The following is a 57,671-nucleotide window of genomic DNA, read 5'->3' as shown; positions in this document are numbered from 1 at the left end:
AAGGACTAAAAAACTGAGAGGTGGACATTACGGACGCGGCATGAAAGCCGGCCGTGGAAAAGGGAAGAAAGGAGGTTCTGGAATGGCCGGACTCCATAAACACAGATGGGTGTGGACAATAAAGAATGATCCGCTCCATTTCGGCGGAAAAGGATTCACGAGTCATCATCGCGGTGTTCTTGATATCCCTATAACGTTATCAGAGCTGGATGACAACCTTGATCGACTGAGAAAACAGGGTTACGTCACGGAGGAAGGCGGTGGACTCATCATAGATTTGAGGTCTGCAGGTTTCACAAAACTGCTCGGTTCAGGTAACTTTGATGTGAAATCAAGTATCAAAATTGACAAGATAACCGAAAAAGCATTAAACAAGCTTTCAGTTGCAGGTATCACGGTAGAAACTAATGACGGACATTCAAAGGAATAAAGCTGTAGCCGGACCAGTAATCGTGGTCTGGGCTCTGCTTGTTGCGGCATTCTGGTACCTCGATCACTATGGGCCTATAAAATTGGCCGTTGTTGCAGTAATGCTGGCACCGGTATTTTTCATAATTTATCTGATGCTCAGCTACAAGGGGCCCAAGCAAAGCAAGCTTTACGGTCTTGAGTACCTCACAGCAAAACTTCCTGCCGTTAAGAAGGCGAAGGGCCATGTGCAGTTCAAGTACAAGCTGCTGTGGACCGCATTGGTAGTGGTATTGTATTTTGCGCTTACAAACATTTACGTCTATGGCTTGAACATCAAGAGTTCTGTGGATGTTTTTGCATCTTTCAGGGCCATATTCGCGGGTGCTGAAGGTTCGCTTATGGACCTCGGTATTGGTCCCATTGTGACCGCAAGTATAGTTATGCAGTTATTCGCTGGCGCAAAAATATTCAACATAGACCTTCAGAACAGTGACGATAAGGCAATGTATCAGGGGATGCAGAAGCTTCTTGTCATAGTTATGATATTTGTTGAAGCAATTCCGCAGGCCTTTGGATATCTCGTTCCCGACACGGGTCTTGTCAACAGTCTTGCTTCACTTGCTCCTGGATACGGTCATTTTCTTGCTGAGACAATAATTGTCGGCCAGCTGTTCTTTGGATCTTATCTCGTATTCCTCATGGACGAACTGGTTTCGAAGTACGGTATAGGCTCCGGAATTTCATTGTTCATTGCTGCGGGTGTTTCACAGCAGTTGGTCACCGGAACAATCAACTGGCTTCCATCGACCCTTGGAACTGCACTTTCCCTATCGAATCCGCCAGCGGGAGCAATCCCAAAGTTGCTATACGTGGTTATGAATGCGGGAAATCCTGCTCTGGGAGGAGGTGTGGGTTATCTTAGCGGCCAGGGCCTGACTCAGATCATGTTCCAGGAGCCGAATCCAATGATCGCGCTTTTAGGGACCGTGCTCATCTTCTTCATCGTTGCGTTTTTCCAGAGTAGTAAGATCGAATTGCCAATAGCACACGAACGTGTGCGTGGGGCAAGGGGACGTTATCCGCTACAGTTATTCTACGCTTCAAACATACCTGTCATACTTGCCACCGCTGTGCTGGCAAACGTTTCCATGTGGACCCTTCTATTTTGGAGCAGTCCGGTATTGAGCCATGTTCCTTTACTGGGGCATAATGTTCTTCTCGGTTCATATCTCACGCCAACCGCAGCTTCGGCGCTCAATGTGTCGTCTTCAACGGCGACCGGAGGGCTAGCGTTCTATCTTTCCCAACCTAACGGGCTGGTGGGATGGCTTTTCCCTATAATGCAGCCGTCTGCTTATCAGACGGTTCTTTTCGGTCATACGTCCTGGGAGATGGCGATACATATACTCGTCTTCGTCGGTTTTATGGCAATAATGAGCGTTATTTTTGCCAAATTCTGGATTGAGACGACTAATATGGGCGCAGGTGCTGTTGCAAAGCAGATTATGTCAAGCGGTATGCAGATCCCTGGTTTCCGTCGTGATCCAAGGGTAATAGAGCGCGTACTGCAAAAATATATACCTGTGATAACGGTATTCAGTGGAGCTGTAGTTGGTCTGCTGGCTGCAGGTGCCGATCTTATCGGAACTGTAGGAGACACGAGCGGAACAGGGCTTCTTCTCGCTGTTGGTATAGTGATACAGTTCTATGAGGCCATCGGTCGTGAGCAGATGATGGAAATGCACCCGATCATCAGGCAGTTCTTCACTGGTGGATAAAAATGAGGGTTGTAATTGCCGGTATTCCCGGTGTCGGTAAGTCAACAGTAATAGACCTGGTAAGAAAACGTGTTCCGTATGAAGTGATCAACTTCGGAACGCTCATGTTTGAAATGGCAAGGGAGTTAAAGATGGTCGATCAGAGAGACGAGATAAGGAAACTTCCATTTCAAACACAGATAAACCTGCAGAAAAAAGCATCGTCAGCCATAGGAAAGATGAACGACGTTATCATAGATACGCATCTTTCGATAAAGAGCCATGGCGGATATTTCCCAGGACTTCCCGAATGGGTGATCCGGGAATTGAATGTAATGGCTTTTTTTGTTATCGAGGCCGATCCGGAAATTATATTTAAGAGGCGATCGAAAGATGAAAGCAGGTCCAGAGACAGCGATACTCTGGAATCAATCCGCGAATATCAGGAAATCAACAGGTACTACGCGGCTTCTTACTCGATATACACCGATGCCTCCGTATTCTTCATGGAGAATGTAGAGGGAAAACCTGACATAGTAGCAGATAATATAGTTGAGAGGCTCTTACCACATGTCTGATAGAAATCCAACACAAACGGGTACCACAACGGTAAATGCGCAGCCTGTTTCCGGGCAAAATGCAAATCCTGCCGTGCAGCAAAGGCAGTCTATGAACAAGATGATGAAATTCCAGATGGTGTACATGCTCATCTCTCTTGCCATGCTGTTCATAATTTTCAACACAACAATAAGAGATGCCTTGGGGTCTGCGATGAGCGTTGTATTCATGCCGCTCATAGGGTTCAATTATGCATTGCCCTGGATGACTATTACACTTATGGGAGTTGCAATCGGTCTCGTTACATCCGTTCCGAGATATTTCTTCACAGACTGGATCAAAATGGGCAGGATACAGAACAGGATGAGCGCTTTCAATAAAGTTTATTCTGCTGCAATGAGAAGTGGGCAGAAAGACAAGATGCAGAAGCTTAGCAAGATGAGAATGGAAATGACGATGGAACAATCTCAGCTAAGCATGAACACGATGAAGCCATTAATGGTTCTTACCATATTCACGCTGCTCTTTTACGTATGGCTCTATTATTTCCTCAGCCTTGTTCCCTATCAGATAATATCATTTCCGTGGGACTTCAACATTAACATAATCAACGACAAGTTGTGGCTCTTTCCTTACTGGTTCCTGGGATATTTTCTTGCCAGCCTTCCGGTCGGGTATTTTGCCACCATGGTCATAAAGTACTTTGATTTCAAATACAAGATAAGGGAGATCGAGCGGAAATCTGATTATGCGGGTTACAATTAGCGGTCCAATAGGAAGTGGTAAATCCACTTCTGGAAAGATGCTCGCAGATAAACTGGGTTGTAAATTCTTTTCTGGGGGTTTTTTCTTCCGCGAGAAGGCAAAGCAAATGGGAATGTCGCTTGAGGACTTTGGTAAATATGCAGAGAAACATCAGGAGATAGACCGTGAGATCGACGAAATGAACTTAGAGCTACTGCGGAAGGAAGACAACATCGTTCTTGAATCCAGACTCGCTGGATGGATCAGCAAGCGCAATAATATCCCTGCTTTTAGGGTGTACATTGATGCCTCGTTCTATATAAGGAAGGAGCGAGTGAAAAATAGGGGTGATCTTTCAGGAGAAGAAGAGATCATCGATAGAGAAAACTCCGAACGAAAGAGGTACATGGAATTCTATTCTATAGATTCCGAAGATACTTCTATTTACGATTTGATTATAAGTTCAGACGCATTATCTGCTGAACAGGTTGCCGATGAAATATATGCAAGAATCAGAGAAAGAGAAAAATGAACTCAACGGTTTCATTGTAATAGATAAACCGAAAGGCCCTACAAGCCATCAGGTCGATTACTGGGTACGCCAGATCCTTGGTGTGAACGATGTGGGGCATATAGGCACTCTTGATCCTGAAGTAACGGGCGTGCTTGTGATGGCAATAGGCAAGGCAACAAAGCTCATAGACGTGGCACATGAACAACCAAAGGAATATGTTTCCGTAATGCGTCTTTATACCGATGTTCCCCACGACCTTCTGGACAAAGTTTTTGAGCAGTACCACGGACCAATATACCAGCTTCCCCCAGTGAAATCTGCCGTTGCCAGAAATCTCAGGGTACGCACAATATACGATCTGGACATTATGGAGACAAACGGGCGTCTGGTTCTTTTCAGGGTCAAGTGCGAATCGGGAACATACATTAGGACGCTCTGCCAGGACCTGGGTCTTACGCTTGGCTGTGGCGCACAGATGGCGGATCTCAGGAGGACATCAACTGGCGTTTTCAAGGAGGAGGATGCTGTCACACTGCAGTACCTGAAAGATAGTCTGACCTTGAAGAATAGCGGGAATACAAAGTTCTTCGATAAGATTTTCCTGCCACTGGATTATCTCTTCAAGGATTATCCGAAGGTGATAGTCAAAAAGTCTTCAATATGGAATATCGCTCACGGATCTGATCTGTATCCCGGAGGCATCAAAGCGATCCTCGGAAAGCCGCTGAAGGGCGATCGTGTTGCAGTTATGTCTGAGAATAACGAACTTCTTGGAACAGGCCACATGCTCGTTTCATACGACGCTATACGCGATTTGAAGGTGGTGGATTTTGATCGCATTATAGTGGAGAATCCACAGAACCCACCTGGAAACAAATCAAGTAAAAAGATGAAAATTGAAAAACGGAGAAGGTGAACAGGTTGGGAAATAAAAAATCGGACGAAGCAACTGAAACCAAAATTCCTTCGAGAAGAGAGATGTGGTACGGTGTAAAGAATCGGGATAATTTCCTTGTTTATTCCGATCTCGAAACAAGGTACGTGGAAATATTCAACAAACTGCGATCCGGTGTCATACCCGACCTGGAACTCAAGGAGAAAGAGAGCCCACCAGATCTTCTGCCAGTCCTCATATCTTACGGCAAGGTCAGGATACGCGAGGAATTCACTGAGGATCAGTACATAAGAAAAGTGTATTCCATGATACCCGACATTCTTCTTTCCATAAATCTCATTTATGAAAAGGTATCAGATGTCCTCAAGGCTCTGGATCCAGAATACGGAAGTGCCCCGAATCCATGTGTCTTTTTCTCAAGAATAATTAATGATAAGAAAGAAACACTTCTCGGGGAATCTCTTGCGAGGATATCTGAGACCGCACTTTCGCTTTGTAATCTGAAGGATTACTTGATGAGCTCCATATCTGAGAGCATAAACAGGGTCATGCCCAACACTTCCAAGCTTGTAGGCGAAGAATTAGCTTCCGAATTGCTGTATAGAGCAGGAAGCCTGAAGGCACTTGCGTTTATGCCTGCGAGTTCAATCCAGGTGATGGGCTCAGAAAAGGCATTATTCAAGCACATTTCGCACGGTGGACCTTCACCAAAGCATGGCGTTATATTCAAGTACAAGGGTCTTGCCTCGCTTAAACCAAGGCATAGAGGAAAGGTTTCAAGAGTTCTTGCCTGCAAAATTGCAATTACTGCTAGGGCCGATTACCGTGGAACAATTATCGACACGTCAATATTCAAGGAAAAAGTCGATAAAGCCATGTCTGTGAAGAAATAATATCAAATCTCCTTTTCCCTTTTTGGGCAGCTTTATCAAACAATTCAGGTTTAGTAGTAACCTTAGCTTTACCTTTAACACTACGGAGAACCTTAACGTAGTACTGGGTGATAAAATTGAATTATGCACCAGTCTACTTGGACTCGGTAAAAAGGTAACATCCTCTGTTGTAGTTGGCATTAAGGCTTCAGCAATGTTTTTTATTATTGCAAGTTTGGGGGTTCCGTTTTCTTACCTGGAAAATGGTGTAACATATGCTACTCACATACTGAACGAAACCAATCGCTCACCGCATGTGGAATCATATACAGATTATACTGCTTTTTTCTATCTCAATGGAACAAAGGAGAGCTACACATTTAATACAGGCCCACCCGTTGTGGATCGAGTACCAAACGTAGATCCGGAAAAACCTTATTTTGGGTTTATTTACAATCCATATTGCCCGAAGTGCAATGACTAGGTAGTGTGAATATTTGGTTGCCTCGGAATCAACTAATCAAGTTGAAATCTATGCTGGGAAAAAATTTAACATTAGGAAAAAATAACTTGAATGGGAACAAATAAGATCCGACAAAAGGATGAGGCATAAAATGGGAAATTCTAGAAAAAACCAAAAGTGCGTTTTCATATTTGTTGTCTCATTAATTGTTATAATAATCTTCATAAGTTCCATTACTTTATACGAATTTTTTTATATACCTCCTTATAAGACAAAGGTCGTTCCTGAAAACGTTCAGTTTGTTGTTAATGAATTCGTTATGCAATATGGTCTCGCAGATAGACGCACAGACATTTGTTGTTATCCTCTCACGATTAGATCCGCCACAGAAATATTGGGCGGGGCACAATCGCATTTAACATTGATAACGGAGGGAGCCGTTGCAGTATCTTCCTAGGTTTAATCGTCCTTGTAAAAACATGTTGTTGATGCTCTTTCCTGTTTAGATTGCCTAGCTGGTAAAACTTTCGAGTTCCTTCTGTTCTGGATAGGCGATACCTGGTATGGGTGCAGGATATTCCGAGGTAAGGCATCCGAGGCACAACTCATTCTTTGACATGCTCGTGCTTTCTACAAGACCGTCTATGGATACATACTTCAGGGAATCTGCTCCAACGAGATCGCGAATATCGTCATCGGTTCTTCCTGTTGCCACGAATTGGTCTCTTGTCTTCATGTCAACGCCAAAATAGCACGGAGCTACTATCGGCGGAGATCCTATCCTGACGTGCACTTCCTTTGCACCAGCCTTTTTAAGGAGTGACACAATAAATTTCATTGTGTTTCCACGAACAATGCTGTCATCAACTAAGACAACCCTCTTGTCCTTGATCTCAGATGCGATAACATTCAGTTTGATCCTTACCGCTGCAGCTCTCTTTTCTTGTGTTGGCATGATAAAAGTTCTATCCGAGAACCTATTTTTGATTAATCCTTCGCTGTACGGAATACCGGAAGCTATAGAATACCCCAGTGCCTGTGCCCTTCCCGAGTCTGGAACAGGAACAACAACGTCTGCATCCACAGGGAATTCCTCCGCAAGCTTCTTTCCAAGCCTTATACGAGTCTGGAAGACCTCTACATTATCTATGACACTGTCCGGTCTTGCAAAATAAACGTACTCAAACATACAGTGTGCGGTCACTCTAGATGATACTCCGAGAATATGGAAAATACCGTTTGGTGTGAGCTCCACGAGTTCACCGGGGCGAACGTCCCTTATCTTTTCAGCACCCATCACGTCGAGTGCGCAACTCTCTGAAGCGACAATATATCCTTCTGATGTTTTCCCGAGGATTAAAGGTCTGATCCCTAACGGATCCCTAAGGGCAAAAAGTCTGCCATTGAATAGAAGAGCTACTGCGTAAGCACCCTTCATCTTTTCCATGGCGAGTTTCGTGCCATTTGATATGCCGTACAAAGAGATATTCCTTGCCAGTTCCATAAGCAGAACCTCGGTGTCGGAAGTGGTCGAAAAAGTTAGGCCCTGTTTCATGAGCTCCTCTCTCAGTTTGTCCGCATTAGTTATCTCACCGTTATGGGAGACAGCGAAATAGCCCGCTGAATTGGTTACTATGAAAGGACCAGCGTTCTCCATGGTTTTTGTTCCAGCTGTTGAATATCTTGTGTGCCCTATCCCTGCATTTCCATCAAGATGCATGATCTGATCGGGAGAGAGGTTTGCAAAAACTTCGTTAACGAGGCCCATCCCCTTCCTGACATTCATTATTCCATTGTTGAAAATTGCTATTCCAGCACTTTCCTGTCCTCGGTGCTGCAGTGTCCGGAGTATGGTGATCAGTGAAGAATATGCCGAGGATTTTCCAAGGTATCCAGCTACGGCACAATGATCATTTGGCTTTTGCCCATCTATAGCTTCTGATTCTGGCAGCTGGATATCCACAGTGAGAGCACCTCTTCTCTCTAATGTGATAACTATGATGACCACATCTTCTGCAGGTGATGTGAACCTTCTTATTGTTCATTTTTCCCATTACGGCTGTTCCGTTGCTCATTTCACTCCCCTCTTACCGAATTTACAGGTGAAACGTATATCACATTATCTCCTCTAACAAGGATTCTTGGATACATTCCATGATCCTGGCCGCCTATAGTTTCGGCAGCGTCTTTTATAACAAGGTTCATGTAAACATCATATCCCTCAAGAATGCCAGAGTACCCCCTGTTGCCCCTCACATCAACTAGGACGCTGCTATTAAGCGATCCGCGAAGGACATCCATAGGTTTTAGCGCACTTGAAACTGGTTTAGGCATAGATTTCAGCGCTTAATATAAAGAGCGTATTTAACATTATTGCAAAGATTGGGCTGGTTTAAAAAATTGCTAACAAATTGTAGCAATTGTTCTCGAGTTCTTCTTTACGCAAAGGAAGTGATGAGAAATCCACAAACGTTTCTATGACAGCGCCATGCCCCATGCTTCAAGTAGATATATATGTTAGATACTAATTTAGGTACCCTATCTGCGGAAATAATAACTATTAGATGGCTATTAGCCCGTTAATAGAATAAATGGTGAAAAGATAATGAAGCTTCCCAAAGTTGTCATGGCGTACTGTCCAAAGTGCGGTAAACACACACCACACGACGTAGAACGAGTAAAGAAGGCGAAGGCGAGCGAAATGAAGGCTGGACAGAGAAGATTCAGGCGCGCTACTTCTGGATATGGAGGTTTTCCAAGACCTAAATTCGAAGGAAGAGAAAAGCCTACAAAGAGAGTTCCTCTTCGATACAGATGCCAGGTCTGTAAAAAGGCCACAACCCCACCTGGAATAAGAGCAAAGAAATTCGAATTGGTGGAGGCGTAATAGATGGAAGAACGAAAATTTGTCAAGCCGAAGAACATGAAGAATAAATTCATCAAGATAAAATGCAAGGACTGTGGAAACGAGCAGATTACTTATTCCCGGATAACATCGGTCGTTGTATGTAACATCTGCGGTGCCACTTTGGCAAAGCCCACCGGTGGAGTCTTGGAGCTATATGCTGAAATAGTTCCAGATCATACCGCACAGGCACAGTAGGTCGAAGGTAAAAAGATGCCATCTGAACTTCCAAAAGTTGGTGATCTCGTTGTTGTCACTGTCCTAAACGTAAAGAATTTTGGAGCAGATGTTAAGCTTGAAGAGTATCCGAAAGTGATGGGATTTGTTCATATTGCTGAGGTTTCGACTGGATGGATCAAGCACATAAGGGACTACATTAGAGAGGGCCAAAGAACGGTCTGCAAAGTGCTGAATGTTGATTCAAACCGTGGGATAGTGGATCTATCGCTCAAGAGAGTGAACGATCATCAAAAAAGAGAAAAGATAACAGAGTGGAAGAACGACCAGAAGTCTGAAAAACTCCTGGAGCTTGTAGCTGCCCAGCTCAAGAAGTCAGTCGATGAATGTGAGAAAGAATTTGCTGGTGATCTCAGGTCTCGCTACGCTACCCTGTACGATGCGTTCGAGGATGCTGCCATTTCTGAGGAATGGTTGCCAGAAGTGAAGGCAAAGTGGAAAACGACATTTATCAAGATCGCGAAGGAAAATATAGTCCCACCAGAAGTTGAGATCGGAGGGTACCTGGAAGCATATTCTATTGCAAGCAATGGAATAGAATCAATAAAAAAAACTCTAACATCAGTAAATTCACAAAGTGTGAACATACAGTACTCTGGTGCTCCGAAATACAGGATCTCTGTCACTGACAAAGATTATAAATCTGCAGAAGATACGTTAAAGAAGAGTGTTCAGAAAATACTTGACACTGCGAAGAAAAACAACGTGTCCGCTAAATTTATACGAGAATAAGTAGAGTCACATGAAGTCCCTGATAAGAAAATGCAGTAAATGCGGAGTTTACACCCTTGAACTGGTGTGTCCGAAATGCGGGGGTCCAACGGAAGTGGCTCTCCCAGAAAGATACTCCCCCATAGATCGATTTGGAAAATATAGACTGAAGATGATGGAAGGCAATAGCAATGGAAAAGATAATAATTAACCAGCAAAAGAAAATCAAACTCAATAATCCAATACTGATAGAAGGTTTGCCTGGCATAGGCAATGTTGGAAAGATAGCAGCGGAGTACATAGTCGAGAAATTGAAAATGGAAAAATATGCCAGCATATTCTCTGAATATCTACCTCCCCAGGTATTCATGGATGATTCTAGCGTTGTAAGGCTTGTAAGCATGAGCCTTTATTATAAAAAGATGCCTAAGACAAAAGATCTACTCGTGCTTGTTGGGGACTTTCAGGGAACCACGCAGGAGGGGCAGTACGAATTATCTTATTTTATTCTTGAACTTGCGAAGAAGCTCAACGTTTCCATGATCTATACTCTTGGAGGCTACAGTATAGGAAAAATACCTGAGAATCCGCGAGTTCTCGGTGCAATTACTAACGAGAGCCTGCTTAAACCCCTCATGGCTGGAGGGGTAGTTTTCCCTAAGGGTGAGCCCGGAGGAGGTATAGTTGGTTCCGCGGGACTTATTCTTGGTCTGGGAAAGGAGCTTTTTGATCTTAAGGGAGCGTGCCTTATGGGCGAAACATCTGGTTATTTTGCTGATCCAAAGGGGGCTCGCGTCCTTGTGAAGGCACTGGTAAACTTGCTTAACCTAAAGATCGATATAGCCGATCTCGATGAGAGGAGCAAACAGATCGAACAGATAACGGAAAAAATGGAGCAGGATCTGCAAAATAAACCTCAGAAGGACGATCTTGGTTACTTTGGATGATTGTTCAGTCCCTTTTCTAACATTGAGTTTATTGGTCTGAAAGGCCGGTGAAGCTTCAGTTTTTATGAATACTCCAATTAACGTTTTCACTCCCTCATCAGTACAGGCAATTATTGTGAAATTATGAAAAGGTAATAGTACTCGAGCTCACGCATCAGGCAAAACAATTGGACGGAAAGATCACTAACAAGTACATTGCAATGAGTTTATAATCAAAGTGAGGAACATAGAACTCATTGAAAATATAGAATTTTTTGTAATCTTAATTTCCATCAGGAGGGGCTCTTTCCCTGAGCAATTTTATGAACGCCCTCATCCATTGAGGATGGTCAGGCCATGCTCTAGCAGACACGAGATTTCCATCGATAACAGCAGCGGCGTCCTTAAACGTTGCACCCGCTGCAGCCACATCAGGGGCAAGTGCGGGATAGGCTGCAGTAATCCTCCCTTTAAGTACTCCCGCGCTGGCAAGACCAAGAGGTGCATGGCATAATTCTGCCACAGGGCTATTTTTTTCAAAGAAATATCTCACAATCCTGTTGAAATCCGGATCATTTCTGATATATTCAGGGGCTCTTCCTCCTGGAACAACAAGAGCAGCATACTTTTCCGTTTTCACGTCCTTAAATGCCAGATCGGCGTTAACGAGATAACCGGGTTTTTCCGTATATGTATCAAAACCTTCAACAAAATCATGCACCACGGTCTGAATAGCTTTCTTTCTAGGTGCAGCAATATCTACATCGTATCCTTCTTCTTTTAGTCTCTGATACGGATACATCACTTCTAGCGATTCCCCTGCGTCTCCAGTGAGAATAAGTATTTTAGTCATTTTTCATCCTCGAATAACTATTTCTTGAAATTATTAGAACTTTGTTACCTCGTTCCCGTGATATTAGGATCACCTTTTTTGCTAACCCAGAAATTGGAGTCGAATTGAGTTGCAATTATGGATATTTAGTATACCGAATTCCTCCAATCGAAGCTGCAGATTACGGTTGTTTTATCTATGTTTAACACGTTCATTCATAAGATTCTCGAGAGTGCAAATCACGAAGCAATGTGGTTTTCTAATCCTTTTCTGAACATTTCATTTTTTGAACGGGTGTAATAAAACAGAATCAGGAATGAAACTACGAAAATAACACCCGCGATTACAGCTGGAAAAATCAGGTGAGCATATAAGTCGGAAATGCACTCATTTATCCCTGATAATAGGTAGAACACAATGGCCGGGTAACTGATAACATGATCCACTTTTTGCAATTCAACAAAAACAAGAATTATCAATGCAGATGTGAAAAACCATCCAACAAAGTTTGTGATTGGATCTCCAAAGTACTGGGTCGTTGATATCCAGATCCATAAATGGCCGGAAAGTCTTGGATCGAGTGCCAGATCCGTGAACACCATTAGGAACGGCATTCCGTATTTGCCACCTGCCATATAAGCATAGAAACCAAGCGAGGCCCAGAGCAATGGTATGAACACCGGCAAAGGTCCCAGCATGGACCCCAGCTCATTAGTGTAGTAATACCTTCCGAACGGAAATCCCGTATTCAGGCTCAGAAGCTCCATTGCGGAACCGATGATGGCGGCGATTATAAAGAACTTCGCAGAGCTCTTTGCACCGATTATTAGAACGGAAGATATGGCGTAGACACCGATAAGCACAATAGAAGAAATGATTGTAGAAAATACATCGAGCTGCCTTAAAAAAGGCAACTGCCCCAGATATACGTAAGCCAGGTAAATGAACGAAACTGTCCATCCTATGTTTTTTCGATTCGGTTTCAGCAATCAATTCGGTAAAGATTCATAATAGTTAAATCATTTCTCCGTGCCAGGATTCATGGATCATGCGAGATTTTCCTCTCAGAATCGGCAAAATAATTTAAATGCGCAATCTATGGCGACTCGATGGTTTCACGCAAGGGAACAATTTCTGAATTCAGGGAAGCGTCTATTTCTGAATTCTTCGAAAAAAACAGACACATCCTGGGATTCGATTCCCCTCAGAAATCCCTTTTCATGATAGTGAAGGAAGCGATGGACAATTCCCTCGATGCGTGCGAGGAGTATCAAATCCTTCCTGAAATTACAGTATCCATAAGCAAGATTGGCGATGATGAATACTCAATTATGGTTGAAGATAACGGTCCAGGTATAGAAAGAAAGCATGTCCCCGATGTATTTGGTAGGCTTCTCTACGGATCCAGGTTCCACTCACTGAAGCAGTCAAGAGGACAACAGGGCATCGGTATAACTGCGGCGATCCTCTATGGGCAGATAACAACGGCAGCCCCAACCTACATAAAAACAAAAAGAGAAAGCGATGACGTTGCATACGAATTTGAGCTTGGACTGGACGTTAAGCATAATGTTGCAGATCTCCACTATGAGAGGCCGGTGATATGGAATGTTCCCCACGGAACGCACATTGCCATTAAGGCCAAAGGGAAGTATCAGACAGGAAAGCAGTCCATTTTTGAATACATAAAGGAATGTGCTGTGGCCAATCCTAATGCAACATTCCACTTCATAGATCCAGACGGGAAAAGATATGATATATTGAGGGTTGTTGAGACTCCCTCCCTTCCTGCTATTCCCGTAAAACCCCACCCCCTTGGCCTTGAGGTTGGGGAGATAATGATAATGGCAAAGTCCTCCGAAGCTCCGAACATGAAGTCGTTTTTGAAAATGGAATTCAACAGGATCAGCGACAATGTGGCCGATGAGATTCTGGAAAAGTCATCCCTCGATAAATCAAAGGATCCAAAACAGCTCTCTTTGCCTGAAATAAAGCTTCTCAAGGAGGCATTCACCAAGGTAAAACTTATGCCCCCTCCAACCGACTGCCTATCCGGGTTAGGACCTGAATTCATAAGGAAAGGTCTCAAAAGTGTATACGGGGAAAACAAGCCTTCCCATTACTCAAAGCCGATATCGCGGCCCGTCTCCATCTACAATGGCAATCCGTTTTCGGTCGAGGCAGGCCTTGTTTTCGGTGGGAATTTGCGGGCAGACGAGCCTATAAGGATCGTCCGATTTGCCAACAAAGTGCCGTTGCTTTATCAGCCGGGTGCATGCGTCATAACAAAATCAATTTCAGAGATGGACTGGCGGCCGTACGGCTTCGACCAGAAAGGCGGTACGGGGATACCTTTTGGCCCGGCCATAGTTTTTGTTCATGTGTATGGTATCCGGATGCCATTTACATCGGAGTCGAAGGAGGCGATAGCTTCTGTTCCGGAGATTTCTAGCGAAATTTCCACAGCTCTGAAAATGTTGGGCCGCGGTGTGAAGCTGTTTCTTGGCAAAAAGGATCGAAGGCAGAAAGTTTATGAAAAATTCCGCCTTGTCAGTGCACTTTTGCCGGAAATAGGAAGGAAATCCGCAGCAATACTTGGAAAACCTTCACCTGAGCTTGATCCTGTAATTTCCAAGATAGCAAATGTAGTATTTGTAACCGAAGAGATAAACAAGCAGGACGATGTATTCAATATAACTGTGAGGACAATAAATTACACGAAGAATAAAGTCTCCATGAAGCTGTTTGCTGATCCGGCCACGGGTGACGATATACCGCAGAACCTTCAGTGGGAAATCGATTCTCTGGAACCATCCAAGGAATTTTCTGCCCAGTTCTCGATGCCAGCGATACAGGACTACCAGGGTACGAACTATTATTTCACAGGAATCGATCCTGTAAGGGTCCAGGGTGCAGAACCATTGCCTGCAGATTTCGGGACAGGTTCCGTTGAAGTAATGGAAACAGAGGACGAAGAAAATGTCACAAAATGAAACATCTGTGAAATTATCAAGCATAGTTGAGCGTGTTTACAATACATTGACAACGGGCGAGATTCCGGAAATACTGATGCCCTCCAGAAACAAGGATAATATCGTTCTTGATCCAAAGTACTCTGTATGGAAATATGGCAGCACAACAGTTGCCCGCTCCGCGAAAACAGTTGACGGGGCAGAATACATGGTGAAACTTCTTTATGTGATAGATTTCATAAACGAGATGATCCGCGAGGGGAAATCCTCGACACTGAGGGAAATGTACTACATTTCCGAGGGATGGAATCTTGGCAAGTTCCACACGCAGGATGAAAGCAACATGCTTGCAGAGGATCTCGAAGTCATAAGCTCTATGATGAGGGAAGATTTTAAGCTCAGGCCTGAAGAAAATGGAGCTAGCGTGATCGGCAATATAACTCTGGAAGAAAAGACCAGAAAAGGCGAGTTCAAGAGGATCAACTGTAAGGACGATGTTGGCGACGGCGGTTATCCTATTCCATATAGCGTGGAATCGGATAAGCTAAGGTTTGTAGGCGCAGATGCCGAATATGTACTTGCTCTGGAAACAGGTGGTATGTTTGATCGTCTTGTTGAAAATGGTTTTGACGAGGATAGCAGATGCATACTTGTTCACCTGAAGGGTCAGCCAGCAAGAAGCACCAGGCGCTTATTGAAGAGAATGAACACAGAGCTTAATCTACCAATTTATGTTTTCACTGACGGCGATCCATGGTCGTTCAGGATCTATGGTTCAATTGCTTATGGTGCTATTAAGACTGCACACATATCGGACTACCTTGCCGTTCCAACAGCGGAATTCATTGGTGTTACAGCATCAGACATACTGAATTACGATCTTCCAACAGATAAACTCAACGACAAGGATATCGCAGCTCTTAATGCAGAGCTCAAGGATCCAAGATTCACCTCGGAATTCTGGAAATCGGAGATAGAAACCATGCTTCAAATAGGAAAAAAGGCAGAGCAGCAGGCGCTCGCAAAGTACGGGTTAGATTATGTGACCAGGACCTATCTTCCAGAGAAGATTTCTCAGCTCGCGGGGCGGTGATTTTGTGAAAGTTGTAATAGTTCAGATGAGTTCAACAGAGGATAAGAAGAGAAATTTGGACAAATCCCTGGATTCCATAAACAGGGCTGCAAAAGAAAAACCTGATCTAGTTGTTTTTCCCGAATACCAGATGTTTGTTCCGGATTATTCCAGACCGGAATTCGTTAAGGAGAATGCAGAAACTGTGCAGGGTGAATTCATATCCAGCATAACCGCAATGGCGGAGAGATTGAAGCTGCATGTTCTCATCAATGTCACCGAGCTGGACAAAACATCGTTCAAGCCGTTCAATACGTCATTCCTTATCAGCGATCTCGGCATAATCTCTGGGCGTTACCGGAAGATGCACCTATTCGATGCATACGGCATGACTGAGAGCTGCTGTTATGAGCCTGCACATGATCCTCCTGTAACAATGAGGCTGAATAACGCGAACATTGGTGTCCAGATCTGCTATGATTTGCGGTATCCTGAGCCCTCTAGGGTACTGCGACTTCAGGGCAGTCATGTCTTGGTGTACCAGGCAGGGTGGTTTTCAGGAAACAGGAAGCTGGAAACATGGAAGACACTCCTCAGGGCGCGTGCAATGGAAAATGGCGCTTTTGTGATCGGTGCTGCTCAGTGTGGCCCAAAATTCACAGGCCATTCGATGGTGGTTTCACCCTACGGAGACGTCCTGGATGAGGCAGAGAATGATGAAGTTGTCGTATCTACGGATCTGGACCTTGATCTCATAAATAAATATGCAAAGGATGTTGCTCTTATAGAGCACAGGAGACGCGATCTTTACGACGTTTCAGGACTCTGAAAATGCTTAAATTAGTCATTTTCTTGAATCGGAATTGGTAGAATAACTGGTTAATGCTCTGCCCATGAGAAATCATTTAGACATGGCACAACGTACTCACATCATTTATCAACTACTAAGGTTTTGAATTGAAACTTTGCTTCAGATAGATGGGTCTATTTATCATGTCCTGAGCAAATCTTTTATAAGAACCTAATATTAGGGTGCTGTGACGGTCATGACGGCAGGGTAACACCCGGTCTCATTCCGAACCCGATGGTAAAGCCTGCCGTGTGTCGCATGTGTACTGTCTTCCGCGAGGGGACGGGAAGTGCGACTCGCTGTCATACCTTCTGTTTAATTTTAGACAAATATTCAGACTTTGGTGTGTTTGCCTGTGCTCTCGTGCCAGTAATTGTTTAACAAACTAGTAATATTCCACAGGGATCACCTGGCAGAATGCAAAGGAAACTTTTTTTCATAATTATGCTTTTAATCGTGACATTTTTCTGGGGTGTCACTTTTCCAATAATAAAGGTGGCACTGGTATACATCAGCCCAGCACCGTTCCTTGCAATACGTTTTGGGTTTGCTTCTGCAATGATGTTGATATTTGTTAAGAAGAGCCATAATTTACTCAAGATTAACAATATTAAATACGGCTTGATAGCAGGTTTTTTGCTGTTCCTTGGATATTTTTTTCAAACCGTTGGACTTGATTATACAACTGCAGCTGCTTCAGGTGTTATAACCGGACTTTATGTTATACTCCTCCCGATCATTTCTTTCCTGTATCTTAAAAACAAGATAACGCGGGTCGATATCCTAGCCACGGGAACCGCTTTCTTTGGCTTAATCCTCCTCTCTTACAGTCCATCCGGAGGTTTTGGCAACAGGATCGGAGATGTACTTACGCTATTATGTGCTGTTGTTTACGCTGTACAGATTGTTTACGTATCCAGGTACTCAAAATCCCTTGATTCTTACTCCTTTACATTCTACCAGCTGTTTGCAGTTTCAATATTCTCGGGCCTGATGATACCTTTCATGCCTGGAAGTCTGTTCATTTTGAATGACTACGCGGTTTTCGCAATCGTTTTCACAGCAATATTTGGGAGTGTTTTTGCATATTATGTATCCACAATTGCACTCAAGTTTGTGGACCCAACAACGGCCGGCGTTATTTTTGTCGGTGAGCCTGTTTTTGCTGCCCTCACTTCAGTAATCTTTCTTCATGAGATTCTAGGAAAGTTTGTCATAATCGGCAGCGTGATCATGGTAGGTTCCATTCTCGGTATAACAGTCGAAAGATATCTCAGGGAAAGAAAATCAGAAGGCACGCCTCAGGAAATGCCTTAATTTCCCGTGTCAATGGCCCTGACAGGTTTTTTGTCCGGTGAAACGATTAGATCAAAAGGGTGAAGGATGCCACGAGAATCGCAGTGACTATCGTGAGTGGAAGGTTTTTTGTTTTCAGGGCCACAATAAAAGCAGCCACCAGTGCAATTATCGTCAGGGGTGTAATATTGAGAACATTATATACGAAGAGTGACGTAAATGCGGAAATTGCGAACAAATCGAATAGGTTCTCTATCTTTTTGTTCTCCCTGAATCTTGAGTAGAATACCCAAGGCAATACGCGCTGAGAAATGCTCAGCAGGGCGAGGACTACCACAATTATAACGAGTATCGTATTCACAGCCTGTGGCCCTCCTCAAATTTTTTCCACGCATAACCTATGATGACGCCGCCCAGTATTGGTATTATAATGAAAAATGCGGGTAGGTGCAGCAACCTACCCGATATTGCAATTATGCCTGCGGACATGGCAGTGACCACGGCATAACTGGACCTAACTCTGGGCACGAGGAGACCAAGGAAGAGAGTTGGAAGTGCGATTAGCAGTATGTCAAGAACTCTGGGCGGAGCTATTCCGGCAACAAAAGCTCCCAAGGCCGTTGCGGTGGCCCAATTTGCGTATGCGAATATTGCAAGAAAGAATATGTGCTTCTTGTCGGGGAAAAGGGGCGATACAGATAGGGCGTAGACTTCGTCCGTAAGAAGCGGGCCGATGGTCAGGACGTTCTTCAGCTTGATATCGTTTCTTTCGGATTCTATATGTGGGCCGTAGAATGTATGCCTTAAGTTCAGTAGAAATGCTGTAAGGATCATTGAGAAAGGTTCAAGCCCGGTTACCCAAAAGCCCAGGAATGCTGATTGGACTGCTCCCGAATAAACGAATAGGGAGAGGACGATAGTGATAACGACGGGTATCTTCAATGCAGTTGCAAACGCCCCAAACGCTATACCTGAAGGCAGATAACTCATGGATATACTGAAATAAGGGTCAAATTTGCTGCTCAAGGTGTTATGGTCATGCGGACGATATAAATATTATTTGTACACAATTTCCTGCATTTTCAAGATTCTTACAGGGGTTTGAATGTCTTATAATGTAATGAAGTCCGCAAAATTAGCGATGGAAACATTCTTCAGCGAGAATGGAAGAAACTAATCCTTATATCTATAAATTATTGAAGTTATGCCTAGTTAAATTTCTTTTCATCGAACATGTACGCGTCAAGATTATTTTCAACGTCCTCTCTTCTTGATCTCAGAATCTCGAGGAATTCGCTGATCTTTTCTGCCGCTATTGATTTCATCTCGCCGCTTAGCATTTCTCCAGACATGTAGCTCTCGTGTACAGCAGATACCTTGGATTGATCGCTTTCCATGATCCTGAAAATGTTAAACGAGAAGTCTATATCTGGATTTGCTCCGTATTTCCTCTGTTCCTCTGCTGTATCTCTTCCACCGGAGAATGCGTATTTCATCAACTTCTTCCTCACACTGTTTCTGCTGTCATTCAGCGATATAACCGAGTTTGGATCCGAAGAAGACATCTTTCCGCTGCCCTGAAGCGATGGAATGAATTTTGATATTATCGATGAGGGTTTGTAGTAACCGAGTTTCGGAAGGACATCCCTAGCAAGCTTGAAGTGTGGATCCTGGTCTATCCCGTAAGGTATGAGGCACCTTATGTTCTCGTTCTTAAGATAGGAAAGAATAAACGCAGGTACGGCCTGGATGCTTGTGAAGAAATATTTGCCTATGTTATCACTGTCTTTCAGTCCAAAGACAGCTTTAACAGAGGAGGCAGTAATGTTTCTTGCCACCTTGATCGCGTTATTGTAGAGGATTCCAGAATGTTCAGAATCTATCAGTATGTGTGTTTTGTCTGGATCGAACCCCAAACTGAGGATATCTATTATGTTACTGTGCGTGAATTCTTTCAGATCCCGGTCTCCTATCTCTCTGAAAAGATATTTTTCATCGTCGGTAATCTGGATAATAAGTTCAGCGTTGAATTTTTCCTGCAACCATTTCGTGAACATGAATGGCAGTATGTGCCCCAGATGCATCTCGCCGGATGGGCCCCTCCCGGTGTAAAGATAGAACGGTTTTCCATTGCTGTAATCGTCAAGAGCAAGGTCAAGATCCCTGTGAGCATAAAATATTCCGTTCAGCAGGAAAGGATGAAGATCACCAGTTATTTTCTTTATTCGCTTAAGAAGGCGCTCATCGATTATCTTTGCACCGAATTCATTCGCTATTTTATCGTAATCTTTATCCTGAACGCTTCCCGACACGCTCCATGGGGTTATCCTGAGGTCCTCAGCCACTATTTTTCACCATTTTTCTCTATGTACTCCGCATAAAGAGATCCTTTTCAATAAGGTTTTGCATCCTGTGCAGTTCTTCCGGCCTGAAAATACCATACTCAGTGATGAATGCTGTTACGTACTCATGTGGAGTCACGTCAAATGCCGGATTCTTTGCCGCGCTTCCTTTCGGGCCGATATTTTTTCCATTGATAGTCAGGACCTCGTCCTCGGATCTTTCCTCAATCGGGATTTCATCTCCTGTTTTTATCGAGAAATCGAATGTGCTTCCGGGGGCTGCAACATAAAACGGTACGTTATTGGCTTTTGCAACTACAGCTTTTTCGTAAGTCCCTATCTTGTTCGCAAAATCTCCGTTTGAAGCGATTCTGTCAGCGCCAACTATGGCGAGATCGACTTCTCCCCTCTTCATGTAAAAACCAGCTGCATTGTCCGATATTATCGCATGATCAATACCCTCCTGGAGGAGCTCCCACGCTGTCAGCCTTGCTCCCTGAAGCCTCGGCCTCGTTTCATCCACAAAAACAAAGATACTCTTCCCTTCGTCGTGAGCCACCCTCATTGGTGCAAGAGCCGTTCCCCAGTCCACAACAGCAAGAGCGCCGGCGTTACAGTGTGTAAGTATCTTGGAACCATCAGAAATCAGCTGGTTTCCATATTCACCTATCTTTTTACATCTTCCGCTGATCTCATTGGCATAACGCGTTGCGGCGCTCAATTCGAAATTATTGGATCTCATATATTCGATGGCCTTGAAAAGATCATAGGCTGTTGGCCTGGTTCCGCCAATTTTCTTAACGGCCTTCTCCATGTCTTCTCCCTTGATCTTGGCCATGGCCAGGCCGTAAGCCGCAGTGATCCCTATGGCTGGAGCACCTCTTACCGCCATGTCCCTGATTATCGTTGCAACCTCGTCACTGTCCTTGGCGTTAATAATCTCAAGTTCCTCAGGAAGTTTTCTCTGGTCAATCAGCCGTACATCATTATTCTCAAACCATACGGCCTTGAATCTTCTGTCATTTCCGTCGACGTTTATTTTCATAAAACACCTATCCGTGAAGGCAATAAATTTATTCCGTTTTTTTCTTATTTATATTAATGATTAAATTTTTTACTCGTTTTCCTTGCACTTTTAGTTTTCATGACAGGCTTTGCACTAATTTTCTTCTTGAATGTATAATATTGTAACGGGTGTTTCAGCCATTCTTTGTTGCATATCGGATCATTGTCCTTGTAACACAGGTGATTGGATAGAAGGACAGAGCATTTTGGCGGTGAATACTCCGTACTTGATATCTGACCGGTAATGTGGTTGATTTGATACGTTGTCAGCCTTTCGTTGAAGTCTGGGGCGGTTTTGAACAGTTCAACCATGGAAGGATTATCCATCCCAATCTTGTGCAAAAAGCTGACGAGAGTAAAACGTGCAAGATGGGGGAGATTTATTCCCTCACGCATCTCGCTAATATACTCTTTTATGCACGGAGGGAACATTGAAAAATCAACTGATCCGAGATCAACGTTCACCTTTATTCCCGAGGACTTCAACTTGTTTATTATTTCGTCTACTTCCTCATAAATGGGAGCAAGAACTTCGGCTGTCGCGTCCGGATCTATGGAATCGTACGCACTGAAAGCATGTTTTACAAAAGCCTCTCTAATTACCTTGGCAACTAGAGGTCTGCGGCATATGACAAGCCCACGATCAAGGTTCTGATATATCAACCGGTGGTTATAGCCGCTGAGTCTTGCAACGTTGGAAATGAGCTGCCCCACAGGAATAAGAAAATGCCCATCTTCCAGGTCGTAATCAACAGTCAGGGAAAATACCCTGGAAACGAACTCTACATCCTCATCAGAAACCTTCCCTGAATTTACATACCGTTCAATAAAATCTCTCACGAAATTTATTGTTCTGGAGGTCAGTATACTCTCATTTATGTATTTCAAAATCCACAAAGAAAGTGGCAGACACGAGAGATCATCCGGGTCCCTTATTCCGTGGTCCTCATCATCTGTGAGGGACCCCAATATAAGCCTATAGGCATTTTTACGTATGGTGTACATCCGCTCATCGTTTGATCCAAGCAGAAGCGTTATGCTTTCTTTATTTGTGTCAAATATTGACTGATCGATCATTGCGCCTTCTTCATAATTCGATAAGATCTCTTGGAGCAGTGCTTATTATCTCACAGCCATCCTTCTTGACAATGACATCATCCTCTATCCTCACACCGCCAAAATCAGGGATATATATTCCCGGTTCGACAGTGACAACCATATTTTCCTTTATTGGAATATCGAAATTTGGTGAGAATGCCGGATGGTCATGAACATCCATGCCAACGCCATGCCCAAGGGAATGAATGAATCTCCCCTTGTACTTGGATCCATCTATGACGTTTCTGGCTGCAAGATCGACATCTTTCCCATTCACATTTTCTCTTATCTTTGAAAAGCCTGCTTTCTGGGCAGCAAGAACCGTATCGTATACCTCCTTTTGTTCTTCTGAGGCCTTGCCGAAAACCATTGTTCTGGTAACGTCCGAGCAGTATCTCTTGTATATTGCGCCGTAGTCGATAAGAACAAAGTCTCCTCTCTTTAACTTTGCATCTCCTGGAGTGTAATGAGGCATGGAAGCATTTTTGCCAAATGCAACAATTGTGCTGAATGAAGGTTCGCTCGCTCCCAGGCGCATCATTTGGTAGACCATCTCCGAGGCGAGTTCTGTTTCCGTCATGCCTTCTCTTATCTTGGGAATCACGTTCTGAATTGCTTCACTGGCAATCTTTGCTGCTTCCCTGATTCTGTTTAGTTCCTCTGGATCTTTCAGGCGCCTCGACTCTTCTATAGAACTTGAAATATTTACAAATTCCTTATCGGGCACAATACGCAGAAGATCCCTGTACTGCTCCAGTGTCAGGGAGGTATAATTTAGGCCGATTGTGTTAAGCCCCTTAAGGTTCTCTATGATCTGTTTTTTCAGATCTGCCATCCCTTTAGTTACGATAACGTCCATGCCTGTTCTCCTTGCGATTTCTTCCTCAAGCTGGCTCGTAAGGATCTTTACGTTATCAGGTTTCACTATGAGGGCAGAAGATTCAAATATTCCGCCATCAGGGTCAGTTATATAGAAAAAAGTTTTGTCAACGGAATTTTCATCACCCTGCATAATAAGGAGGGCGTCCACGTCTTTTGCATACTCGAATATTTTCTTTAGCCTCTGCTCAAGAAGTTTGTGTTCCATGCTATGACTATTGCTTACCTCAATTTAACATTTCCGAGCTCGAATAGTATCCTGGATTGTTGAAAGAGAAAAAGCCAATCATAGCGCATCTGTTGGAAGATTGGAATTGTACAACGATTGGATCTTGAATAAATATTTGGAACAGAAAGCGACACACAGAAACGATATCATCGACTCAATACTTCTGATCTTTGGAACGCAATAAAGATATATCCTACAATTCAATGCTAACGGGTTGTTAATAACCGAAACGTTTCACAGCATACAGGGAGAAGGGATTATGATAGGTGTCCCGATGTTCTTTGTACGCACAAACGGATGTAACTTGAGATGCAGGTGGTGTGATTCCACGTATACATTTTCAGGTGGTAAAGAAGCCGACATGAAAACTCTTCTTAACCTGGTTTCCCAGGCACCAGAAAAATGGATCTGTTTCACGGGTGGTGAACCATTGGTACAGCGAGACGCCCCAACTTTTGTGCGTGGTGTAATCGACCGTGGAAAGAACCTTCTCCTAGAGACAAGCGGATCCCTGAGCATACTTCCATATACCTTTTCGAGGAGCGTCGTGATCGACATGGACATAAAGACACCATCATCTGGAGAAGAAAGACGATTATTTACAAATAATCTCAGTTATCTTAGAGACACCGATTATGCCAAGTTTGTCATAGCAGATGATACGGATTTTGAATTCGCTAGAAAATTCATAAGTGCGCATAATCTTCCATGCGAAAAAATTCTCCAACCTGCCTGGGGAACCGATATGAAATGGCTGGTCGAGAAAGTTCTTGACTTAAAAATGGATGTCCGTGTACTTCCGCAACTGCACAAGCTCCTGTGGGGGGAGAAAAGAGGGGTCTAAGTCAGGGTGATTTGACCTGACAGCAAGAAAATAACCAGTAGCTCTCCATAATTTTCCTTGCTGTTTGCCCCTTTATTCGCATGGCCAAGGTCGTCATGATTACTCATTGTTAACGATAGTGCATGGTCCGTCTCCGCAGAATTCATTGTCAAACCTTGATTTTAATAATTCTTATACATAATCAGCAATATTTCCATTACCTGAGAACTGCCGTCTAACCGTCTCAGAAAACAAAGATTAAAACCGTATCTTTAATCATCATACATGGCTTCGGAGTTGGTTTTTTCTGGTAATTTTTTCGTTGATGGGCGCTTCAGAGAACTCGAAATTGGTGTTTCTGACGGTATAATAGATAGTATTGGAAAGAACCTGCAAGGTGAAAGGAGAATCCGTATTGAAGGTCCGATATTGCCAGCTGGAACTGATATTCACGTTCATTTTCGCGACCCTGGCGAAACAGAAAAAGAAGACTTTAGAACTGGAACAACTGCTGCATTATTCGGAGGCAACACGACGGTTTTTGACATGCCCAATAACCGTATACCTATAACCGACCGCGTAAGTTTCGAGGATAAGTTCTCCCAGGTTAGATCCAAGGCTTTCTGCGACTTTGGCCTTTACTCGATGTTCGTCGGAAATAATGCGGAATTGATAGATCCGAGGAGCAGCGGGATAAAGATTTATCTGGGAGGAAGCACGAACACTGTTGGGCTCTCAAAGATCGATGATAAGCAGATTGAGAAATTGGATTCTTACAACAAGCCAGTGATCTTTCATGCGGAAAGTCAGGAATGCCTTGATCGGTACCGACCTAGTTATGTCGGAACTCTGCGGGAACACAACCTTGCAAGACCTGAAGAATGTGAAAATTTGGCGATAGAATATATAAACAAGTTCAAGGTAAAGAAAAAAATAGCCGCACACCTTAGCTCTACGAAGTCTGTCTCCATCGCTGCCTCTTCTGTTATGAAAGAGGTGACTCCTCACCATATATTCCTGAACGACGAATTGTCACTCGGTTCGTGGGGTAAGGTTAACCCGCCACTCAGATCCCGCAGTGTGATGAATGGGCTTTTCGAGCTTTATCTTGCCGGCAAATTTGACATAATCTCTTCAGATCATGCACCGCATACGCAGGCGGAAAAAGAAGAATTTAACCATGCAGCTTCTGGGATCATAGGGGTTGAGACAAGAATACCGATCTTGCTCGCTTTATTCAGCAAGAAAATTTTGGACATAAACACTCTTGTTCGCACCGCGATATTGAATCCTGCAAACGTGATGGATCTGAAGAAAGGGAAAATTGCTGTAGGATATTATGCAGATTTCCTGAACTTCGATCTAGGCGAAACCAGACGTATTGACGAAAGTCGATTGCACTCAAAAACTAAGACTTCTCCATTCAACGATTTTGAGGCAATCTTTCCCAAGAATGTTATAATGCGTGGTCAGCTTTTAATTGAAGACCACGAATTGATAGAGGATCACATCGGTTTGAATGTCAAGGATTTAAAAACTGTCAATCCGTGAAAGTATGTCCGCAATACTATCTCCATGATCCTTTGCGGATATATAGTCCGCCAGAGATTTTAACTCTTGTTTGGCATTTTTCGGCACTGCTTTTTTAACTGGTAAAGAAAACATAGGCATATCGTTGAGAGAATCCCCACAAGCCAGTATATTATCTGGAGACATGGAGAACTTTTCAATCAATTTCCTGATAGCATATCCCTTGTTCTGTCCTTTATTTAGAATGTGCCATGAAAAGCTGCTGTCGGTGAGCTCAACATTATAATCCTTTGACAATTCATATATTTCCTCTACCTTTTCCTCTTTTGGGAAATAACCAACAGAACAGTATCTCCAGGTATTGGTAAGGATGCCTTCACAGAGGTTCAGTTCAAGGAGCTTCCTGTAGAATCGCTTTGGCTCATCCATCGTGAAGAATGGTGTAATGTCGGTATTAAATTCCACTCCGCCATTTTCAGCAAACACCGGACCGTTAATGCCTAGAAATATTTTCAACGCATACATCACCGGAATCACGTTGCCGCTGATCAGAGAAACGACAACACCATTTTGCTCAGCCGTTCTTATAGCTTCTATGGCTTTGGTAGATATCAGCCTGTTCTGATCAGTTATTGTGCCATCAACATCCAGGATCACAAGCTTGATCATGATCTTTCATAATAGCCCTAAATTTATTAACCATTTGCAGGGCAGATAGTCCCAAATGTTGGCAGTGGATACATGCGACTGGTATTCATTCGTAACACCCCTCGCTCTTTGAGACAAGATCCCTTCTCGGTTCATTGTTTTTCGGCTGGACATAGGCAGTTCCTTAAGTTTCCTATTTCGCCTGCGAACAGATTTCACTCAGATTGGCGTCGAACAATAGATTTATAGAATTATACTTACTATAATCCTGAATTTTTAGCGTAAAGGTCGATTAACAAGCATGTTGTGTACGCCTTCCAAAATTGAAATCAAGCACACCATGACTTTTTGTGCTTAAATCGGATGGCGTAATTCAATTAGATATGCGAAAGAACAGGAATATCGATAAAGTCGCGTTAAACAGGATAGCCGTTCTTAATGGGCTAATGGAAAAGAGAAAGCTTAATGATCCACTCCTGGCCAGGAGATACAATATAATTGCAGAATCCATAGGCAGGCGAATAGATGTAACGCTGCCAAAGTTTGTCAAAAGATCCTATTGCAAAAGATGTAAAATGCCTTATACTGTTGATGATAAAATCAGGCTGAAAAACGGGATTCTCACCGTAACATGCTCAAAATGTGGCGATATAAGAAGAATACCTTATAGGGAGAAGTAGGAAGTATCACTCCTGTTGACTTAATCCAGCATGGTCTCTATCTGAAACATTACTCTGAATCCTTCAAGGGTGGCTTGAATCTTGTCGGCGAACCATATGGAATCTTCAATAGTAGCGCTGTTGCCCCATTCATATATCAGATCCTGCTCGCCCATCACAGGCTTAAATCCAAGAGATCTCAGCCTATTTATAACCTCACTGGGTTTCGCACCCTCACTGGAAAACGTCACTTTAAGATAAGTTTTCATCGGTTTTCGACCATGCATTTTACGTTAATATATAGTTTTTTGGTCACTGACCCAATTACACGAAAAAACTAATCAGTCGAGCCTGAGGATGCAGCTTCTTCAATTACAACTGTAAGGTTATCAACGTTCTTCACCATCACGTCAGTTCCTGTGGATATTTTGTGACCATCAGCAGACATGGCTCTCCATATCTGTTTATTGTTTAGTTTCACTTCCATTAGATCGTCCGTGGATCTTACCACTACGCCTCTCATTCCAATTAATGTTTCTTTTCCTGTAACTGGATGCCTACCAAATGGGTACCTTAGAAGTAACCGAGTTATCCACGCTCCAACTAGGAACCCAATAATTATTAATAGTATACTATACACTGTAACTTCTGTTCCTTTCAGTACAATGTAAACTGAAAATATGTGTGAAATATTGGCATACATATATCCCAGTAAGGAAAATATTGTTAATAAAAATAACCGTGTACAGTTAAAGCTTTCGGAAAAAGGGTTCCATCCAAAGATATCAAAATCAATTTCTTATTTTATGCAGTTTTGGAATAATCTGTAAATGAGTAACTAATTCCAAGGATCGATTCTATTTCAAATTGGCAAAATAATAGCTGATTCAATTAATTTCTCTTTGAAAGTTTAGAAGGCCACCAGTTATATTTTTCAAGATAGAGCATGATAGCGGGGACAAAAAATGGCCAGCTTACAAATGTGTCCACAAGAACTCCAAGAGCGAGCCCGATCCCCATTTCAGTAATTATGCCAACATCACTGAATACGAGCGATCCAAAGGTAACAAAGAGAAGAATTCCAAGGGTAGTTATTACACCTCCGTTCTCTGTTATACTTGTTCTTATACCCTCAGTATCACTTCTTCCTTTTATTACCTCTTCCCTTACTCGCGCAACCATGAAAATATCGTAATCTAATCCAACTGCCAATAAAGTCACAACAGTAAACAAGGGGAGAAATATTATTATAGGGTAGGAGAGGGCAAAAATGTCTATCGCATATGCTATAACGAGCGAGATAACAACGGAGGCAAGCACCATGAGTATCAAACGTATCGGTGTAAAAACAGAACCAAGCTGGAGTAGTAGAATAGCGAATATAGCTATGCACAGTATCGGGACCATCTTGTCAAAACTGCTGGAGGTATAACTGAATGCATCGTTCAGGCCTTGGGTAAGCCCTCCGATATCTGTTGATACAACATTGCCACCTGCACTGTTTATTACACCTGGTAGAGAAGAAACAACTGATGACGATGAGCTCAGCCAGGCCAAATTACTGAGCTGAAAGTCCAGCATTATGTATCTAGAATCAGTGCCTACAAAAGTAAGAGATTGATTAAGGTAATCGTCCACGTATCTGCTCGGAATGCCCGAATAATTATAAGGGACATAAGTCCCGAATGGCATAGTGGGCCCGAAAACTTCACTAATGCCCTTAGTTTCGATTATCTTATTTTCAATTGCAGTTACCTGGTTTATTTCCGTCGTATTGAATCCAGTTTCTTTGCTGTAAACTGGTGAAGGAAATTCTATCACTATAAATCCTCTATCAAAAAAATCCCCATTAAAACTGCTGTTTACAGCATCAATAGCCTGGACACCGCTACTGCTTGGGATCAAGGAAAAAACATTCATGTTCGTTGGGGTTGTAAAATAGAAATACCCACCAACCAAAGAAAGGATGAGGAATACAACAACAATTTTTCCTTTGTTCTTAACTACAGTGTGAGCGATGCCAGCCATAACATTTCTTTCTGTTTTAGTGCTGTCCTCCTTTCTGATGCCAAAGACTCTCTTTTGAAAGTGGCTTATTATAGCAATAAGCAAGGTGTTAGCAACAAGTATTGCAACGACAACGCCTATTGCATTTGTGATCCCGGCATCACTCATTATCGGTACATGAGAGAGATACAACACTACGTAAGAAATAGCAACTGTAAATCCTGAGGTAAATACAGCATGTCCTGCCCACTTTCCGGTCTCAGAAACGGGATCAGGATTTCCATGTCGCATTTCTCTCCTATACCTTGCCATTATGTATACGCTGTAATCACTCGAAAGTCCCAGAAGCAGGATAAGAAGCAACGTAGGAGTAACGAATGATACCGTTGCATGCAGCACGTATTTGTAAAGCAGACCATTTATCGCCAAAGAAATAGCAGCTGAAAATCCAAAGACAGTCAGAGGTAAAAACGCAGCGGTCACAGATCTGAAGAATATTCCAACAACAACTATCGATAGCGCTATTCCAATGATCAGAGCCCTTTCCATCCCGCCTAGTGTTTCTGATCCTATCTGGTTATCCAACGCAGCTGCACCGGCAACGTACACTTTAACATTAGAAGGATCAAGGTAACTTAAGAAAATTGAATGGACCTTGCTAATCTGGCTGACGCTTAGATTCACACTTACATCTAACAAGAATATAACTGTACTGTTATCAGTGCCGATAAACTGGTTATACACGTTTCTTGCTGGTAAGATAGGGTAGTTTGAGAAACTATCATTCAATAATATTCTCGAAGTTACAAGACCAATATTCTTGGTGTTATTTAGGTCTTTTATGAACGTTTGAAGGCCGCTGTTACTTCCAGTTGAAACAAACGGGCTTCTATAAAAATAGGAATTAACGCCATGAGCTACCAAAAGCGCGGTTAAATTTTGGAAAAAGTGCGGGTTAAATGAAGTAAGATTCAGTACATTTCCTATGAACGAACTTACTGAAATATTCAAATCATTTACGATGAACTTTGTCGCTTTGCTTGGTAATGCTTGTTTAATTATCGGTATTGAAACCTCCTTGACGAGTGATGGGAGATGTTTAGCGTTTTCAGCGCTTAAATAATTGCCGAAATTTATAGCACTTACCACAGAAGTGAAGAAGTATTGGAGATTTTGATTCTTTGAAATAAGCTTTGAAAAATTAGATGACTGATTCCTTACAGTATAATTGATCGCATTGCTAATGTTTGTTATGTTTACACTTGTGGTATTTAGCTCCTGAGCAAAAGATAATGTAAAATTTTTAGTCAATGGCGTGGTCGAATTAGCCAGCATTTTATTGAATGCATCATTTCTATTATAAGACGTAGAATTATAAGTATCTAAATAAATGGCTGGGAGACCAAATTCAACTCCTATTGTCATATTTACCGTGGCATTCATCTGAGAAACAGACTGGATCAAAGGATAAGTTCCATTGACAAGGCCAAGACCTAATTTGGCCCCTCCAATAAGGCTAGAATTTTCTATCGATACTATTGAAGTAAAGTTAGATTTAATCCCTTGCCCTTGCAAATAGCTAACTACTCCCGCTTCAGCTTTGTTGAAATTCCCCATAGTTCCGTTAGAGGTTACAGATGTACCCGTTGTAACGATCGCCATTGCGGATGAATTAGTAGAATTTGACGGAAAATACTCCGATTGTAGGTTGTTCGCCCTAGTAGCCATAGAATTCGGAGGAACGACACTCGAGGCAAGGTTATATGAGGTCTGGCTAAATAGTAATGATGCAAAAGGGAGGAGAACAAAGAGTAGTATTAACCAAATAATTAAAACTTTGATAGAATGCTTTGAGGATATCCTAGCAAGCTTCTGAAAGGAATTCTCAAACATTAAAACGGAAATGACAATCTCTGTTATTAAACATTCTAATATATAGACAAATTTATACTATATATTCCTGAAATCGTCATTTCGCGACGATGCCTTTTCAAAAAGAATGCCTGAATTTTTAGCAATTTATTTATTCGAGGCGGTATTCAATTAAATGCATGCTATTTAGAACAGATTTTGAGGACTATGACTTGTATTCTTATTTTTATGGTCTTGTTTCTCAGATCCCGAGAGGAAAAGTTTCTACGTATGGTTCTCTAGCAAAAGCACTAGGAGATCCTGTTTCTGCAAGAGCGTGTGGATACATGCTATCCATAAACGAAAATCCAGACACTATCCCCTGTTATCGTGTCGTAAAATCCACAGGCGAGGTCTGGAAATACACTCACCCACTCGGTACAGAAGAGAAAATTAGAAGATTAAATGCTGATGGTATATCTATTAAAAATGGAGCGATTGATAACTTCAAAGATTACTTCTTTGGTCATTTCAACACTATCTATCCGCTAAAAAAAATGCAAGAGGAACAAAATCTATTATCGAATTACGTAGTTCTCGAAGACGATTTCAACTTCGATCTTATTGGCGCAATAGATGTCTCGTATGATGATTTTAATGGGTATGCGGCATTCGTGTCTCAGGACGGGGACGATATAGACATAGCAACTATCGTCCTTCCAGTAAGATTTCCATATATTCCGAGTTATCTAGCATATCGGGAATTCAGATTTATCTCTAAATTATGCAAAGGATACAAAGGGACGCTTTTGGTAGACGCGAGTGGTTATCTCCATCCGAGAAAAATAGGCCTTGCTAGTTTTGCAGGCCTAATTCTTGATGTACCTACAATAGGTGTATCAAAATCTATACTGACCGGGAAAGTTAGTGGGAATTGGATTATGAACGAAAACAATAGAGCTGGTTATATCATCAACAAAAAAACCATTGTTAGTGCAGGGCATAGGATCAGTCTTGATTCTTCGATCAAACTGGTCAGAAAGATCGGGTCAGATAAGTATCCAGAGATTCTGAAGATCGCACACAATAAGACTGTTGAACTCCGACGTTCATTTTCGGATGCCCTCGCACAGACGAATCTATAAGATGCCGTTTCCAAATAATGTGCACTTTAGAAATGTCCGATGTTACTTTGTTTCCTGATCATAACGTATTTCTCTGATCGATTTTGACTCAAAAGTAATATGTAAGCAAAAAACATTCCCAGTATGAAGCGGAGGTTGTCGAGCTAGGTTAAAGGCGATGGATTCAGGGTCCATTCCCGTAGGGGTCCGCCGGTTCGAATCCGGCCCTCCGCATAAATATATTTTTACGAAGAGTTCAGAGAAAACAATTCTCCAGTTCATATTGCTGTAGATAAAAATGCTTGTTTCACTCGGTTTTGGTAACGTTTCTAAAAAAACGTTCGGGCCTAGTTTCCCAATATTATCATGTAAGGTCATTGATAGTTTTACACTTTGCTTAAGATGTTAATACTAGTCTGGATTTATTGGCGCGTACAAAAATATCAGTGGGTCTGTCCGGATTTGGACCGGAGTTTCCAACTCCCGAAGCTGGAAGGATACCAGGCTACCCCACAGACCCTTCTGAAAGGTAAATTGATAGGACTTATAATTAAGTTGGTCTGATCGTATATTCTGCATTTGCCGAACTCAAAGCACTGTGATTTCGAAACCTTTTAAATATATTAACACATAAACCATTACAATTATAATGGAGGATTTGCGTCATCTCCATGTCTCTGAATCGGGTGCAATTAAATGGAAAAAACCAGCATAACGTCAATAGATAGATGGGCAAGAAAAGTTTCGGAACTTGCCAATCCTGATCGTGTGTATGTTTGTGATGGCAGTGAGAAGGAATACAAGTCCGTTCTGGATCAGATGCTGCGGGAGAAAGAGATTATAGCATTAAACAGAGAAAGATACCCTGATTGCTATCTATATAGGAGCAATCCAATGGATGTGGCTAGAACAGAAAAGTCCACATACATATGCTCTGAAGATCCCGAAGATGTCGGTCCACTAAACAACTACATGTCTGTCGATCAGGCTGACGAAATATGCAATAAGCTAATTAGAGGGAGCATGAAAGGAAAAACAATGTATGTTGTTCCCTATGTTATGGGCCCATTATCATCTGAGTTCTCGCAGATCGGTGTTGAGATAACAGACAGTCCTTACGTGGTAGCGAACATGAAGATAATGACCAGAATGGGCACTTCTAAGGTCGAAGGTTATTCTTATATGGAAGATTGGATTAAAGGCATCCATGTTTCTGGAAACCTAGACCCAAAAAACAGATATATTTTGCATTTTCCTTGGAAACGCACTGATCTCGATGCCCACATTGTAAGTATAAATTCTGCGTACGGTGGCAACGCTTTGTTGAGCAAGAAATGCCATGCCCTCAGGATTGCCAGCGTAAGGGCAAAGGAGAAGGGCTGGATGGCAGAGCATATGCTACTGCTTGAAGTTGAAACGCCCAGTAAGAAGAAGTATTATTTTTCTGCAGCTTTTCCCAGTGCAAGTGGCAAGACAAATCTTGCTATGATAAAACCACCTAAGAGGTATTCTGATCTTGGCTGGAAAACGAGACTTATAGGCGATGATATCGCTTGGATCCGTCCAGGTAAGGATGGAAGATTGTATGCTATCAACCCTGAGAACGGATTCTTTGGGGTTGTCCCAGGAACCAGTTATAAAACCAATCCAAATGCAATGGAAACCGTGCGCAGGAATACGATTTTTACTAACGTGGCACTGACAGAAACTGGTGATCCCTGGTGGGAAGGCCTTCCTGTTCCGAACAGCAAAGTCTTTGATTGGCAGGGCGAACCTATGGATCCACGATCAGGTAAAATCGCAGCACATCCAAATTCTCGCTTTACTTCTCCCATTGAACAGTACCCTGATGTATCAGATCAATTTAATAGTCCCACTGGTGTTCCATTGGATGGCATCATATTCGGAGGACGCAGAGAAACAACTATCCCCCTTGTGTTTGAATCATTTGACTGGAATCATGGGGTATTCCTAGGGGCTAGTATGGGGGTCGAACAGACCGCAGCCGCTGAAGGGAAAGTTGGCGTTATTCGCAGGGATCCAATGGCCATGCGGCCATTCATAGGGTATAATGTTTCAGCATATTTTGATCACTGGCTTTCTTTTGAGGGCAAGGGTCTGCGACTTCCAAAGATATTCTATGTGAACTGGTTCAGGAAGAATAAGGAAGGGAAATACATCTGGCCGGGATTCGGAGAAAATCTTAGAGTAATAGAATGGATGATCAAAAGAGTAGAGAACATGGTACCTGCGAGGGAAACAGAGGTTGGCTACATGCCTGATCCGGAAGACATAGAATCAGAATCACTTTCCGTATCTGAAGAGGACATGAAACTTCTTCTCTATATCGATCGGTCTGAGTGGAAAAAGGAAATATCCGATATTGGCAGCTTCCTTGACAGTCTCGGAAAAGAATTACCACAGAAGATAAGGGAAGAGTACGGAAAGCTTTCCAGCAGATTTATTGATTAATCCTATTTTGGCTATTTATTCCGTATGAGCAAAAAAATAGAATAGCATGAAGACATAATACCGCATGAACAATGATTTTGCATTCGGGTGGCCTGGAGTTGAGCCGAAGTGGACTTCCAGCACAAAAGATGGGATAGGTACCTCAGCTTCTCCAAATAGCCGTCTCTGGTTTACGGTCTCGCATGGTATAATAAATGAGGTTTACTATCCAAAGATTGATACAGCTGATATCAGAGATGCTCAGTTCCTGGTGACAGCCGATAAATTTTTCTCAGAGGAAAAAAGGGAAACGGAACATTCCATAATCCGGCTGAGAAGCGGTGTCCCGGCTTTCGAATTGAAAAATACAGAAAAGAAAGGGAAGTATATCATAGACAAGGTGATATTTTCAGATCCTGAAACTGATGTGCTCATTCAGAATGTTAAATTCAAGTGGTTGGGGGACAGCAAAGACAATCCAAAAATTTATTCATTGATTTCTCCGCACATAAATAATGGTGGTTGGGGAAACAACGCCTGGGTAGGGGACTATAAAGGCGTATCTATGCTCTTTGCATCAAGGGACGGTATATCGCTTGCCGTTTGCTCAGACTTGCCATTCGGTGGAATGAACGTCGGATTCGTTGGTTTCTCGGACAGCTGGCAAGATCTCTCGCGGAACTACAAGATGACCTACAACTTTAAGCACGCCAACAACGGAAATGTTGCAATATGCGGTGAAATAGATATAAGCAAAAGCAAGAACTTCTCGCTGTATATCGGCTTTGGTGAGAGTCCAGAAGAGGCTGCCCTGAAAGTTCGCTCCTCCATGTCAAAAAGTAATGCGGATACATTCAGTCTGTATGTTTCCGGATGGGAGGCACTTCGTGCCAGGTACAGGCACATAAATGAAATGTCCAGCAATTGTTCACTTGCAACTATAAGTGAGAATGTTTTAAAGGTGCATCAGGCAAAAGGGCAATTCCCTGGTGCTCTCATAGCATCTCTTTCGATCCCATGGGGAAATTCAAAGAGTGATGATGACCTCGGGGGGTACCATCTCGTATGGCCACGGGATATGGTCGAGGCGGCACAGGCTGAACTAGCTGTAGGTGACTACGAAGGTGCAATGTCTGCACTTAACTACCTTATGTCTACTCAGGAAATGGAAGGAAACTGGCCCCAGAACATGTGGCTTGACGGAAAACCTTACTGGGCAGGCATTCAACTAGATGAGACCGCCTTTCCCATATTGCTTGCAGGTAAGATGGTATCGATGGATCTCGTAGACCATTCATCTGTTTGGAATATGGTAAAGAAGGCGGCCGGATTTTTGGTAAGGAATGGTCCAGTAACTCAGGAGGACAGATGGGAGGAAGATTCTGGCTTTTCTGTTTTCACTCTATCTGTGGTGATTTCCTCTCTTCTGGTGGCATCGGATCTAGCAGACTTAAACCATGATGCGGAACTTAGTAAATTTTTCATGGATATTGCTGATTTCTACAATTCAAAGATTGAGGAATGGACTTATGTTAGCAACACGGAAATTTCTCGCGAGCTAGGTATAGACGGGTACTATGTGCGCATTGCTCCCCCGGACCAGGGGCGCGTTTTTGCTTCTTCACCAATGAAAGGATACGTTCCGATCCGGAATCGGCCCCTTGAGTATAGCAGAGAGCGTGCCGAAAATCTTGTGAGCACAGGAACCCTCTCACTTGTGCGCTTCGGGTTAAGATCGCCTAAAGACAGGAGAATACTGGATACGGTGAAGGTTATAGATGCGTTCCTTAGAACAGAGACGAAGACGGGCACGATATGGCACCGATATAACAAGGATGGTTACGGCGAGCACGAAAATGGTGATCCTTTCGATGGAACAGGTATTGGGCGAGGCTGGCCACTTCTTGCAGGCGAAAGAGCACACTTCGAGATAGCAAGAGGGAACATTGAAGAAGCCAGAAGGATCCAAAAAATTATCGAGCATCAGACAAGCCCTGGAGGAATGATACCTGAACAGGTGTGGGATTCTGGGGATATTCCTGAAAAGGGGTTATTCAACGGTAAGCCCTCAGGTTCCGCGATGCCACTTGTATGGGCTCATGCTGAATACCTGAAGCTGTGCAGATCCCTCCTTGACGGAGAGGTTTTTGATATGCCTCCGCAGGGGAAGAAGAGGTATATAGAGAACCAAACTGAGACAGCATTATTTATCTGGAGTTTTAATAACAAACTTTCCTGGATGGCCGTCGGAAAAAAGCTTAGGATCCTAACTTTAAGCCAAGCTAAGATCCATTACAGCTATGACGGATGGAAATCGGTATCTGACGCGGAAACGAAACCAGTGGATGTAGGTGCCTTCTACGTAGATCTTGGCACTGATAAACTTCCCTCAGGTTCAGAGGTGACCTTTACCTTTTACTGGAGCAGTTCAGGGAATTGGGAAAATAAGAATTTTACAGTAAAAGTGATATAAAACGATCTTAAAAATCACACCAAATTTTTCAATGAGAGAATTAACAAAGGAAAAAGATATAGAGTGTTATGCGTTTAATTGATCTTCACGAAGACATTGCCTATTCATCCCAAAGGGTCGATGTTGTTAACTCATCCGAACAATCAAACGTGGAGCTGCTCAGATCTCTGGGAGACGTGACAGTATTTTCCGTTTTATTTCCCCACGTTAGCACCATGAACGAGGTAAGTGATTTCCTCACAAAACAGTACGGAACATTTTCGACAGCGACTTTTCCCTCCCGGGAGGTCCTGTTAGAACAGATCAAGTTCTATCTCTATCTTGAGAGAAGGCACAATGTGAGAATAGTACGAAAATTTAGTGATGTCCTTTCTGGCGGTGTCACCTTATTATTAGCAATAGAGGGAACAGATTCACTTACCGACCCCATGGACTTATACGTTCTGAAGGAGCTGAATGTTAAGTCGATAGGGCTGACATGGAACTATGATACGAAATTCGCAGCATCCTGTATGTCTAAAAAGGACTTTGGACTCACAGGCAGTGGCGTGTCGGCAGTGGAAATATGCAACGAACTCGGGCTTGTCGTTGATCTCGCCCACGCAAGCAGAAAAACGGTTCTGGATACCTGCAACATAAGCAGGAAACCCGTGATTGTATCTCATGCGAATGCATCTAAAGTGCGTAATCACGTAAGAAATCTTGATGACGAGGAACTTGAAGCAGTTTGCAAGACTGGTGGAACTATCGGATTGACGGCGATAAATCCAACACTTTCTGATTCCCCTTCAATAGAGGATATAGCCAAAAATGCCGAATACATCGGAAGCAACTTTGGATGGGAACATGTTTCTGTCGGAACTGACTTTTTAGGCATATCGTCAACCCCTAAAGGTTTTGAAAATATTTTACAGGTTCGAGAACTTTCCGAACTCCTTGGTTCACACGCTGATGGTGTTCTCTGGAAAAATGCATTGAATGTTCTGGAAAAAATAATGTCGTAAGGTTAGTGTTGTTGCGGAACTAGCCTTGATTTGAATATTTCCCTTCAAGAGGCAGGCCAGAATCCGTCCATTCTTCCAACCCTCCCCTGTACGCGTATGCCTCTATTCCATGGTCACGCAGAATCCTTGCAGCAATTTCTGATGCCTCACATGAAGGGCCATGGCAATATGTTATAACTTTCCTCCCCGCAAGAATTTCCCAACCATTCCTTTCCAGCTCATCAAACGGAACAGATATCGCGCGCTTAATGTGAAAGTCCTCGTAAGACGACTTCCCAAGTATGTCAACAAGCGTGAAGCCCTTTTGGTCCGTTAATTCAATGACCTGTTCTTTTGTGACATCAAATGAATTTTTTTCCATAGCCGTTGAATTACTGAGGATATAAAAACATGACCAGATGCGTCAGAATGTAAATGGTCGAAGAATCAAGAACATCATGAATTTTCAGGAAATCTTTCTGTAAAGCGGAGGATCCTCTCTATTCCTTCCTTTATGGTTTCATCATCCGTTGCGAAAGAGAGTCTGAAATGGTTCTCCCCCTGCCCACCAAAAGCAGATCCAGGGGTAACTATCACATTCTCTTTTTCAAGGAGCAGGTTGCAGAATTTTTCGCTGTTGATGTCCAGGTCATATTCAGGAAACGCATAAAATGCCCCTTCAGGGTTACGTGATTTTAGGCCGGAATTCAATAACAGCTTCTGGACAAGATCTCTCCGGTGCAGAAATCTGTCTCTGAATTCTTTTGGGGACTTCCTGTCTTCGAGTGCAGCCAGGGCAGCATACTGTGATATCGAAGGGGCACAGGTAATTGTCTGCTGTTGTATCTTGTCAGAGGCTCTAATGATGTTTTCATTAGCTACCATGTATCCGATCCTCCAACCGGTCATCGCATGGCTCTTTGAGAACCCGTTAACTGTGACTGTTCTATCAAACATTTCTGGAATCGACGCAGGAGAAAACGGTTTTCCTTCAAAAATTATATCCTCATATATCTCGTCTGCAATCAGGATCATATTGTTCTCTATGATATAGTCCGAAACTTTTTTGAGAAGCTTTTCAGAGAGTACTTTCCCCGTTGGGTTTGAAGGGCTGCTATATATGAGTGCCTTCGTTTTCGGTGATGTCAACTTATTTAATTCATCGAAATCTATGTCATAATCCTCATTGCTCCGAACGGGCACAGGTTTGGCTCCGTAGAGCTTCATTATCTCCGGGTACGAAAGGTAGTAGGGCTCCGGTATAAGAACCTCATCGCCAGGGTTGAGGAGGGCCATGGCGGCAAGATTGATAGAAAACTTTGTGTTCGTCACCAGGACATTTTTGGATTCGGCTGGGACGTTGTTTATTCTGTTCATTTTATTGGCAATTGCACTCCTTAACTCCGGAATACCTGAAGACGGGGTATAGTGAGTTTTACCTGCGTTTGCAGCGTCGAAAGCTGCCTTAATTATTCCCTCAGGGGTCGTGAAGTCCGGTTCACCGATCCCGAAATTGTATACCTTTTTTCCAGCCTTCTTAAGTTCGTTAGCTTTGTTGCTCAAGGATACCGTCTTTGACGGAGAAATATTATCTAATCTTCTGGAAAGCATCGCACTTGAATAATAAATGGGCATATAGTTTTATCATAGCTTGACTTTAGGGTTTTGGAAGTTGCATGATCAATAGAGAGTTTTCCGGGTTTATTAAAAAACTTATGCCCAGTGTTCCAAAAAAGGTGGATCTCGATTCCCCCGTTTCAATGTGGCGCGAAATGGATAGACTGGGCGGGTTTCCGGAAAAAACAACAGTCGTTATATTCAGGACAACCGGATGCAGTTGGTACAATTTTTCATCGTGCTCAATGTGCGGATATTTTAACGATATTTCTCCAGATGTAGGTCTCGACAACCTCTATCACCAGATTGACCGTGTCGCTAGCGCTCTGGACACTGATGCCCTGAAAGTCTTCACTTCCGGAAGTTTTCTTGATCCTATGGAATTTCCGCTCAAGGCAAGAGAATATTTCTTCTCTTCGATAAAGGGCAAGGTCGAGAGACTCCTGGTGGAATCAAGAACAGAATACATCCGCAAACCGAACCTTGAGGATCTGCCAATGAACGATATGAAAGTGAGAGTGGCCATCGGTCTTGAGAGCGCCAATGATTCTATAATAACTAATTCTATAAATAAGGGAAGCTCCTTTTCCAAGTACGTTGCTGCCGCTGAGGTCCTGAAGGATCTGGGTGTTGAACTGAGAACATATCTGCTCTTCAAGCCTCCGTTTCTTTCAGAAAAGCAGGCAATAGAAGACATGCTTTATTCAATAAAGAAAGCACAGCCCTACTCAAAGGACGTGTCCGTGAATCCCATGAATATCCAGAGCAATACTTATGTTGAGTATCTCTGGAAGCGTGGTCTGTATAAACTCCCACGCCTGTGGAGTTTAGCAAAAATACTGATTGAATCAGAAAACAGTGGGGTTGACGTAGTGTCTTACCCAACCGGGGGCAACAAAGAGAGAGGAGTCCACAACGACAATCCGGATCCTCAGCTTTTGCAGCTTATTTATGAATCGTCGTTGAATCAAAACTTTGAGGATCTTAAGGACTACTATGTAAAGGCTGATCGGTCTATTTATGAACGAACAATTGAACTTGAAAGTCTGAATCTGCTACAAACTGACTATGATAAAATGATACGAAAGGACGGTTCATTTATTATAAATTAGTCTCAGATTCGAAATGGATTGTTCCCATGAGTCTCAGTTTTCATCGTAAAAGTATAGATCGGCTTTACCGTTTGCTTTTGGCCATTCATTCTCCTGCGAAACAGAAGCAGTTTGATCCGCCTTCATGTCCAGTTCCTTGGCACACGATCTTGCCCTGTCCAGGATCTCGTCCCATAGTTCCGAACTCTCATTCGATTTCAGCTCTTCGAGAACCAGATCTTTTCCTCCGAACTTCACAACTAAGCCAGTGAATTCATTTCCTGTCTTGAATTTCATCATGTTTACGTAGGCAGCTAACTGAATCTTGTGATAGTGTTCTATCTTGTCGGAGTACTGTGAGCTTTTCAGCTCAATGATCTCCCTTCTTTCCCAGTGAATAAGATCTATTGATCCCGCCAGGATTATTTCCCTGAATTTTAGGCGCTCCCAGTTGAACGGAATAGTATAATAGCAGCGGTATTCTGGTGAATAGCCAAGGGATTTTGCAAGGTTCTGCACATGGACGTGCAGAGCGGTTCCTTTGAACATATTGAGTGGATCCTTGAAAGTCTCTGTTTTTAGGCCTAATTTCCTCTCAATCTCATACTGAATACCGAAGGAGAGGCCGGAAACGCTGAGCCTATTGACAGGTGTAGATTTATTCCTATCGTTCTGGCCAGATATCATATCGTGAAACAACTTTCTTAGGTCCTCTTCGGCTGACATCGGGTAACGTATTAAACGTGTGAATAATACCTTTAACTATAACTAGGAGCTCAGAAGTGTTGAAATGAGGCTTACAGATCTTGGTGAGAGAAGGATAATAGACGACATCTACAGGGATTTCCATGTTACCCAACCGAAGGATGATTGTGCCATGATCGACTCCGGGGATTCCGTTTTGCTACTTTCTACAGATATCATACGTGAAAGCACACACATCCCTAAGGGTGCAAGGCCAGAACAGATAGGCAACTTTGTTGCAAACATAAACTTGAGTGACATTGCGGCGATGGCTGGAATTCCGACAGGCATGGTGCTCTCATACCTCGTGAATCCTGAGAGTGATGAATCTTTTCTTATAGACATAGTTCGCGGTGTTGACAAAACACTCAGGTCCGCTGGTGCTGAAATTCTTGGTGGAGACACGAAGGAAGGAAATGAACTCGTAATCTCAGGCACAGTACTTGGCCAGCAAGAAAAGAGGAAGGTCAGGAAACGGTCCGATCTGAAACCTGGGCACGTGATAGGTGTTACAAATGAACTCGGGAGATGCGCATCAGGCTACATTTTCTATAAAAATTCTTACAGGACCGATCTTGCAATAAACCTTATTCTTGGCATAAAAGCAAGAATTAAGGAAGCACAGATAATGAGCGAGTACGGAGCAAAATTTATGACTGATTTATCTGACGGTCTCTTCTCGAGTATTTCACAGATGAAGAACGACTACGGCATAGGATTTCGTATCGTTGAAAACGAATTGATCCCAAACAGGTATGTTAGGAAAGCAAGTGAACTCTCCGGGCTTTCCGAGACAGAAATCATGTGTGCATATGGAGGGGACTACGAGATCATGTTTTCGATAGAAAACAAGGACTTCAAGGATTTTTCGGAGGCCATGGAATCTGAAAAGATAAATGTGCATTTCATAGGAGATGCATGGAACGGCGACAATATAATAAATAATGACGACCAGTGGCTCCCTATTAAAGAGTACGGATATGAACATTTCAGGCCGAAACCGTTCTCGTAATGCTCATCCTAATTCGGTGCCTGTGCAATGTTCTCAATCTTACCCCCTTTGATCCCAGCCCTCAATTATTTTTGAACGAATTTCAATGTGTTTCTATTTGTGCGCGAAGTGAAGAACATCGTTAAAACCATATATCTCCTTGGGTTGACGAAAGATATATATGTCCGCTCACAGATATGAAGAAATTGACACATCTCGCGATTTAAAAGAGGTATCAAATGAGGTTCTGGCCTACTGGCGATCAAAAAGGATACCAGACATCTCTCTGAGAAATCCACTTGGCACAAAAGATTTCGTTTTTCTTGAGGGCCCGCCAACAGCAAACGGCAAGCCGCATGTTGGCAATCTCATGACTCGCGTTGTAAAAGACACAATTCTTCGCTACAGGTACATCACGGGGCACAGGATATACAGGAGAACTGCAGGATGGGATTGCCATGGTCTTCCTGTTGAGGTAGAGGCTGAAAAGCATTTTAATTTCAAGACAAAGAAGGACATCGAGAATTTCGGTGTAGCAAAGTTCAATGATTATTGCCGAAAAAGCGTATTTGCTTACATCAATGACTGGGTGGAATCAGATGATCGGATAGGTTTCTGGGTTGATCATGAGAATGCCTATGTCACTATGAAACACGATTACATTGAAAGCGAGTGGTGGGCTCTGAAGAAACTCTTCGAGTCGAGGCTGCTGTACAGGGACTACAAGATTGTTCCATATTGCCCTAGATGCGAAACATCCCTAAGCTCCCATGAGGTCTCGCTTGGTTACGCTGAAGCAAAAGATCCTTCAGTGTATGTGAAGTTTCATGAAACTGGCAAGGGGAATGTATATTTCCTGGCTTGGACAACGACTCCATGGACACTCCCGTCCAATGAGTTCCTCTGCGTAAACCCTGATATCGATTACTCTTTGGTCAAATCCGGTGAAGACGAATACTATGTTGCCACTGCAGCAATCCCGAGGATTTTCAAGAATCCGGTAGAAGTGGCGGGTTCCTTCAAGGGTTCCGAACTCGTCGGTAAAAGGTACGATCAGCTTCTAAATTTCATAACTGCGCCTGAAGGCACAATGGTTGTAACTTCCGGTTCGCATGTCAATGTTGAAGAAGGAACCGGAATAGTCCATACAGCACCTGCATTTGGTGCAGAAGACTTTGACATAGGAAAGAAGATGCATGTTGAGATGATCAATCCCGTCAATCAATCCGGGAAATTTTCCGACGAACGGCTACCTTGGTTCGGTCGATTTGTGAAAGATGCGGATACGGACATAATAATACTCCTTAAATCCGAGAAAAAACTTCTTCGGTCCGAGAAGATCGAGCACACTTATCCGTTCTGTTACAGGTGCGGGACGCCTCTTCTCTACTATCCACTTACTGCATGGTTCATACGCGTTTCTTCTCTGAAGGAAAAGCTGATCGAGAACAACCAGCTCGTCAACTGGATGCCAGATTACATAAAGAACGGCAGGTTTGGAAATTTCCTGTTGGACGTCAAGGATTGGGCACTCAGCAGAAACAGGTACTGGGGAACACCACTTCCAATATGGTCATGCAAAAATGGGCACCTAAAGGCCATAGGCAGCACGGAAGAACTAAGAAATTATGGGGCTGTAGTGCCGGATGATTTGCACAGACCTTTCATCGACGAAGCCACGTTTAAGTGTGAGGAATGTGGGGAAATTATGACGAGGGAACCGTACGTGATTGACACATGGTTTGACTCGGGAAGCTCGACATACGCTGCACTGCATTACCCATTTGAATCAAAGGGGGCGGATCTCAGGATCCCTATAACATTCATAATCGAGGCGATCGATCAGACAAGAGGATGGTTTTACACTCTTCATGTGATCTCAACCTTATTGTTCGGCATAAACGCATACTCTAATGTCCTTTCCATAGATTTTGTCCTGGATGAACAGGGCAGGAAAATGAGCAAGAGCAAGGGAAACGTTGTCTTCGCGCTCGACATGATCAACGATTATGGCCCCGATGCCTGCAGGTTATTTTTCCTGCGTGGAGTTCCATGGAAAACCAGGGTTATAGACAGAAAATACATCAATGATTCTGCAAGGAGAATCATGGGTACGCTATCGAATGTCTATTCTTTCTTTGCATCTAATGCGAATCTGGACAAGTACTCCTACGAAGGGCTACTGCAGCCGGAAAATGCCCTTGATCGTTGGATAGTGTCCCGCGTGAACTCATCTCTCAGGGAATATCTGAAGGTAATGGACAGGTACGAACCATTTAATGCAATAAATGAAATCGAGATGTTGATAGACGAACTTTCCAACTTTTACCTCAGATTGTCAAGACGCAGGTTCTGGGCATCTGAGCTACCCGAAGAGAAGAATAAGGCATATTCTGTTCTATTCTACTCCCTTGATAGGATAATCCGCACGTTATCTCCAATTACGCCGTTCTTCTCCGATTACATATTCCTTAAGATGCATCCTGGCTCCGAGTCCGTTCATCTTGAACTTCTGCCCGAGGTTCAGGAGGAATATATCAATGGGGAACTGGAAGAACAGGTCGGCATGGTAATGTCCATGGTGGAGATCGTGAGGAGGCTCCGCCAGGAAAATTCAATAAAGGGCAGGCAGCCTATTTCTGAAATCCTTCTGTATTCAGAGATACCTATCGATCCAAAAATGATAGACATGGTTGTAACAGAAGTTAACGCCAAGGAAATAAGGATGATAGGAAAGGTTGAGCGCCCTGTGTCTACTTCGCTTCAGCTCAAGTTCAAGGAAGCAGCACCGATACTTAAGGGCAGGTTGAACTACGTCAAGGGTGCAGTAGAGAATGCATCACCTGCGATGATTGACTATTTTGTAAACAACGGAAAATTGGTTCTCGATGGCATAGAACTTTCCAGTGGGCTGATCGATATTGTAGAGAACCCTGCAGATAATTTTGTCAGTGCCAAGGATTCAAAATTGGGAATAGAGGTCTTCCTCAACACTCGCATTGACCGTAACCTCATGCTTGAGGGGTTAGCGAGGGAAATCATAAGGCGGATTCAGGTAATGCGTAAGGACAGTGGGCTGCGGTACGATCAAAGGATCGATCTTAGTGTATGGGGAACTGAGGCTATACTTGAGGCTGCGAAGGCCCACAGTGAATGGATAAAGGAAGAAACCCTGACAAACAAACTCGAAATTGAAGATCATAAGGGTTCCAAGGCGTGGGATGTTGACGGAGAGACCTTATTAATATCCCTAAAAGCGTTATAGGTGGTAAAATGAAGACTGGAAGGGCGTTCATGGTCGGGCGGTTTCAGCCGTTTCATAACGGGCATCTGGCAGCTATAAAGAAGATACTCTCTGAGAATTCTAGTGTTATCATTGGTATAGGAAGTGCACAGTACTCTCACACTCTCAAGGATCCGTTCACCGCTGGCGAGCGTCACCTCATGATTTCTTCTGCTCTTGAGAACGAGGGCATATTCAAGTTTTATCTTGTCCCGATAGAAGATGTCAATTCGAATCCCCTGTGGGTTTCGCATGTGAAAGCGCTGACGCCGACATTCGATAAGGTATATACGAACAACCCCCTAGTGCGGAGGCTTTTTAAGGAAAGCGGATACCCCGTGGAATCCATGGCCTTAATGAACAGGTCTTCGTGGTCAGGGACCCATATCAGAAAAGCAATGCTACATGATGGAGAATGGAAAAAGTATGTCCCGACTGTAGTTGCTGAAATCGTTGAGGAAATAGACGGAATCCAGAGACTGAAAGATCTTGCAATGACGGATGAGCAATGATCTACAGGTTACACTTCAAATATGAATGATCATTCTTCAAGGATTATGTTTTCAATTATCTTCTTATCTCCAAGTATGTGCGGTATAAGGACATATTCGTCGACCTGATGAGCCACCTCTTCGAGTGTTGTGCTCCATACAAGGGCATCATAACCCTTTCTTCTGAAGAAAGCAGCACATGTCCCACCCCCTATGCCATACATAGCAGGTTCCGATCCTTTTACTTTTTCGATCGCTTTCCTCAACTCCAGCACTGCTGGAGAATTCCTGTCAATCGGAAGCGGAGACTGTTCCTTCTGCATTATCTCATAGGATACTTTTGCGCTGCTCGAATTATTGAACTCTCTTGTCTTTGAATCTATAAAGTCCAGCACCATGTCTAGGTCGTAAACGGGAAGTATCCTGGAGTCGTAAAACTGAACATCAGTTCCAGGGATCGTGTTGATGTTATCCACATTTTTATCGTGCCTGGTAGGTTCAAAAGTAGAATATGGTGGAGAGAATATATCGTCAACTTTGTTGAATTTCTCGTGTATAGATCTGTCGAGTTCAAGCATGAATTTCATCGCTTCCCTGTTTGCATTTATGGCCATTGCCGGCATACTTGCGTGATACTGCTTTCCTTTTGTAGTAAACTTGAGCCAGAGTATACTCTTTTCAGCTATTTCTATCATCAGGCTGTTGCTTGTACCGGCATCAGGGACGAGAATAAGGTCACTTTTGTTGAATATATCCTTTTCCAGGATGTATTGAATTCCGTACTTGCTTCCAACTTCCTCGTCAGAAACAAATGCAATACCGAGATTGTACTTGAGCTTGGATACATCAAGATTCCTGAGCAGCAGAAGCGATAAGAATACGGCCTGTCCATCGTCGCTTGTCCCACGTCCATAGATACGGTCGCCAACAACAGTCGCCTTGAATGGGTCGTAGGTCCACAGAGATTTGTCACCCACTGGAACTGTGTCTATATGCGGGACAATCCAGAATGTCTTTGGACGGTTACCTACCTTAAGCACGATGTTGGGTCTGGTGATTCCATGTGTATCCTGGGTATCATATCTCTTGAAGTCGTTATAACCAAGTTCATTCAAAATTTTACAAATTTCTTCAGCCCTGCTTAACTCACCTTCGCCCCCGGAATCCGGCGATATCGCCTTTATGGGTATAATCCTGGATGCGACATACTTTATAAAATCGGAATCATTCATCTCCTTCAAGTTCTGTTGCATGTCTGGTTTAGCTCTTCGAACGTTATATTTTTTTGCTGGTTACTTTGAACTTTTTTAAGATTCATCTAGAATCTCAGTTCACAATTCTGTACGTCTTTAAACGCGGATAATGGATTGTGAGGCCTTAAACTGTCGTACTTTGGACTATTTCTCTTAATTGATCAAGAATGCAGATCTACGCCATGTTATTTTTCTCTCTTTCATTTCCGAATGCCCTGTCAATCGTGCATACTTGGCCATGCTGATCTTCTGAGAGGCGAATCTTTTCGCCTGAGGGGATATCTGTTGAAGACCTGCAAAATCCCCTTCCTCCATTAGCAGTCTGGAAAAAGACCACATGATATGTATCTGGAAACGTATCTGGGGTTGAATTAAGCTCTATCGAGAGTATACACTTTCCTTCATGAACATTTTTGCTTAAAAGAGGCAGGCCACATTCAGGACATTCTAAGAGTGAACTTGGAAAATCAACGTTGCATCTGCTACAAAATTTGAAGAGCATTTAACTCACCCCATATATGATAACGTTGGCGTTATTTCCATAACCCGCCATGTTTACGGATAACCCCGTGTTGTGGTTTTTCACCTGTCTTCCCTGAGCCTTACCACTTAATTGTTCTGAAATTTCTACGGCCTGGGCAATGCCAGTGGCACCCAGGGGGTGACCCCGGGATATGAGCCCGCCACCTGTGTTTACTGGAAATTCACCGTCAATCGCCGTGTATCCCGAATCTATCATCTCCCATGCGTGTCCCCTGGGGAATATGCCTATCTCCTCAAGTTCCACTATCTCGAGGATTGATGACATATCGTGCAATTCGGCTACATCTATATCCTCTGGTTTCAGTGCAGCCTCCCTGAACGCCTTGACCGCTGCACTCCGAACTGATGGTATCTCTATAAACGAGCTTCGCATTGAAAGATACGAGATATCCGAGGAACTCTGTGATGAAAGTACCTTCACTGGGTTTTCGGTAAGGCTTTCCGCAAGATCATCTTCAACCATGAGCAGAGCGGCTGCACCATCACTTATTGGGCAGAACTCGAAAAGTCTAAGAGGATCGGCTATTATTCTCGATTCCATAACCTTTTCAATTGATATCTCTTTGCGAAATTGTGCGAAGGGATTGAGTGAACCATTGTGGTGGTTCTGCACAGCAACGTTTGCTATGGATTCTCTTGGACAGGCATATTTGTTAATGTACTCTTTGGCAGTAAACGCAGCAACAGAAGGCAGAGTAAGTCCTGCTGAAGCCTCTTCCTTAGCAAGGAGCGTTGCAATGATCCTGGAAACAGTTCTTGTTGGGTAAGAGTTCATCTTCTCTCCACCGACAACAAGGACATGATCCGCTCTTCCACTTTCTATGATAGATCTGGCAACAAGAATTGCAGAAGATCCGCTGGCACTCGTGTTTTCTACAGACAGGTAGGGCAAATCAGCAAGCCCTAAAATGGATGTGAATGCAGAACTGATCGCGGATGCATTGTTAAAAGCAAGTGTATAAGGGGTGGAAAGTACTACGCAGTCTATGAGGTCCCTGAACCGTCCCACAATGCCAGCTGAAGCCTCCAGTAAATGATCCATGAGCTCCCTGCTGTCGCTTCCAAATTTTGACATTCCCGTTGATACTATAGAAGCCATGTTTTACTGGATGCTTCCAGGGTATTGAAATTGTTTCATACATTCCTCTGAACTCAATAAGAATCCTTCAATTATACAGCACGGATACCGGTTAACGGGGCTTGCAGTGAAGCAATATATATGAGCCTAATTAGAAATTATTTTTTAGTACTCGATTATGGGCTCTTTCCCGCTTCAATTATGAGGGGTACAAGTAATTTTCGTACCTTTTTCCCATATTCGGTCAGCGAATATATTATGTGGTTCTCTGAAGCGTTTCGTTCAACCAATCCCGTCGAAATAAGTTCTTTCAGACGCTGGGATATTGCGTTCGCACTCGAATATGGGATAGCCATGAATATTGCGTGAAAGTTTTTCTTACCCTGATTATTTCCCAACAAGGCAAGGATGAGCAAACTGTACTTCTTTCCAAGTACCTTGATGAGAGGCAAAGACGGATCTATGCACAGGACTTCGTTCTCTATTTCTATCATGCATGCTTTCTGCCGGTTCTCGATCCTTTTTTCCTCAGCTTTCTCTGTTAACGATATCACCCGCTTTATAATTAACGGAGGTAAATCATCCAATTCTGATAAATTAAATTTGCTATTGCAATGCAGTAATATCCTCGATCATTTTTATTTTCGGCCGACAAACGCCAGAGATATTATTCCAAAGTTGCATGGTTATTATTTCATTCAACACAACACGACATCTTTGAAATATCCCTAATGAATGACTGGGCTGCAAGTTTAATGCCTTCCGAGATAGATGGGAATATATGGCTTGTCGCAATGATATCGTCTATCGTATAGCCATTCCTTATCGCATAAGCTCCCTCTGTTATGATGTCCGTTGCGTTCGGAGCGAAAATGTGAACGCCAACAACCCGATTGTCTGCCGGGTTGACCGTAATTTTTATCACTCCTTTTGTCTCACCTATGATGCTTGCTTTTGTAAGGTTCTCAAGAGAAAACACCCTGCACGAACAGGATCCGTTCTTCCTGGAGAACTGATTCTCCGTCATGCCAACTCCCGCAACCTGTGGGTCTGTAAATACAGCCCAAGTAGTGGAATCGTAATCGATCTTAAGATCCTCGCCAAACATGTTGCTTACTGCCACCACACCTTCCCTTGCCGCAAGCGTCTCCAAGAACATTTTCTTTGAAACACAGTCTCCTGCTGCATAAATACCTGTAGATGTTGTTTTCATTGTGTTGGAAGTGATAATGCCTCCTCCGGCATCTGTATCAACCTCAGCAACTTTCAAATTGAGGTATTCTGTATTAGGCTTCCTCCCAGTTGCAACTATCAGTTCCTCAGCATGCAGCATTTCAGTTCCCTTATGTGTTATGATCTCCAGAGATTTGTCGTTCCCCGATTTTCTGACAGAACTCACTCTTGCTCTCAGATAAAATTTCATGCCTTCTTTTTCCAGGCGATCTTTCAGGGTAATTCCTATCTCTGGCTCTGTTTGTGGAAGCAGGGAATCCAGCGCTTCTATAACAGTCACCCTCGATCCAAGGTGCAAGAGAGCTTGGCCTATTTCCAGCCCAATTGCCCCTCCTCCTATGATCGCAACAGAATCTGGTAATCTGCTGAGTCCCCACACTGAGTCGCTTGTAAGGAATCCTGTTTCATCAAGTCCCTCGATCTTCGGAACTGTTGGATGTGATCCAGTGGCGATAAGTATATTAGATCCTGATATCAAATCGCTATAGCCTGTGTCAGGGTTTGCAACCAAGATGGTTTTTCGTTCAACAAATTTGCCACGACCATTAAACAAGGTGACATTGCTATAACCTTTTATAACCTGCTCGTACTTTGCATTTCTGGCATGGTCAACATACGAACGGAGACCCTTCATGATTTCTTCAAAATTGTGATTCACACGGGTCTCGTATATTCCTTCCATCTTTGGGTGCTTCGGACTGAATACTCTGTGCGAAGCTTCAAGCAGGTATTTTGATGGAACGCATCCGACGTTTACGCATGTACCACCGATGAGGCCGTATCCGATCATGGCAATTGTCATCTCACCATTGCTTAGGTCTGAAGCTTTTATTGCAGCTGAAAATGCCGCAGCGCCGTTTCCAAGAATCACGAGATCAAACTGTTTTACTTCTTTATCCAATAACAATCACCGAATTTAGTATTCCATAATCGTTGCTTTGTAATGGGATTTCCCTGAGAAAATCGGGTTTTTAAGAACGCTCTCAGGTGCAACCTCAGAGGGATCGATTCTTATATTTCCGGTACCTGTGGAGAGGGATATCTTGACGTCTTTTACACCCCGCTGTTTCACAAGGCTCTCTGATATTGTAATGGCGCAGTTTTCACAGGTCATTCCATATATTCTCAGTTTTATGTTCTTTTCATCCATGCCTCTCGTATGATGAGATCGTTCTTAAGCTGGAAAGTTAAAAAAAGTTAACTAGCGAAGTGAAGTGGGGTTTTATATTCGGTAAATAAAGATTATTTAGAGCGTATAGGTAGGTGATAAGCACATTCTCTGGCCACTATCTAATAAATTAATGACTGGCATCAGGATTAAATCCAACGAAACGATTCCAGACGATTCACATTGCAGAATAATTTAAGGCGTAACCTAATAGTCCTTTTGGACGTGATAACTCTTATACTTTCAATAGAGTTCCTTGTAGGTATGTATATTAATGTGTATATAACTATAAAACCTGGAACAGGTGATCTCACCGATCCATTCATGTTCGCGCATATTTTATTCGGCGTTCTGCTCTTTGCGGTTTCCGGATTTACCGCGGTATATGCATATTTGAGGAAGGTTCCAAAGCCTGTAACTTTCATGATCCTCTTCGGAACCTTGCTTGTTCTTATAACCGGGATATTCGGAATGCTTTTCATATTCACTCTTCAGCCTATTTATTCATACTTAATGGCTGCATTTTTCCTGTTCATATTTGCTCCAATAGGATTTGCAACTTCTGGTGTAAGATCGCTTCCCAAACAAGTCGAAGAAACAGAGAAAACTGAAACCATGAAATAACTATTGGCAGCGATTAAAATTTCAGGAATAATGATGGACTAAAAGATTCGATCATGAAGATAAATAACGTTCTTGCAAATCTGTACAAAGCGTCTTATGCACCTGTGATGGCAACTGGGATAATTTCAATTTCGTTGTATGCTCACAGATTCTTCATCCTCTCTAGAGCAGTACTCGCAATTTGCTCATTGTTCTTTTTAGTTCTACTTTCTTTGTCTGTATGGAATTCCATCAAGTCCCATAGTTTAGCGTTCATACATCCTAAAAAAGAGAGATTCAATAATTTTACGTTTCTGGCAGGTCTGTCCCTGCTCCTTATGAGGATTTCCCTTATTTCCAGCCCTTTTTCGCTCTTTATTATAGGTGGGATTCTCTTTTTTGTTGTACTTTTCTACACCGTGGCTTTTATCGCTGTTCTTTTGGCGCGAAAGCGGTTTTCAGTATCTGAAGCTTCGGCTTTGTGGTTGGTTTCAGAAATACCACTCCTATCCACTTCGATATTGTTATCTTGGCTCGGTCACGTGAATCGAGGACTTTCAAATTTGCTGGTCATTTTCATTCTTGTATCTTATTTTATGGCAGTTGTATTTTATACTCCTATTCTTATACTGAATTTACTGAGGTGGTTAAGACGCGGTATATGGGTCGAGAAGATATCTGGGATAACATGGATTACCATGGGGTTTGGAGGCCTTATTAGCATTGCAAGTTATTATCTAGTTTTGTACGATTCATTGAATTTTCAGGTGTATAAAGTAGTTTATTTAATTATGATATTGTCCTTCATAGTAGCTTCATTTCTACTTCCAGTAATTACTTATCTAAGCATGTTAAAATTGAAAGCTTCTAGGACATATGGATACAATGCATCACTCTGGTCCTCGTTGTTTCCTATATCCGTATATTCTCTTACATCCTTTATCTTTTCAAAAATTTGTCATAGCCCTATAATCTATAACTACTCACTGATCTTCGAATTTCTTTCCCTTGTATTGCTTGTTCTTTACATTTTGCTCCTTTTTGTGCCGCCAGGCATAGTAAGAAAAGGCCAGGACAGAAAATAGAAGACTCTGAGGCAGGAACTCAATTTCGATCTATCATCATATAAAAAATAAAACTATATTACTGAAAACATTAACTGTACGAGTGTAGAATGGAAAATAACGAGAAAAAATATAATGCCAGTATAAGTCTCAATGAATTCAAGGTTTTAAATTTCATACGTGAACATTCTAGGGATGTGAGGACGGTACCCGAACCTGAGATCTCTATACCGGGTATGGAAAGGGTTCAGATCGCAAGCTCCATCTCATGGTTGGAAAGCAAGAATCTCATATACGTCTCTAGGAAAGAAGAATCTTATTTCTCACTTGGTGAAGAGGGTTCAGAATTTCTAGTGTCCGGACTGCCTGAAGAAAGGTTATATGAGCACTGTGCATCCAAGGGTTCATTTTTTATAGGAGAACTTGCGGAACACTTTGGCGAAAAGGATATTCGAGTAGCTCTAGCACAACTGTCGAAGTACGGAATACGGCCTGATCACGGTAAAATAGAGTTTGAAAAGAACGAGGAGATTGAACAAGACATCTTTAAGAAGAAGTTATTCCTGGAGAACCTCTCGAAAGGAAACAAGATCGCCGATAAAGAAATGCTGGAACGCTTCAGGAAACGCGGTGGAGTAATTCTTGAGAGGAAGAGAACAGTCAGAGAAATTTCAATCACTCCCCTTGGCGCTGAGGCCATCTCCCATTATAGTGAATCTGGCCAGATTGAGGAGATCACCTCAGAGATAATGACATCGGGAAAATGGAAGGAGAAGAAATTCAGGGATTACGATCTCACCTCGCAGGTTGAGTCAAGAACTGGGAGCTTCCTGCATCCTCTTACCCTGCTCACCTCAGAAATCAAGAAAATATTTGTCGGTATGGGTTTCACTGAAATGCCAGGGCATTACATAGAATACTCTGGATGGAATATGGATGCCCTTTTTATTCCTCAGGATCATCCGGCTCGGGAAATGCAGGACACCTTTTTCCTTAAAAGCCAAAAAAAGCCGGTTTTCGAGCATCCTGAAGTACTTAAAATATTGAAAAGAGTGCATGAAAATGGTATAAAAGCATACCGTGGCTGGGAATATGAATGGTCGGAGACGAAGGCAATGGATCTATTGTTGAGAACGCATACGACCGTTAGTACGATACGGTACCTGTATGAGCATCCGGAACCTCCGGTTGCAGTGTTCTCAGTAGATAAGGTGTTCCGGCATGAAAGCGTGGACTGGAAGCATTTGGCAGAACTGAATCAAATAGAGGGGGCGTATTACGGAAAGGATGCTAATTTATCAACCCTTAAATGGCTCATGACGGAATTTTATGGCCGACTGGGATTTAACAAATTGAAATTCATTCCATCCTATTATCCCTATACAGAACCAAGCATGGACGTTGTTGCTTATCTCGATGGCAAAGAGGTGGAGCTAGGGGGTTCAGGGGTTTTCAGGCCGGAGGTCACTGAACCTCTCGGCCTTAAAGGAAAGGTGATAGCATGGGGTCTGGGCTTGGAAAGGCTTGCTATGCTTTATTATGGCCTTGATGACGTCAGGAAAATATATCAAAGCGACATCGAGTGGCTGAGGACATACTCAGTGGTAAATCATTGAATCTTTCCGCCGTGCCTTTTAATGCATAATGTGCAGATACCAAGGGCAGTCAGATGATCCGCACATGTAGGCTCGTGGCACATCAAGCAAATACTATAGGCCGGCTTGCCGCATATGTGACACAGACCAGAAATTGACATTCGTTTCATAAACAGTTACACAATTAAGTTTTTTAACCTTTTCAATATGCAACAGTATTGATAAGACTGGCTAAAGACCAAGACTGGATTCAAATAAGCGAAGTTTCTAAACGCTCAGGCTATGAAGATTATATAAACAGAGAAGGAAAAGCGTACTTGAAGTGGGGTGAAGTTCTAGTATACGAGGATGGATCGATAGGTGGTTTTTCAAAGATTGAATACCTCGATGATGGTTCTGCGTGGCTGAGTGGATTAAGAGTGCATCCAGCGTTCTGGAGAAAAGGCATCGGTACAAAGCTCACAGAAGCGTCAATTGAGCGAGCTCTGGAACACAGCTGTACATCAGTAAGAATGCTAATCAACGACGAAAATGAAGCGTCGTTGAACCTTTCCCTGAAACTTGGATTTCGTATACTTGAAAGTTTCTATTTCCTTGATGGTATCCCTCTTTTGGATCGCTTTGAGGCGAGCGAAATAAATTACGATGGACTCCTTAATAATGGATGGAAATTTACGAAGAATAAAGGTCCTGTGCCTTCATTTGTAAAAGGCAATGGGGAGAGGTGGGTGATATACAGAGGGGTTTCTGAGACCGCTCAGATACTGCAAAAGTCCAGTGAACCGATCGGGTTTACGGGAAGCGGATACACATGCATCTCCTCAAACGTAAATTTGAACACAATACTTGAGAAGCACCTTGATCTTGAATTCACATTTGCTCACGTCATGGAGAAGAAAATAAAGTGATCAGTTTTCCTTGTGCTTCCATCGGTCTATGATCTCAGTTGTTCATCTTTGGCACGATCTTCAGCTTTAAAATTGTAATAACATATTCGGCGTGGCTCCAGACCAACGGAGAAACAGATAACGCGCTCCCGTCATAAGGGTTAACCTGTTCAGGCAATATGCCGGATTTCTGGCTCTGCTTGTTCACCCACGAAATCAAATCAAAAGCCTCTTTTGTCTTCCCAACTGCTGCGTAGTACTGCGCAAGCCACAGCGTAGTTATTATCCATGGATTTCCAGGAACGTCCCTATCTGGTTTGATCCTCTGGTAGTAGTCGTTCTCGTATCTCGCTATACCTCCGATTGGTTTCACCCATAGCCGGGACGTTATCGCATTGATTGAGTTTTCCACCTTAGGATCTCTCGGGTCCTTCATGCCATAAAGAAATGTGGACATAATCGCAGAATCCACTGTAAAGTCTGGTTTATCATCTATAAAAGCTCTTGCATAATATTTCTTTTCATCTGAATAAAAAAGTTTATCAAAGTCATCCCTCATGCTGTTTGCTGCCTTAAGATAATCCTCAGCGTAATTGTCGTCTCCAAGGGTGCGCGAGAAATTAGATGCTGCCATGAGTGCAGCGTAACATGTTGCAATTGTATATGTATGGACGCCGAATCTCTCCTCCCAGAGGTCGAATGACGGTTTTGGAAGGTTTCCATCCCGGTAGTCAAGGATGAAGTTCGCGCTTTTCCTTATCACGCTTTCATAAAATGTGCCTATATATTCTATATCCTTTGCCAAGGAAAAGTGATTCCACATAGCCCACAGAACCAGGGCGGTTTCATCTTCCTGAATCGGCAATATGTTTTTTTTGCCCATGACCATTGGAAGCCAGCTGCTTGCGATTCTTGCATCAGGAGTATACTTGTGATAAAAGAAACCTTTCGGGGAAATAACGCTCTTTGCAAAGGAGAAGAACTTTGATGCAGGCCCAAGATGATTGGCCCTTACAAGCGAATATGCAGCGATTGCAGCATCTCTGGGCCATACGTAATAATATCCATCACGCTTTGAACCAAGGATTTCACTGTCGCTTGATGCCACAATGCCTCCTATATCATTGACGTGACTTCTTATCACAAACAATGATCTTTTGAATAGTGAGTTGATAGGTCCATTTACGTCAACTTCTTCCTTCGAAGACCAGAGTTTCCAGTAGTTTTCTGTTCGCACGCGCATGCGTTTTAAAGAGAGATAATCGATCTGTTTCCTCATTTCCTGGATCTTTTCGAGGCCTGAGGCGCACAGGACGTAGTAAAACATAGACTTTGTTTCTCCCGGCTCCAGAGATAGGGTATGCCTGATAACAGAATCAACAGACCCGGTGGCGACAGGGTTCATTGATAGTTGTGAGTCTTCAGCGTCTTTCCAGGTTCCTTCCAGCCCCTCAAAGTCTTTCACCCCGATAGAATACTGATCCATTGTGTTGCCCGACTGATCTGCGGTGCTTGCAAAAAAATAACGGTTTACCTTATAATGGATGACGCCGTTCATGTCCGGATCATATATTGCGGTATCACCAATATTGTTGCCATAAATCAGAAAGTTCTGATGGAAGAAGAAATGGATCTCTTTTCTTTCGTTCGAGCTATTCTTTGCGGTGATCTCCCTTGAGAGAACGTCATCGTAAATATCCACGAAATCGTTGTTTGTGAACTCAATCCCAAAAAGACTGTACTTGCTTATACCGATCATTGTATGATCGAGATAATCCCATAGGGAAATAACTGAGCTATCTACCCACTTAAAGGCATTATTCACAGAAATACCGAATCTGAAAGGTTTTCCA

General features: G+C 43.0%; 59 protein-coding genes, 2 tRNA genes and 1 rRNA gene (2 of these 62 cut by a window edge). 35 read left to right on the top strand and 27 right to left on the bottom strand.

What is annotated here, in order from left to right; all coding sequences use genetic code 11:
• The 9 genes in view from LVQ96_05220 to LVQ96_05180 are tightly spaced (at most 31 nt apart) and all read left to right on the top strand, a layout consistent with a single transcriptional unit that may run on beyond the window.
• On the top strand, positions 1–9 hold the final stretch of the coding sequence (locus tag LVQ96_05220; protein MCW6170552.1) for a 50S ribosomal protein L30. The gene continues 483 nt to the left of window position 1, outside the view; the window shows 9 of its 492 coding nt (coding positions 484–492); the start codon falls outside the window, past its left edge; it ends in the stop codon at positions 7–9.
• Positions 10–40: 31 nt separating this feature from the next.
• Positions 41–430 (top strand): 50S ribosomal protein L15, encoded by a 390-nt coding sequence (locus tag LVQ96_05215; protein ID MCW6170551.1) that lies wholly within the window; start codon positions 41–43, stop codon positions 428–430.
• Positions 408–2,189 (top strand): preprotein translocase subunit SecY, encoded by a 1,782-nt coding sequence (gene secY / locus LVQ96_05210; protein MCW6170550.1) that lies wholly within the window; start codon positions 408–410, stop codon positions 2,187–2,189. The genes LVQ96_05215 and secY overlap by 23 nt, the downstream gene beginning before the upstream one ends.
• 2 nt (positions 2,190–2,191) lie before the next feature.
• Positions 2,192–2,746: an adenylate kinase gene (locus LVQ96_05205; protein ID MCW6170549.1), complete on the top strand. Its 555-nt coding sequence runs from the start codon at positions 2,192–2,194 to the stop codon at positions 2,744–2,746.
• Positions 2,739–3,491 carry an EMC3/TMCO1 family protein gene (locus LVQ96_05200; protein MCW6170548.1) on the top strand — a complete coding sequence of 251 codons (753 nt, stop codon included), beginning with the start codon at positions 2,739–2,741 and terminating at the stop codon, positions 3,489–3,491. The genes LVQ96_05205 and LVQ96_05200 overlap by 8 nt, the downstream gene beginning before the upstream one ends.
• A complete protein-coding gene (locus LVQ96_05195; GenBank protein MCW6170547.1) occupies positions 3,475–4,002 on the top strand; it encodes an AAA family ATPase in 528 nt (175 codons plus the stop codon). The genes LVQ96_05200 and LVQ96_05195 overlap by 17 nt, the downstream gene beginning before the upstream one ends.
• The gene (locus LVQ96_05190) at positions 3,974–4,900 is read left to right on the top strand and encodes an RNA-guided pseudouridylation complex pseudouridine synthase subunit Cbf5 (GenBank protein ID MCW6170546.1); all 927 of its coding nucleotides are present in this window, start codon (positions 3,974–3,976) and stop codon (positions 4,898–4,900) included. Before LVQ96_05195 ends, LVQ96_05190 begins: the two co-directional genes overlap by 29 nt.
• Before the next feature lie 5 nt (positions 4,901–4,905).
• Complete coding sequence (locus tag LVQ96_05185) at positions 4,906–5,772, top strand: hypothetical protein (GenBank protein MCW6170545.1); 867 nt, start codon at positions 4,906–4,908, stop codon at positions 5,770–5,772.
• A gap of 22 nt (positions 5,773–5,794) precedes the next feature.
• Positions 5,795–6,235: a hypothetical protein gene (locus tag LVQ96_05180; protein MCW6170544.1), complete on the top strand. Its 441-nt coding sequence runs from the start codon at positions 5,795–5,797 to the stop codon at positions 6,233–6,235.
• A gap of 490 nt (positions 6,236–6,725) precedes the next feature.
• Here the strand turns inward: LVQ96_05180 and purF are convergent, their stop codons facing one another.
• From purF to LVQ96_05165, 3 genes are read right to left on the bottom strand one after another with little or no spacing between them, the layout of a single operon-like run.
• The gene (gene purF / locus LVQ96_05175) at positions 6,726–8,177 is read right to left on the bottom strand and encodes an amidophosphoribosyltransferase (protein ID MCW6170543.1); all 1,452 of its coding nucleotides are present in this window, start codon (positions 8,175–8,177) and stop codon (positions 6,726–6,728) included.
• Positions 8,125–8,289: a 50S ribosomal protein L37e gene (locus tag LVQ96_05170; GenBank protein MCW6170542.1), complete on the bottom strand. Its 165-nt coding sequence runs from the start codon at positions 8,287–8,289 to the stop codon at positions 8,125–8,127. The genes purF and LVQ96_05170 overlap by 53 nt, the downstream gene beginning before the upstream one ends.
• A gap of 1 nt (position 8,290) precedes the next feature.
• Positions 8,291–8,548, bottom strand: a complete 258-nt coding sequence (locus LVQ96_05165) for a small nuclear ribonucleoprotein (GenBank protein ID MCW6170541.1) — start codon at positions 8,546–8,548, stop codon at positions 8,291–8,293.
• A 271-nt stretch (positions 8,549–8,819) separates the two neighbouring features.
• On the opposite strand from LVQ96_05165, the gene LVQ96_05160 reads away from it, so the two are divergent.
• From LVQ96_05160 to LVQ96_05140, 5 genes are read left to right on the top strand one after another with little or no spacing between them, the layout of a single operon-like run.
• Entirely contained in the window at positions 8,820–9,101 is a 282-nt protein-coding gene (locus tag LVQ96_05160; protein ID MCW6170540.1) for a 50S ribosomal protein L44e, read from the top strand.
• Between the two features lie 3 nt (positions 9,102–9,104).
• Positions 9,105–9,317, top strand: coding sequence for a 30S ribosomal protein S27e (locus LVQ96_05155; GenBank protein MCW6170539.1), 213 nt, complete (start codon positions 9,105–9,107; stop codon positions 9,315–9,317).
• A gap of 15 nt (positions 9,318–9,332) precedes the next feature.
• Positions 9,333–10,088, top strand: a complete 756-nt coding sequence (locus LVQ96_05150) for a translation initiation factor IF-2 subunit alpha (GenBank protein MCW6170538.1) — start codon at positions 9,333–9,335, stop codon at positions 10,086–10,088.
• A 10-nt stretch (positions 10,089–10,098) separates the two neighbouring features.
• Complete coding sequence (locus LVQ96_05145; protein ID MCW6170537.1) at positions 10,099–10,278, top strand: RNA-protein complex protein Nop10; 180 nt, start codon at positions 10,099–10,101, stop codon at positions 10,276–10,278.
• On the top strand, positions 10,259–11,014 hold the full coding sequence (locus LVQ96_05140) for a proteasome assembly chaperone family protein (GenBank protein MCW6170536.1): 756 nt from the start codon (positions 10,259–10,261) through the stop codon (positions 11,012–11,014). The genes LVQ96_05145 and LVQ96_05140 overlap by 20 nt, the downstream gene beginning before the upstream one ends.
• A 262-nt stretch (positions 11,015–11,276) precedes the next feature.
• Here the strand turns inward: LVQ96_05140 and LVQ96_05135 are convergent, their stop codons facing one another.
• Positions 11,277–11,846 carry a DJ-1/PfpI family protein gene (locus LVQ96_05135; protein MCW6170535.1) on the bottom strand — a complete coding sequence of 190 codons (570 nt, stop codon included), beginning with the start codon at positions 11,844–11,846 and terminating at the stop codon, positions 11,277–11,279.
• 218 nt (positions 11,847–12,064) lie between these two features.
• Positions 12,065–12,814 carry a carotenoid biosynthesis protein gene (locus LVQ96_05130; GenBank protein MCW6170534.1) on the bottom strand — a complete coding sequence of 250 codons (750 nt, stop codon included), beginning with the start codon at positions 12,812–12,814 and terminating at the stop codon, positions 12,065–12,067.
• 120 nt (positions 12,815–12,934) lie between these two features.
• Between LVQ96_05130 and LVQ96_05125 the strand changes: the two genes are divergently transcribed.
• From LVQ96_05125 to LVQ96_05105, 5 genes are all read left to right on the top strand, one after another.
• Positions 12,935–14,818: a DNA topoisomerase VI subunit B gene (locus tag LVQ96_05125; GenBank protein MCW6170533.1), complete on the top strand. Its 1,884-nt coding sequence runs from the start codon at positions 12,935–12,937 to the stop codon at positions 14,816–14,818.
• On the top strand, positions 14,805–15,890 hold the full coding sequence (locus tag LVQ96_05120) for a DNA topoisomerase IV subunit A (GenBank protein MCW6170532.1): 1,086 nt from the start codon (positions 14,805–14,807) through the stop codon (positions 15,888–15,890). The genes LVQ96_05125 and LVQ96_05120 overlap by 14 nt, the downstream gene beginning before the upstream one ends.
• Positions 15,891–15,894: 4 nt before the next feature.
• Positions 15,895–16,698, top strand: coding sequence for a carbon-nitrogen hydrolase family protein (locus LVQ96_05115; protein ID MCW6170531.1), 804 nt, complete (start codon positions 15,895–15,897; stop codon positions 16,696–16,698).
• Positions 16,699–16,905: 207 nt separating this feature from the next.
• A 5S ribosomal RNA gene (rrf, locus tag LVQ96_05110) occupies positions 16,906–17,027 on the top strand.
• A gap of 109 nt (positions 17,028–17,136) precedes the next feature.
• Positions 17,137–18,036: a DMT family transporter gene (locus tag LVQ96_05105; protein MCW6170530.1), complete on the top strand. Its 900-nt coding sequence runs from the start codon at positions 17,137–17,139 to the stop codon at positions 18,034–18,036.
• A gap of 46 nt (positions 18,037–18,082) precedes the next feature.
• Here LVQ96_05105 and LVQ96_05100 read toward each other — a convergent pair whose 3' ends face one another.
• The 6 genes from LVQ96_05100 to LVQ96_05075 all read right to left on the bottom strand — a co-directional run bounded on the left by LVQ96_05100 (position 18,083) and on the right by LVQ96_05075 (position 23,607).
• A complete protein-coding gene (locus LVQ96_05100; protein ID MCW6170529.1) occupies positions 18,083–18,376 on the bottom strand; it encodes an AzlD domain-containing protein in 294 nt (97 codons plus the stop codon).
• On the bottom strand, positions 18,373–19,041 hold the full coding sequence (locus LVQ96_05095; GenBank protein ID MCW6170528.1) for an AzlC family ABC transporter permease: 669 nt from the start codon (positions 19,039–19,041) through the stop codon (positions 18,373–18,375). The genes LVQ96_05100 and LVQ96_05095 overlap by 4 nt, the downstream gene beginning before the upstream one ends.
• A 182-nt stretch (positions 19,042–19,223) precedes the next feature.
• Positions 19,224–20,360: a tryptophan--tRNA ligase gene (gene trpS, locus LVQ96_05090; protein MCW6170527.1), complete on the bottom strand. Its 1,137-nt coding sequence runs from the start codon at positions 20,358–20,360 to the stop codon at positions 19,224–19,226.
• Between the two features lie 19 nt (positions 20,361–20,379).
• Positions 20,380–21,402 (bottom strand): S-methyl-5-thioribose-1-phosphate isomerase, encoded by a 1,023-nt coding sequence (locus LVQ96_05085; protein MCW6170526.1) that lies wholly within the window; start codon positions 21,400–21,402, stop codon positions 20,380–20,382.
• A 53-nt stretch (positions 21,403–21,455) separates the two neighbouring features.
• Complete coding sequence (locus tag LVQ96_05080) at positions 21,456–22,499, bottom strand: hypothetical protein (protein MCW6170525.1); 1,044 nt, start codon at positions 22,497–22,499, stop codon at positions 21,456–21,458.
• Between the two features lie 10 nt (positions 22,500–22,509).
• Complete coding sequence (locus tag LVQ96_05075; protein MCW6170524.1) at positions 22,510–23,607, bottom strand: Xaa-Pro peptidase family protein; 1,098 nt, start codon at positions 23,605–23,607, stop codon at positions 22,510–22,512.
• A 235-nt stretch (positions 23,608–23,842) separates the two neighbouring features.
• Between LVQ96_05075 and LVQ96_05070 the strand changes: the two genes are divergently transcribed.
• Complete coding sequence (locus LVQ96_05070) at positions 23,843–24,472, top strand: 7-carboxy-7-deazaguanine synthase QueE (GenBank protein MCW6170523.1); 630 nt, start codon at positions 23,843–23,845, stop codon at positions 24,470–24,472.
• On the opposite strand, the gene LVQ96_05065 is transcribed toward LVQ96_05070, so the two are convergent.
• On the bottom strand, positions 24,469–24,618 hold the full coding sequence (locus LVQ96_05065; protein ID MCW6170522.1) for a hypothetical protein: 150 nt from the start codon (positions 24,616–24,618) through the stop codon (positions 24,469–24,471). The two genes, LVQ96_05070 and LVQ96_05065, sit on opposite strands and share 4 nt — an antisense overlap.
• Positions 24,619–24,736: 118 nt before the next feature.
• Here LVQ96_05065 and LVQ96_05060 point away from each other — a divergent pair, with 118 nt between their 5' ends.
• Positions 24,737–26,002 (top strand): dihydroorotase, encoded by a 1,266-nt coding sequence (locus LVQ96_05060; GenBank protein MCW6170521.1) that lies wholly within the window; start codon positions 24,737–24,739, stop codon positions 26,000–26,002.
• Here the strand turns inward: LVQ96_05060 and LVQ96_05055 are convergent.
• Complete coding sequence (locus tag LVQ96_05055) at positions 25,982–26,650, bottom strand: phosphoglycolate phosphatase (GenBank protein ID MCW6170520.1); 669 nt, start codon at positions 26,648–26,650, stop codon at positions 25,982–25,984. The genes LVQ96_05060 and LVQ96_05055 overlap by 21 nt on opposite strands.
• 329 nt (positions 26,651–26,979) lie before the next feature.
• On the opposite strand from LVQ96_05055, the gene LVQ96_05050 reads away from it, so the two are divergent.
• Positions 26,980–27,309 carry a hypothetical protein gene (locus LVQ96_05050; protein ID MCW6170519.1) on the top strand — a complete coding sequence of 110 codons (330 nt, stop codon included), beginning with the start codon at positions 26,980–26,982 and terminating at the stop codon, positions 27,307–27,309.
• 20 nt (positions 27,310–27,329) lie between these two features.
• Here the strand turns inward: LVQ96_05050 and LVQ96_05045 are convergent, their stop codons facing one another.
• From LVQ96_05045 to LVQ96_05035, 3 genes are all read right to left on the bottom strand, one after another.
• Positions 27,330–27,557, bottom strand: coding sequence for a hypothetical protein (locus LVQ96_05045; protein MCW6170518.1), 228 nt, complete (start codon positions 27,555–27,557; stop codon positions 27,330–27,332).
• A gap of 68 nt (positions 27,558–27,625) precedes the next feature.
• Positions 27,626–27,928 (bottom strand): NfeD family protein, encoded by a 303-nt coding sequence (locus tag LVQ96_05040; protein MCW6170517.1) that lies wholly within the window; start codon positions 27,926–27,928, stop codon positions 27,626–27,628.
• A 251-nt stretch (positions 27,929–28,179) separates the two neighbouring features.
• Entirely contained in the window at positions 28,180–31,188 is a 3,009-nt protein-coding gene (locus tag LVQ96_05035; GenBank protein MCW6170516.1) for an MMPL family transporter, read from the bottom strand.
• Positions 31,189–31,346: 158 nt separating this feature from the next.
• Here LVQ96_05035 and LVQ96_05030 point away from each other — a divergent pair, with 158 nt between their 5' ends.
• Positions 31,347–32,291 (top strand): endonuclease V, encoded by a 945-nt coding sequence (locus LVQ96_05030; protein MCW6170515.1) that lies wholly within the window; start codon positions 31,347–31,349, stop codon positions 32,289–32,291.
• A 128-nt stretch (positions 32,292–32,419) separates the two neighbouring features.
• Positions 32,420–32,504, top strand: a tRNA-Leu gene (locus LVQ96_05025).
• Between the two features lie 213 nt (positions 32,505–32,717).
• Here LVQ96_05025 and LVQ96_05020 read toward each other — a convergent pair.
• Positions 32,718–32,790: transfer RNA gene (locus tag LVQ96_05020), tRNA-Pro, on the bottom strand.
• Positions 32,791–32,966: 176 nt separating this feature from the next.
• Here LVQ96_05020 and LVQ96_05015 point away from each other — a divergent pair.
• The 3 genes from LVQ96_05015 to LVQ96_05005 all read left to right on the top strand — a co-directional run bounded on the left by LVQ96_05015 (position 32,967) and on the right by LVQ96_05005 (position 38,198).
• Positions 32,967–34,742, top strand: coding sequence for a phosphoenolpyruvate carboxykinase (GTP) (locus tag LVQ96_05015; GenBank protein ID MCW6170514.1), 1,776 nt, complete (start codon positions 32,967–32,969; stop codon positions 34,740–34,742).
• A gap of 64 nt (positions 34,743–34,806) precedes the next feature.
• Positions 34,807–37,194, top strand: coding sequence for a glycoside hydrolase family 15 protein (locus LVQ96_05010; protein ID MCW6170513.1), 2,388 nt, complete (start codon positions 34,807–34,809; stop codon positions 37,192–37,194).
• 68 nt (positions 37,195–37,262) lie between these two features.
• Entirely contained in the window at positions 37,263–38,198 is a 936-nt protein-coding gene (locus tag LVQ96_05005; protein MCW6170512.1) for a membrane dipeptidase, read from the top strand.
• A 19-nt stretch (positions 38,199–38,217) separates the two neighbouring features.
• Here LVQ96_05005 and LVQ96_05000 read toward each other — a convergent pair whose 3' ends face one another.
• Both LVQ96_05000 and LVQ96_04995 read right to left on the bottom strand, forming a co-directional pair.
• Complete coding sequence (locus tag LVQ96_05000; protein MCW6170511.1) at positions 38,218–38,559, bottom strand: rhodanese-like domain-containing protein; 342 nt, start codon at positions 38,557–38,559, stop codon at positions 38,218–38,220.
• Positions 38,560–38,633: 74 nt separating this feature from the next.
• Positions 38,634–39,788 (bottom strand): pyridoxal phosphate-dependent aminotransferase, encoded by a 1,155-nt coding sequence (locus tag LVQ96_04995; protein MCW6170510.1) that lies wholly within the window; start codon positions 39,786–39,788, stop codon positions 38,634–38,636.
• A 65-nt stretch (positions 39,789–39,853) separates the two neighbouring features.
• Between LVQ96_04995 and LVQ96_04990 the strand changes: the two genes are divergently transcribed.
• Entirely contained in the window at positions 39,854–40,906 is a 1,053-nt protein-coding gene (locus LVQ96_04990) for an archaeosine biosynthesis radical SAM protein RaSEA (GenBank protein ID MCW6170509.1), read from the top strand.
• A 33-nt stretch (positions 40,907–40,939) separates the two neighbouring features.
• Here LVQ96_04990 and LVQ96_04985 read toward each other — a convergent pair whose 3' ends face one another.
• Complete coding sequence (locus LVQ96_04985; protein ID MCW6170508.1) at positions 40,940–41,611, bottom strand: PD-(D/E)XK nuclease family protein; 672 nt, start codon at positions 41,609–41,611, stop codon at positions 40,940–40,942.
• A 64-nt stretch (positions 41,612–41,675) separates the two neighbouring features.
• Between LVQ96_04985 and LVQ96_04980 the strand changes: the two genes are divergently transcribed.
• The 3 genes from LVQ96_04980 (at position 41,676) to LVQ96_04970 (ending at position 46,415) form a co-directional block, all read left to right on the top strand.
• Positions 41,676–42,641, top strand: coding sequence for a thiamine-phosphate kinase (locus tag LVQ96_04980; protein ID MCW6170507.1), 966 nt, complete (start codon positions 41,676–41,678; stop codon positions 42,639–42,641).
• A gap of 160 nt (positions 42,642–42,801) precedes the next feature.
• Positions 42,802–45,885 carry an isoleucine--tRNA ligase gene (ileS, locus tag LVQ96_04975; protein MCW6170506.1) on the top strand — a complete coding sequence of 1,028 codons (3,084 nt, stop codon included), beginning with the start codon at positions 42,802–42,804 and terminating at the stop codon, positions 45,883–45,885.
• 8 nt (positions 45,886–45,893) lie between these two features.
• Positions 45,894–46,415, top strand: coding sequence for a nicotinamide-nucleotide adenylyltransferase (locus LVQ96_04970; GenBank protein MCW6170505.1), 522 nt, complete (start codon positions 45,894–45,896; stop codon positions 46,413–46,415).
• 29 nt (positions 46,416–46,444) lie between these two features.
• Here LVQ96_04970 and LVQ96_04965 read toward each other — a convergent pair whose 3' ends face one another.
• The 6 genes from LVQ96_04965 to LVQ96_04940 form a co-directional block, all read right to left on the bottom strand.
• Entirely contained in the window at positions 46,445–47,647 is a 1,203-nt protein-coding gene (locus LVQ96_04965) for a M20 family metallo-hydrolase (protein MCW6170504.1), read from the bottom strand.
• 175 nt (positions 47,648–47,822) lie between these two features.
• Complete coding sequence (locus LVQ96_04960) at positions 47,823–48,149, bottom strand: hypothetical protein (GenBank protein MCW6170503.1); 327 nt, start codon at positions 48,147–48,149, stop codon at positions 47,823–47,825.
• Complete coding sequence (locus tag LVQ96_04955) at positions 48,150–49,289, bottom strand: thiolase family protein (protein MCW6170502.1); 1,140 nt, start codon at positions 49,287–49,289, stop codon at positions 48,150–48,152.
• A gap of 155 nt (positions 49,290–49,444) precedes the next feature.
• A complete protein-coding gene (locus LVQ96_04950) occupies positions 49,445–49,822 on the bottom strand; it encodes a helix-turn-helix transcriptional regulator (protein ID MCW6170501.1) in 378 nt (125 codons plus the stop codon).
• Between the two features lie 140 nt (positions 49,823–49,962).
• A complete protein-coding gene (gene merA, locus LVQ96_04945) occupies positions 49,963–51,402 on the bottom strand; it encodes a mercury(II) reductase (protein MCW6170500.1) in 1,440 nt (479 codons plus the stop codon).
• Positions 51,403–51,417: 15 nt separating this feature from the next.
• The gene (locus LVQ96_04940; GenBank protein MCW6170499.1) at positions 51,418–51,651 is read right to left on the bottom strand and encodes a heavy-metal-associated domain-containing protein; all 234 of its coding nucleotides are present in this window, start codon (positions 51,649–51,651) and stop codon (positions 51,418–51,420) included.
• Positions 51,652–51,852: 201 nt separating this feature from the next.
• Here LVQ96_04940 and LVQ96_04935 point away from each other — a divergent pair, with 201 nt between their 5' ends.
• From LVQ96_04935 to LVQ96_04920, 4 genes are all read left to right on the top strand, one after another.
• The gene (locus LVQ96_04935; protein MCW6170498.1) at positions 51,853–52,293 is read left to right on the top strand and encodes a hypothetical protein; all 441 of its coding nucleotides are present in this window, start codon (positions 51,853–51,855) and stop codon (positions 52,291–52,293) included.
• A gap of 53 nt (positions 52,294–52,346) precedes the next feature.
• Positions 52,347–53,357: a hypothetical protein gene (locus tag LVQ96_04930; GenBank protein MCW6170497.1), complete on the top strand. Its 1,011-nt coding sequence runs from the start codon at positions 52,347–52,349 to the stop codon at positions 53,355–53,357.
• A gap of 89 nt (positions 53,358–53,446) precedes the next feature.
• Positions 53,447–54,952, top strand: coding sequence for a phenylalanine--tRNA ligase subunit alpha (locus LVQ96_04925; GenBank protein ID MCW6170496.1), 1,506 nt, complete (start codon positions 53,447–53,449; stop codon positions 54,950–54,952).
• 197 nt (positions 54,953–55,149) lie between these two features.
• Positions 55,150–55,839, top strand: coding sequence for a GNAT family N-acetyltransferase (locus tag LVQ96_04920; protein MCW6170495.1), 690 nt, complete (start codon positions 55,150–55,152; stop codon positions 55,837–55,839).
• A gap of 34 nt (positions 55,840–55,873) precedes the next feature.
• On the opposite strand, the gene LVQ96_04915 is transcribed toward LVQ96_04920, so the two are convergent.
• A protein-coding gene (locus LVQ96_04915; GenBank protein ID MCW6170494.1) for a glycoside hydrolase family 15 protein crosses the window boundary here: on the bottom strand, positions 55,874–57,671 show its 3' portion. It continues 110 nt past the right edge of the window; 1,798 of the gene's 1,908 nt are visible here — the last part of the coding sequence; its start codon lies off the right edge, out of view — the gene reads right to left on this strand; the stop codon is at positions 55,874–55,876.

The organism is Thermoplasmatales archaeon (assembly GCA_026127925.1).
In the GTDB taxonomy this organism is placed as follows: domain Archaea; phylum Thermoplasmatota; class Thermoplasmata; order Thermoplasmatales; family Thermoplasmataceae; genus JAKAYB01.
This window is presented reverse-complemented; position numbering and strand designations above follow the sequence as displayed.

Coding starts and splice junctions, on each gene's coding strand:
- LVQ96_04960 (MCW6170503.1), bottom strand. CDS start 48,149: ATGCTCTTCAAATTTTGTAGCAGATGCAACGTTGATTTTCCAAGTTCA.
- LVQ96_05080 (MCW6170525.1), bottom strand. CDS start 22,499: ATGATCGATCAGTCAATATTTGACACAAATAAAGAAAGCATAACGCTT.
- LVQ96_05135 (MCW6170535.1), bottom strand. CDS start 11,846: ATGACTAAAATACTTATTCTCACTGGAGACGCAGGGGAATCGCTAGAA.
- LVQ96_05195 (MCW6170547.1), top strand. CDS start 3,475: ATGCGGGTTACAATTAGCGGTCCAATAGGAAGTGGTAAATCCACTTCT.
- LVQ96_05005 (MCW6170512.1), top strand. CDS start 37,263: ATGCGTTTAATTGATCTTCACGAAGACATTGCCTATTCATCCCAAAGG.
- LVQ96_04970 (MCW6170505.1), top strand. CDS start 45,894: ATGAAGACTGGAAGGGCGTTCATGGTCGGGCGGTTTCAGCCGTTTCAT.
- LVQ96_05215 (MCW6170551.1), top strand. CDS start 41: ATGAAAGCCGGCCGTGGAAAAGGGAAGAAAGGAGGTTCTGGAATGGCC.
- LVQ96_05015 (MCW6170514.1), top strand. CDS start 32,967: ATGGAAAAAACCAGCATAACGTCAATAGATAGATGGGCAAGAAAAGTT.
- LVQ96_04980 (MCW6170507.1), top strand. CDS start 41,676: ATGAGGCTTACAGATCTTGGTGAGAGAAGGATAATAGACGACATCTAC.
- LVQ96_05155 (MCW6170539.1), top strand. CDS start 9,105: ATGGAAGAACGAAAATTTGTCAAGCCGAAGAACATGAAGAATAAATTC.
- LVQ96_04995 (MCW6170510.1), bottom strand. CDS start 39,788: ATGCTTTCCAGAAGATTAGATAATATTTCTCCGTCAAAGACGGTATCC.
- LVQ96_05170 (MCW6170542.1), bottom strand. CDS start 8,289: ATGAGCAACGGAACAGCCGTAATGGGAAAAATGAACAATAAGAAGGTT.
- LVQ96_05075 (MCW6170524.1), bottom strand. CDS start 23,607: ATGGAACACAAACTTCTTGAGCAGAGGCTAAAGAAAATATTCGAGTAT.
- LVQ96_05000 (MCW6170511.1), bottom strand. CDS start 38,559: ATGGAAAAAAATTCATTTGATGTCACAAAAGAACAGGTCATTGAATTA.
- LVQ96_05145 (MCW6170537.1), top strand. CDS start 10,099: ATGAAGTCCCTGATAAGAAAATGCAGTAAATGCGGAGTTTACACCCTT.
- LVQ96_04930 (MCW6170497.1), top strand. CDS start 52,347: ATGAAGATAAATAACGTTCTTGCAAATCTGTACAAAGCGTCTTATGCA.
- secY (MCW6170550.1), top strand. CDS start 408: ATGACGGACATTCAAAGGAATAAAGCTGTAGCCGGACCAGTAATCGTG.
- LVQ96_05085 (MCW6170526.1), bottom strand. CDS start 21,402: ATGAAAATAAACGTCGACGGAAATGACAGAAGATTCAAGGCCGTATGG.
- LVQ96_05010 (MCW6170513.1), top strand. CDS start 34,807: ATGAACAATGATTTTGCATTCGGGTGGCCTGGAGTTGAGCCGAAGTGG.
- LVQ96_05105 (MCW6170530.1), top strand. CDS start 17,137: ATGCAAAGGAAACTTTTTTTCATAATTATGCTTTTAATCGTGACATTT.
- LVQ96_04965 (MCW6170504.1), bottom strand. CDS start 47,647: ATGCAACAGAACTTGAAGGAGATGAATGATTCCGATTTTATAAAGTAT.
- LVQ96_05150 (MCW6170538.1), top strand. CDS start 9,333: ATGCCATCTGAACTTCCAAAAGTTGGTGATCTCGTTGTTGTCACTGTC.
- LVQ96_05200 (MCW6170548.1), top strand. CDS start 2,739: ATGTCTGATAGAAATCCAACACAAACGGGTACCACAACGGTAAATGCG.
- LVQ96_05205 (MCW6170549.1), top strand. CDS start 2,192: ATGAGGGTTGTAATTGCCGGTATTCCCGGTGTCGGTAAGTCAACAGTA.
- ileS (MCW6170506.1), top strand. CDS start 42,802: ATGTCCGCTCACAGATATGAAGAAATTGACACATCTCGCGATTTAAAA.
- LVQ96_05190 (MCW6170546.1), top strand. CDS start 3,974: ATGCAAGAATCAGAGAAAGAGAAAAATGAACTCAACGGTTTCATTGTA.
- LVQ96_05055 (MCW6170520.1), bottom strand. CDS start 26,650: ATGATCAAGCTTGTGATCCTGGATGTTGATGGCACAATAACTGATCAG.
- LVQ96_04940 (MCW6170499.1), bottom strand. CDS start 51,651: ATGGATGAAAAGAACATAAAACTGAGAATATATGGAATGACCTGTGAA.
- LVQ96_05035 (MCW6170516.1), bottom strand. CDS start 31,188: ATGTTTGAGAATTCCTTTCAGAAGCTTGCTAGGATATCCTCAAAGCAT.
- LVQ96_04990 (MCW6170509.1), top strand. CDS start 39,854: ATGATCAATAGAGAGTTTTCCGGGTTTATTAAAAAACTTATGCCCAGT.
- LVQ96_05030 (MCW6170515.1), top strand. CDS start 31,347: ATGCTATTTAGAACAGATTTTGAGGACTATGACTTGTATTCTTATTTT.
- LVQ96_04955 (MCW6170502.1), bottom strand. CDS start 49,289: ATGGCTTCTATAGTATCAACGGGAATGTCAAAATTTGGAAGCGACAGC.
- LVQ96_05065 (MCW6170522.1), bottom strand. CDS start 24,618: ATGAATTCTGCGGAGACGGACCATGCACTATCGTTAACAATGAGTAAT.
- LVQ96_05045 (MCW6170518.1), bottom strand. CDS start 27,557: ATGAAAACTTATCTTAAAGTGACGTTTTCCAGTGAGGGTGCGAAACCC.
- LVQ96_05160 (MCW6170540.1), top strand. CDS start 8,820: ATGAAGCTTCCCAAAGTTGTCATGGCGTACTGTCCAAAGTGCGGTAAA.
- LVQ96_04925 (MCW6170496.1), top strand. CDS start 53,447: ATGGAAAATAACGAGAAAAAATATAATGCCAGTATAAGTCTCAATGAA.
- LVQ96_04985 (MCW6170508.1), bottom strand. CDS start 41,611: ATGTCAGCCGAAGAGGACCTAAGAAAGTTGTTTCACGATATGATATCT.
- LVQ96_05165 (MCW6170541.1), bottom strand. CDS start 8,548: ATGCCTAAACCAGTTTCAAGTGCGCTAAAACCTATGGATGTCCTTCGC.
- LVQ96_05120 (MCW6170532.1), top strand. CDS start 14,805: ATGTCACAAAATGAAACATCTGTGAAATTATCAAGCATAGTTGAGCGT.
- LVQ96_05060 (MCW6170521.1), top strand. CDS start 24,737: ATGGCTTCGGAGTTGGTTTTTTCTGGTAATTTTTTCGTTGATGGGCGC.
- LVQ96_05125 (MCW6170533.1), top strand. CDS start 12,935: ATGGTTTCACGCAAGGGAACAATTTCTGAATTCAGGGAAGCGTCTATT.
- LVQ96_05140 (MCW6170536.1), top strand. CDS start 10,259: ATGGAAAAGATAATAATTAACCAGCAAAAGAAAATCAAACTCAATAAT.